Source organism: Akkermansia sp. GGCC_0220 (assembly GCF_017566105.1).
GTDB lineage: Bacteria > Verrucomicrobiota > Verrucomicrobiia > Verrucomicrobiales > Akkermansiaceae > Akkermansia > Akkermansia massiliensis.
On record NZ_JABFCI010000010.1, the window covers coordinates 57,672 to 111,614 of the forward strand.

A 53,943-nucleotide genomic window follows, 5' to 3' on the forward strand; every position below is an offset into this window, starting at 1 on the left:
GGGCGCTCAGACGCCACAGGCTCATGCCGGACATGCGCATGGAGGTGAGTTCGTTGTCCGAGGCCAGGCGTCCGTATACCAGCAGCACGGCCGTCAGGAATCCCCATGGAATGGAGAACATCAGCGAGAAGGGTATTACCTGGAAGATGAATTCCAGAACGATGCTGATGGGCGCCTTGTTTTCCACCAGAAGGGGGCGCAGTTCCTTGAACAGGTTGCCCAGGAGCAGCAGGGCGCTCAGGGCCATCACCCCCAGGGCCGTAACACCCAGCAGCTGGCGGGCAATGTATCTGTCAAAGATCTTCATGCAGTAAAACCGTGCCGGAGATTTTGCCCGAAGGCCGCGGACAAGTCAATCACGCGCACGGAACAATCCGTATCCTTCCCCGGAGGGAAGGAGGAGTTGGATGGGAGGATGGAAGTCCGTGCGGCTGGTGAAAAAGGATGCGGCATGTTGTTCAGTTTTCTTTTTGTTCCAGGCTGCCGAGCAGTTTTTCCCGCTGCGGGGGAAGCTTGCCGAAGTGGGATTTCAGAATGACGTGCGCCGGAATGCCGGGATGCGCGATGCCGTGCAGCCGCGCGAGTTCCTGTTCAAAGTGCAGGACGGCGCGGAGGGTGGGGTCGTTGTTTTCCAGATAGGCGTATGCCCGTTGCAGGAGGTCGTAGAATTCCGGGATGGGCGTGTCCGGCTCCAGCATTTGGAGAAACAGACGAGCGAAGTAGCCTGCCGCGCTGAGCCGGAGGTAGCTTTTCCGGAGGGGCAGGCGGGGGGAGAGCAGGTCCGCGGAAGTCAGGGAGTGCAGGTCTCCCGTTTTTGCCTGCGTCCACTGCATGCGGCACTGGTAGAAGAGGTCCAGGCTCCCGGCAAAGGGGCTGTTGGGCTTTCTGGCGCTTTTGGCCGCCGTTCTGATGATGCCTTCCTCCGTGCACCAGACGACAATCAGGCCGTTCTCTCCGAGGGGATAGAGCTTCAGGACCGTCGCTTCCGCATTCATCAGCGGCGTTTTTCCAGCCCTGTTTTAGCCGGTTGTTCCGTTGGGACGGTCTGCCCGTAGGGGGAGGGCAGGATGCCGGCTTCCGTCATGGCGTCCGTAAAGGCCTGGATGGCGCTGGTGCCTCCGTGGATGCGGATGGCGGAAAGGAGCTGTTCCTGGGCGGCGTCCTTGTCTCCTCCCATGAATTTGATGATGGCCTGGGTGCAGTAGTAGTACGGCGTGTCGTCCATCGGGCCGTACAGGTTTTCCAGTTCCTTGGCCAGGGGCCGGTTGTCCAGCTTGCGGGCGCAGATATAGCGCTTGAATTGCAGCAGGGGAGTCATGCCGGGATTGTCCTTGAAGGGAGGCAGAAGCTCCGTGAAGGCTTTCAGCGCCCTGGCATAGTCATGATTGACGTAGTGCGCTTCCGCCAGGTTGAACTGAATGGTGAGGTTGGAGGGATCCAGCTTCTGGGCCTTTTCAAAGTTTTCCAGGGCCTTTTCAATGTTGCGGATTTCAATGTAGCATGCGCCGCGGAGATTGTATAAGCCCGGGTTTCCTGCATAAAGCTTTTCCAGCTCCGTCAGGGAGAAGAGGCATTCCATGGTTCTCTTCTGCGCAAAGAGCTGTTCCGCCTTGCGGAATTGGTCAATGTAGCTTTTTCTGGTTGCTTCCGGCAGGCTGTTGAATTCCTGAATCCACGCCGGGGACGGAGGTTCCGGCGGTGTTTGCTGCGCGGAGGCGGGGAGAAGGGCAAGCGTCAGGGCTGCCAGTAGGAAGGTGCATGCTTTCATGGATGGGTCAGGAATTCAGGTGGGGAATGATTTTTTGTAGCGCGGCTTCCGCCGTGAGTCCATATTTTTTTCTGAGGATGGGTTCCGAACCGTGTTCGATGAACTGGTCCGGCCATGCGATGGCTTCCACGGGCGTGGTGACGCCTCCGGCTTCCAGGGATTCAAGCACGGCGGAGTTGAAGCCGCCGCTGATGGAATGGTCTTCAAAGGTGCAGACCACCCGGCTGGAGGCCGCATGCCGGCGGATGCATTCGTCATCCAAAGGCTTGATGAAGCGGGCGTTGATGAGGGTGACCGTGTGGCCCTGCGCTTCCAGCAGCACTGCCGTCTCCCGGGCGATGCCGATCATGGTGCCCAGGGAAACGAGGGTCACGTCCTTCCCCGTCTGGAGCACTTCCGCCTTGCCGATGGGGAGGATTTCCGGCGTGGAGGGGAGGGGGACCCCGGCGCCGCAGCCCCGGGGATAGCGGATGACGGTGGGGCCGTTCTGGTAATGGTTCATGGTCCGGAGCATGTGGACGAATTCCGCTTCATCCTTGGGTTGCATGAAGACGATGTTCGGGATGCTGCGGATCATGGCGATGTCAAACAGGCCGTGATGCGTGGGGCCGTCGTCCGGGGAGAGCCCGGCGCGGTCCATGCAGAAGCGCACGGGCAGCTTTTGGAGCGCGGCGTCATGCTGGATCATGTCAATGCAGCGCTGCATGAAGGTGGAGTAAATGGCGATGTAGGGCTTCATGCCTTCCGCCGCCAGCCCACACGCAAAGAGGGCTCCGTGTTCTTCCGCAATGCCTACGTCAAAGTAGCGCTTGGGGAAGGCTTCCTTGAACAGGTCCAGCTTGGTGCCGCTGGCCATGGCGGCCGTGATGGCCGTGACGGATTCGTCTTCGTGCGCCATTTCCACCAGCGTGGAACCGAAGATGTGGGAGAAGGTGGGGGTGGCGGTTGCCTGCGTTTCGCCGTCCCGCACGCAGTAGGAGCCCAGGCCGTGGAATTTGGTGGGGTTGTCCAGTGCGGGCTGGTAGCCTTTTCCCTTCTGGGTGACCACGTGCAGGATAACGGGTTCGTTGAGGTCCTTGATGTAGGAAAGGGTGCGGATGAGGGTGGGGATGTCGTGCCCGTCCAGGGGGCCGAAGTAGCGCAGGCCGAATTTATTGAAGAGCAGGGAGGGGAAGATGAGGTTCTTGGTGGTGCCTTCCAGCTTGAAGGCGAAGTCCCTGGCCTGCGTGCCCCCCAGCTTTTCAATGAAGGAGGCCGTCTTGTCCCTCAGCCAGGAGAAGGTTTCCGAGGTTTGCAGGGAGTTGAAGTATTTTGCCAGCGCGCCCACGTTTTTATCAATGGCCCATTCATTGTCGTTCAGAATGGTGATGTAGCGCTTGGTGGTCTGGCTGATGTTGTTCAGCGCCTCCAGGGTGGTGCCGCAGGTGAATGCCGCATCCCCGGCCACGGCCACTACATGGTAGTCCTCCCCTTTCAGATCCCTGGCCGCGCACATGCCCAGGGCGGCGGAAAGCGCCGTGCCCGCGTGGCCTGCACCGTAGGCGTCATGGGGGGATTCCGACATTTTGGCAAAGCCGGAGAGCCCTTCATGCTGGCGGATGGTGTGAATCAGCGGGGCGCGCCCCGTGAGCATTTTATGGACGTAGGCCTGGTGGGAAACGTCAAAGATGATTTTGTCCCGCGGTGTTTCAAAGACGCGGTGAAGGGCAATGCTCAGTTCCACCACGCCCAGGTTGGGGCCCAGATGGCCGCCGGTGAGGGAAAGGGAGTGGATGAGGGTGTTCCGGATTTCTTCCGCGAGCCGGGGCAGTTCCGACTCAGGGATTTTCATCAGGTCTGCATGGCTGCGGATGCTTGCCAGTAGCTCCGGAAGTTCAGGTGAGGGAGAATTCATTGCTGTCTGGTTCATCGGGATCCGTTCCATCCTGGACGGTCTCCGGGTTGCTGAGGGTTTGGATGCGCAGTTCCGCATCATGAAGGATGCCGCGGCAGTGGCGGATGAGCTTGTTGCCTTCTTCCACCAGGGCTATCATGTCTTCCAGTTCGGTGACGGGGGCTTCCGTCAAGCGTATGATTTCTTCCAGGCGGGCTACGGATTCTTCAAATCCGGGAGCGTTTTTCCGTTGTTTGGCCATATGGGGAATTAAGGTTGAGGGGTGGAAGCGGTTTCCTGAAGGTCTTTGTAAAGAATCATGTCCGCTCCCTGGATGAATTGGCGGGAGTCCGGCGTCCCAAAGCGTTGCGACAAGGGGTAGAGCGCACGGCTGTGGTCAAAGAGGTATACGGGATTCCTGTCCTTCGTCTGAAGCAGGACGGTGCCTTCCAGAACGAGGGGGGTGAATTCCCCGTAGGAGGCGGCAATGGTGCGGAGGTCCGCATTGAGCGTGGATGAGGGAGTCACCAGGATGCTGCCCACCTTCCCGCCGTGGAATTTCAGAATGCGTTCCAGCACCATGAATTGCTCCACCATTTTGGGGAGGCCGATGGCTTTCCTGTCTGCATACCAGCCGACGGCGGACGGCTGGTCCGTGAGGATGAAATCCTTTTCCGACGTCTGGGCGCGAAGGTCCCGGTTGAGGCCCGGGGGGAAATAAGGGGGCCATGCAGGAATGCCGCGGCTGGCCGTCAGGATGCCCACCCGCACCATCTGGGGAAGGCTGAGCAGAAGGGGGAGGGAAGTGATGAGCAGGGCGAGCAGCAGGACGCCGCCCCGCAGGACGGGGACTACCTCCTTGTTGGAGTGCCGTGCGATCAGGTTGAGGACGAAGGCCGTGCCGTAGGCCGTGAAGAAGGGGGCGAAGAGGATTTGAATCTGTCCCAGGGAAATACCGGATTTGTTGGAGGTGTAAAGGGCCATGCCGATGACGGCGGGCACCCACATGGCGAAGACGCCCCATTTGGCCTGGTTGACTTCCGGCCTTCTGAATTTGTGCAGGAGGGCCAGCAGGAACACCATGGCCAGGGGAAGGTTCCCGAGGTTTTCATAAAGGAGGTCGCCCTGCGTCAGGATGTTGTTGACGATGGAGGTGACGGCTTTCTGGGCGGCGATGGGAATGTCCCCGGCGGCCAGGGAGTTCATCGCGATTTCTTCATTGCCGGTCAGCCCCGTGAAGATGGTGTAATAGGCCGTTCCGAAGAAGCCTCCGCTGAGGGAGCGGTTGATGTAAACGGGGTAGGCCAGGAGGAGGAACAGGATCACAAGTCCCGGAATGCAGTACAGGCCGTGAGGCTTGAAGCGGATGCCCACGAAAATCAGAAAGCCGGCCATGGGCCACAGGCCGATCCAGCCGGTGAGGCAGACGCATGAAAAACAGATGGAGCTGTAAATGAGCGGCATCAGGAATTTACGCTTCTCCTCCCTGTTTTGCAGGGCCGTGGACAGGAAATGGATGCCCCAGGCAAAGAAGAAGAGCATCATCATCTGCGGGAGGCCGCTGGTGGCGTATTGCAGGAAGAGGTTGCTGAGAATCATCGTCAGGCAGGTGAAGCTGGCGATGGTGACGTCAAACATTTGGTGGAGGATGTAATAGCAGCTCAGGACAGCCAGGATGAAGAACATGCAGGAAATGCCCGCCACGATGCGGTCCGGCAGGTAGATCATGGAGCTGCCCGTCATGCTCCACAGGTCAAACTTGTGGACGCCGGCCACCTTGAAGACGGCGGCTTCCACCAGGATGTTCAGAGGGGCGTTGCGTGTGTCCCGGAGGGCGTAGGGGTTGAATTTTTCCGGATTGACGAGGGATTCCCCCTGTCCCGCCAGAATGGTTTCCTGTTCACGGATCTGGGCGTCGGAAAGAAAGGGGTTGAGGCCGGCGCGGGTGCTCCCGGAGACCATCTGGATGGGTCTCAGCCAGTTGGTGGCCATCCCCTGTCCCCTGGCCACGTTCCGGGCGATCTGGGCCTGGTCCATGGCGGCGCTGGCGTTCAGGCCGTTAAAATTGAAAAAGTACTGCACACCCGTAATCGCCAGCAGCAGGATGAGGATGATAATAAACGGTGTGCGGGATGCCGTGGTGGGCGCATTCATGAAGGTTGAATATCTTGTAATTTGCGTTGAAGGGTGCGGCGGCTGATGCCCAGAAGGTGGGCTGCCGCCGTTCTGTTGCCGTTTGACCGGGCCAGCGCTTGTTGGATGGCATTCCGCTCCAGCAAGGATAAATTCAAAACCCCTGCCGGGACAAGCCCATTCTGTGTGCTGGGGGCATTGTCCTCCAATTGTTCCTGCGCCATGCTCCCCGGGGCGGCCGGCTGCTGCGGCGCGTGCAGCCGGGGTGGGAGATGGGAGAGTTCTATGCTGGCGGAGTTGCTCATGACGACGCCGTGCTCCATGGCTGTGCGCAGCTCCCGCACGTTTCCGGGCCAGGAGTAGTTCCGTACGGCGTCAAGGGCGTCCCGGGAAAGGGGTTTGAATTCCTTGTTGTTTTCCCTGGCGAATTCTTTCAGGAAGGCGGTGGCGAGCAGGGGCACGTCCTCCCGCCGGTCCCGGAGGGGGGGCATCTGGATGTGGACCACGTTGAGGCGGAAATAGAGGTCTTCCCGGAATTTGCCCTCCTGGACGAGTTTCTTCAGTGATTTGTTGGTGGCGGCAATAATGCGCACATTCACCGGGATGGGCGTGTTGGAGCCTACGCGTTCAATGGTCCGTTCGGACAGCACCCTCAGCAGGCGGACCTGCGTTCCGGCATCTATTTCCCCGATTTCATCCAGGAAGATGGTGCCGCCGTCCGCCTGTTCAAAGCGGCCGATGCGGCGCTGCCCGGCTCCGGTGAAGGAGCCTTTTTCATGGCCGAACAGCTCGCTTTCCAATAACTGGGGGGAAAGGGCCGCGCAGTTGACGGCCACGAATTTATTCTCCGGCCTGCCGGAAAGGGAATGGATGGCCTGGGCCACCAGTTCCTTCCCGGTTCCGCTTTCCCCTTCAATCAGCACCGTCGTCTTGCTGGGCGCCACCTGGCGGATGATGGAGAACACGTGTTCCATGGCGGCGGACCGTCCGAGCAGTTTTTGCAGGCCGGAGTCCGCCTGGATGCGGGTGGTGAGCTCCTGGTTGGCCGTCTCCAGGTTCCGGGTATGGAGCGCCCTTTTGAGCACCAGCTCCACGGCATCCAGGTTCAGGGGCTTTGTGACGAAGTCGTACGCGCCCTGTTTCATGGCTTCCACGGCGGCGTCCACGGATCCGTAGGCGGTCATCATGATGCTCTGGGGGGGATGGGGCAGAGAAGCCGCGGCTTTCAGCACGTCCATGCCGCTTTCCCCGCCCAGCCGCAGGTCCGTCAGGACCAGGTCCGGGGATTCCTCCCGCAGGAGGGTGACGGCCTGGGAAAGATTGGCGGCGGTGTACACTTCGTAATCGTCCTGAAAGCCCATGCGCAGGGCGTCGCGCGTGGGTTTTTCATCATCTACGATCAGCAGAACGGGCATCTTCATGACGGGATGGAGGAGGGCAGGAGCCTGATGGTGCGTTCCACGCGCGGCAGGAAGACCGTGATGGTGGTTCCCTGCCCCGGCTGGCTGGCCAGGGTGATGGAGCCGCCGTGTTCCTTCACGATGCGGCGCACGATGAGCAGGCCCAGGCCGGAGCCGGTGGATTTGGTGGTCAGGAAAGGTTCATAAATGCTGCCCATGACTTCCGGGGAAATGCCGCAGCCGGTATCCGCCACGGTGACGAACACGCTGTCATCCGTATAACCGCTTTTAACCAGAATGGTGCCTCCCTCCGGCGGGATGGACTGGTAGGCGTTTTTGATCAGGTTGTAGAAGACCTGCTTGATCTGGACGGGGTCCAGGCTGAGGATGGGGAGGCTGGGCTGGAGGTCCGTGTTGATCTGGATGCCGCGCTGGCGGATTTCCGGCTCCAGCAGTTTCAGGACCTCCATGATGATGGTTTCAATGTTGTGGGGTTCCCGGATGGGCTTGGTGGGGCGGATGGCCTGGAGGAATTGTTTCAGAATGACGTCCAGCCGCGTGGTTTCGCTCTCTGCCGTTTTCAGCAGTTCTTCCATGTCCGGCCGGTACTCCGCGGGCAGTTGTTTTGCCTTCCGGGCCAGGAGCTGGAGATGAAGGCCAATGGAGTTGAGGGGGTTGCCTATTTCATGGGCCACCCCCGCGGCCAGCAGCGTGAGGGCGTTCAGGCGTTCCGCCTCGATGTTCTCCGCGTTTTTCTTCTGCCGGGGCGTTTCATCCCGTATCAGGATCAGATGGCCCTGGTTCCTGCCGCCGATGGGGGAGATGAAAATGTTCAGGAATTTGTGCTCCGGATAAAAAATCTCCACGTCCCGGGAAACGGCGGTCCGGCTCTGCTGGATGGTGTCCCAGGTGCAGTCCCTGCCCAGGAAGATGCAGAAGTCTTCCGGCGTGATCTGGCCGCGTTCCTTGTCAAGGAGCTTGAGGGCGGCCTGGTTGACAAACAGGATTTTTCCCTTGCTGTCCAGCAGGATCAGGCCTTCCTGGATGGCTTCAAACACCTGCTGGAAAAAACCCTGCTGTTCTGCCAGCTTTACAAAGAAACGCTGGAGGTCCTCTTCCTTGATATGGTCAATGCGGCCGATCAGCTTATCGATGGTGTCTTTCTTCATGGCGGCGTTTCCGTCCGGGCTCGCCCCTATATATAAAGAGAGGGATGTCACAAATCAAGCTGATGTGACATATTGTCACGCATTTGCGGCTGGACATGCTTCCGGGAAAGGAGGCAGGATGAAGGCATGCCTGAAGAACTTCCCTGCATCCCCTTTGTCAGAACGCGCCAGGTAGCCTTTCACGATACGGACGCCTCCGGCGTGGCTCATTTCACCCGGCTGCTGTGCCTGGTAGAGGAGGTGGAGCACGAGTACCTGCGTTCCCAGGGGCTGGAGGTTCTTTCCCCCGATTGCGGCTGGCCCCGCGTGCATGTGGAGGTGGATTACGCCAGTTCCGCCGGTCTGGGCGACTGGTTGAGCATTGAATTGAGCCTGGGAGCGGTGGGAACCAGTTCGCTGGAATGGAAGTTTGCGGTGTTCCATTCGGAGCATCCGGTCATGAGTGGAAGGTATGTAGTTGTCCGCGTGGGGAAGGGGGGGAAACCGCAGGCTATTTCAGAGTCGGAGAAGGAATGCCTGATTTCAGGCTTTTCAAAAGGAGGGGATGCCTGTAAATAAGGCCCATGTCTTCTAAAAAGCCTGTCGTTCTTGTCATTCGCGACGGCTGGGGCCGCAATCCGTTGGGGCCTGATGTCGCGAAAGAGTACGGTGACGCCACTGTTCTGGCTGATACCCCCTTTACTGATTACCTCCTGGCCAACTATCCCCACAGCCTGCTGGGCGCTTCCGGGGAGGACGTGGGCCTTCCGGACGGGCAGATGGGCAACTCCGAAGTGGGGCACCTGAACCTGGGCGCTGGCCGCGTGGTTTTCCAGGATCTTTGCCGGGTGGACAACGCCATCAAGGACGGCTCCATGGGTGAAAATTCCGTGCTGAAGACCGCTTTTTCCCAGGCCGCCGGCTCCCGCCTGCACCTGCTCGGCCTGGTGAGCGACGGCGGCGTGCACAGCCATATCAACCATTTGGTAGGCATCGTCAAATACGCCTATGAAGCGGGCGTGCGCGACATCTGCATCCATGCCATCACGGACGGCCGTGACTGTTCCCCCACCAGCGGGGCCGGATTCATGCGCCAACTGGAAGAAGCCATCAAGCCTTACGGCGCGAAAATCGCCACGGTTATCGGCCGCTTCTATGCGATGGACCGCGACAAGCGCTGGGACCGCAACAAGCTGGCATGGGACGCCATCGTGCTGGGCCGCGGCGAACAGTGCACCTGTTCCCCCTCCGAATATGTGGAACAGTGCTACGCCAAGGGCGAGACGGATGAATTCCTGAAGCCCGGCATTTTTGCCTACGGCAACGAACAGCGCGTGCGCGACAATGACGTGGTGTTTTTCTTCAACTTCCGTGCGGACCGCGCCCGCCAGATGAGCGATGCCTTCCTGTATCCCGGGTTTGACGGCTTTGACCGTGAAGTGACGCCCAGGGTTCATTATGTGACGCTGACGGAGTACGATGCCAAGTATCCCTCCCCCATCGTTTTTGAACAGGAGCAGCTGGACAACATTTTCGGACAGATTGTGTCGGAAGCCGGGAAGACCCAGCTCCGCATTGCGGAAACGGAAAAATACGCCCACGTCACTTTCTTCTTTAACGGAGGCGTGGAAACGCAGTTCCCCGGCGAGGACCGCATTCTGGTTCCCTCCCCCCGTGAAGTGGCCACTTATGACCTCAAGCCCCAGATGAGCGCGGAGGAAGTGGCGGACAAGTTTGTGGACGCCGTGGACAAGTACGACGTGGTGATCATGAATTTTGCCAACGGGGACATGGTGGGCCATACCGGATTTGTGGAAGCCGGAGTCGCCGCCTGCGAAGCGGTGGACAGCGCCCTGGAAAAGTGCGTGAAGAAGGTGCTGGCCCTGGGCGGCAAGCTGCTCATCACCGCGGACCATGGCAATGCCGAACACATGCGCAATGAGGACGGCTCCCCGAACACGGCCCATACCACCAATCTTGTGGACCTCATTTACGTGGCGGACGACAAGGACCAGGTCAGCCTCTCCAACGGCATTCTGGCGGATGTGGCTCCCACCCTGCTGAACCTGATGGGGCTGAAACAGCCTGCCGAAATGTCCGGGCATTCCCTGGTGACGCCGAAAAAATAACGGTTCCCGCAGTTGATCTTTGGAATCCGTTTCCGGCTTGCGTGGCTGGAAACGGATTTTTTTGTCTCCGTGTTGCCCTGACGGAAAAACGCCGGAAAAGGATGCGGATAAGCAATCCGTGGTCAAGCGGTGTTTTCAAGGGAGAAAAACTTGCGATGACTCCCCCTTGCCTATCGGAAGCCGTTTGCATGGAAAGGGAAAACCTTCGGAACTGCGTGCCCGGACGGGATTCGGCGCAAGCCTCTCCGGCATCTCAATTTGAAAGGGAACGTTAGCGAACCCTCTTCCCTAAAGCCGGTACGTCCGTTTGCATTCCAGTTCCACAAAGGACTGCTCCGCTCCCCGTGGACAGGGGAATGCTTCCCCGTCTCCAGTCTGTAACGGATTGCTTATCAGTTGGCTTCCGGATATGCTGCCTGTCAGGAATTATGGATTGGATCTGCTGAGAATTTTGTTGTGCCTGATGGTTGTCTTTTTCCATTACAGCGGGGGATGGAATTGCGGAGGGAGCGTGGCTGTGGATGGCTTTTTTGTCTTGAGCGGTTTTCTGGCCGTTCGATCCGCCGGAGGTTTCACACAAGGAAGCATCGGGGAATATTGCCGGAAAAAGGCTGACGCCTGCTGCCGGTGCTGTTGATTGCCTGGACTGCCGGTTTTGCCGTTCTTCTTATTGAAGGCCAGCAGGCGACGGCGTGGGCCGGAGTCAGGCTGCTGATAGCCGCGCCAACACTTGCGATGTGGAAGATGATGGGGAAGGCGGCGGTCTGGTTCATCGTCTGCATCATGGCCTTTCTGGCGCTGTTTCCGTGGCTTTACCGTTATTACGGGAAAAGGCCGTTCCTGTGGCTTCTGGCGGCAAGCGTTCTTTTTGATGCGTTCCGGAGCGGCACCGTGATGGACTACGGCAGGCTGTATTATCAGGTGAGTTTCCACCTGTGGCAGTTTTTGCTGGGGATGTGGTGTGCGTCCTGGAATATGGAACAGTGGAAGAGTCCATGGCGGTGGTTTTGGATTGGAGCAGGCGCGGCGTGGCTGCTGGCTTCTTCCGCCGCCAGCCATGAAGGAATCGGAGCCCTGAACTATTCATTCCCGGGGTACGTTGTTTCTTCCGTCATCTTTGCCCTGTGCATTGCCTCCCTGTGGAGCGTCCGCCTGCCGTCCCTGCCTGCCCCCCTGAAATGGGTGGGGATTGGCGCGGGAATGAAGTGGCGGGTGGATGGGCCCCCAGTTTTATTCTGGGGAATCGCCTTGTGTGTTTCCCTGGTTACCGCCTATTTCGTCTATCAGCATGTGGAGGTCCGCTGGGTGAGGAAGAAGCTGAAAAAGGCACCGGCAACCCGGAATGAAGCTTGGGAAAGAGCAGGGGAAAATGGCACGGATGAAATATTTAGGAAAAGATGAATAAAAGACTTGTCATGATATAAAATCACGTTATATTGGCCGTCCCCAAACGCGCCGAAAGGCGCAAGAAATACGTTTTCTATCGGGTTTGCCTCCGGAAAAAAGGCGCGCTTCCTGCTTACTGAAAGGGATGTTCGCCTTGAATATCGGACCAGACCGACGAACCACAACCAAAGCAGGAAAACATGCCGACCATTAATCAGCTCGTCCGCAAGGGACGTATTACTCCGGAAGAGAAGTCCAAGTCACGCGCTCTTCATAGCTGCCCGCAACGCCGCGGTGTTTGTCTCCAGGTAATGACCCGTACGCCCAAGAAGCCGAACTCGGCTCTTCGTAAAGTGGCTAAAGTCCGTCTTACCAATGGTGAAGAAGTGATCGCCTACATCGGCGGTGAAGGTCACAACCTCCAGGAACACTCTATCGTGCTCGTTCGCGGCGGTCGTGTGAAGGACTTGCCGGGTGTTCGCTACCATATCGTCCGCGGGGCTCTTGACTGCCTCGGTGTTGACAAGCGCCGCCAGGGCCGCTCCAAGTATGGCGCCAAGCGCCCGAAGGTTGCCGCCAAGTAAACATTAACATCTTACCTACTATATATTATGGCCCGCCGTAAACGCGTCTATAGAAAAATCGAACGTCGTGACCCCCGTTACGACAGCGCTCTTGTTGGCAAACTGATCAGCAAGGTTATGCTGGATGGCAAACGCTCCCTTGCGGAACGCATTGTTTATGCCGCCATCGACATGGCTAACGAAGGCACGGACAGCATTGATCCCCTGGAAGTGATCACCCGCGCCATTGAAAATGCCAAGCCCCGTGTGGAAGTGAAGAGCCGCCGCGTAGGTGGCGCCACCTACCAGGTGCCTCTGGAAGTGGACCCGGCCCGTTCCGAATCCCTGGCCATGCGCTGGATTGTGAACTACGCCCGCAACCGCAAGGGCGTGCCGATGCACAAGGCTCTTGCCAACGAAATCAAGGAAGCCGCCAACAACCAGGGTTCCTCCGTCCGCAAGCGCGACGACGTTCACAAGATGGCCCAGGCCAACCGCGCCTTTGCCCACTTCCGCTGGTAATCCCTTCAGCGACTGTCAGCCGAACCATTCACTTTCGATCATTACAGATACTTTCCAGACACTATGTCCGATCACGTAAACAATCCCAATCGCAAGGCTCCCCTTGAGCGCTACCGCAACATCGGTATCTCCGCTCACATTGACGCCGGCAAAACTACTTTGTCCGAGCGTATTCTTTTCTACACCGGCATGATCCACAAGATCGGTGAAACCCACGACGGTTCCACCACTACCGACTGGATGGAGCAGGAACGCGAACGCGGTATCACCATTACCTCCGCTGCCGTTACCACCAACTGGAAGCAGGTGAAAAATGAAGGTATCAGCAAAATGTTCGAAGGCGAAAACTTCCAGCTGAACATTATTGACACCCCCGGGCACGTTGACTTCACCGCTGAAGTGGAACGTTCCCTCCGCGTGCTTGACGGCGCCATCGTGGTATTCTGCGGTGTGGCCGGCGTGCAGCCCCAGACGGAAACCGTATGGCGCCAGGCCACCAAGTACAGCGTTCCCCGCATGTGCTTCGTGAACAAGATGGACCGTACCGGCGCCAACTTCAACAACGTGCTGGACGACATCCACAACAAGCTGGGTGCGAACGCCGCCGCCATTCTGATCCCCATCGGCGCTGAAGACCAGCTCCGCGGCCAGATTGACGTGGTGAACCAGAAGGCTGTCATGTATGCCGACAACGACCGTCTGGGCTCCACCTACACGGTTGAGGAAATCCCCGCTGAACTCAAGGAAGAAGCCGAACTGGCCTACCATGAACTGGTGAGCCGCGTGGCCGACGTGGACGACGAACTTGCTGAAAAGGTTCTCATGGAAGAACCCTTCACCCCCAAGGAACTCAAGGAAGCCATCCGCCGCGCCACCATCACCAACAAGTTCATCCCCGTTGCCGGTGGTTCCGCCTTCAAGAACAAGGGCGTCCAGTTCCTGCTTGACGCCGTGGTGGATTACCTCCCCTCTCCGGTGGAAACCGTTCCCGCCCACGCTGAAAGCACGCTGGATGCGGAAGAAACCTTCAAGATTACCGCTACGGACGATGCCAAGCCCATGGTTCTGGCATTCAAGCTCTGGGCTGACAAGTTCGTCGGCAAGCTGGTGTTCATCCGCGTGTACGCCGGCGTCCTCAAGAAGGGTGACACCGTGTACAACCCCCGCACCCGCAAGACGGAACGCGTGGGCCGCATCATCCAGATCCAGGCTGACCAGCACACGGACATTGACGCCGTATACTCCGGCGACATCGCCGCCATCGTGGGCCTGCGCAACGTGACCACGGGCGACACCATCACCAGCCCGGACAACGATGTCTGCCTGGAACCCCCCACCTTCCCGGAAACCGTTATTTCCATGGCCGTGGAACCCAAGACCAAGGCCGACCAGGAAAAAATGTCCAACGCTCTGGGCCGCCTGTCTGAAGAAGACCCGACCTTCCGCGTGAAGACCGACGAAGAAACCGGACAAACCCTGATCTCCGGCATGGGTGAACTTCACCTGGAAATCATCATTGACCGCCTGATGCGCGAATTCAAGGTGGAAGCCGACATCGGCAAGCCTCAGATCGCCTACCGCGAAACCATCACTGCTCCCGCCCATGGCGACGGCAAGCTGGTCAAGCAGTCCGGCGGTCGCGGCCAGTACGGCCACGTGGTGATTGACGTGAAGCCGAACGAACGCGGCAAGGGCCTCACCATCGAAAACAAGATCGTGGGCGGCGCCATTCCGAAGGAATACATGAACGCCGTTTATGCCGGCCTCAATGAAGCCATGACCACGGGCGTTATCGCCGGTTATCCGGTGGTGGACGTGCACGTTGAAGTGGTGGACGGTTCCTACCACGAAGTGGACTCCAACGAAAACGCATTCAAGATGGCCGCCATTTTCGCCATGAAGGACGCCTTCAAGAAGGCCAAGCCCATCATGCTGGAACCCATCATGTCCGTTGAAGCTTCCACGCCGACCGACTACCAGGGCGACATCATGGGTGACCTGAACCGCCGCCGCGGCCAGATCAGCAACATGGAAAACAAGGCCAACGCCTGCATCCTGAAGGCCATGGTTCCCTTGTCCGAAATGTTCGGTTATTCCACCGCCATCCGTACCCTTTCCAGTGGCCGCGCCTCCTACTCCATGGAGCCCTCCCACTTTGAACAGGTGCCTCAGAACCTCGTTGACCAGATCGTCACCGAGAAGGCTAAATAAACAAACCTTTGAAGTATAACCAATAGACCGCACGTCCATGCAAAGTCCAAAAATCCGCATTCGACTCCGCGCATTTGACTCCCGCGCCATCGACCGCTCCTCCCAGGAGATCGTTGAAACCGCCAAGCGCACCGGAGCCAAAGTTCACGGCCCGATCCCGTTGCCGACCCGCATTGAAAAATTCTCCGTGAACCGTTCCGTTCACGTCAACAAGAAGTCGGCTGAACAATTTGAAATCCGCACCCACAAGCGCCTGCTCGACATCGTCGACCCGACCGCCCGCACGATTGATGAGCTCAAGAAGCTCAATCTCCCGGCCGGTGTGGACATCACGATCCGCATCTAGTTTGGTACCCGGATAAGTAATTAAAAAACAGAAAGACACACTACAATGGCTCTAGGACTTATCGGAAAAAAGGTCGGCATGACCCGTCTGTTTGACCAGGAATCCGGCGCTATGGTGCCCGTGACCGTCATTGACGTAAAGGGCAACACCTTCGCCCAGATCAAAACGGAAGACAAGGATGGCTACAACGCCATTCAGGTTGCCTTTGATGCGCAGAAGGAAAGCCGCGTGGCCAAGCCTCAGGCCGGCCACTTCAAGAAACTGGGCATCCAGCCCACCAAGCTCCTCAAGGAATTCCGCGTGGAAGCTTCCGAACTGCCTGCTGAAGGTGCTGAAGATCCCGGCGTGGACCTCTTTTCCGCCGGCCAGTGGGTTGACGTGATCGGTACTTCCAAAGGGAAGGGCTTCCAGGGCGCGATGCGCCGCCACAACTTCCACGGCTCTCCCGCCGCCCACGGTTCCATGATGCACCGCCGTACCGGTGGTGTGGGTGGCTGCTCCACCCCCGGCCGCGTCTGGAAGAACCAGAAGATGCCCGGACAGATGGGCAATGCCAAGCGCACGGTACAGAACCTGAAGGTTGTGGCCGTACGTCCGGAAGACAACGTCATTCTTATCTCCGGCGCCGTTCCCGGTGCACGCGGTTCCTACCTCGTGATCCGCCCCGCCAAGAAGAAGTAAGGCTTTAGTTAACCTCACATTGATTATAGGAAAACCTATCTATGTCCGCAAATACCTTTACATTAGAAGCCGCCGCTGCCGCCAACATCCAGCTTGTAGGCAGTGACAAGGGCTCCCAGGCCGTGCATGACCTCATCGTGGCCTACCAGGCGAACCGCCGCACCGGTTCCGCCAACTCCAAGACCCGTGCTGAAGTCAGCGGCAACAACAAGAAGATCTTCCGCCAGAAGGGCACCGGTAATGCCCGTCACGGCGACAAGCGCGCTCCCATCTTTGTGGGCGGCGGCGTGGTCTTCGGTCCCCGCCCCTGCGACTACACCAAGAAGGTGAACAAGAGCACCCGCCGCCTGGCCCTGCGCCGCGTGCTGGGCGATCTGATCGCCGCTTCCAAGGTCAGCACCGTTGCCGAATTCTCCGTGGCTGACGGCAAGACCAAGTCCTTCATCAAGGCCGTCAAGGATCTGACGGACGCCAGGAAGGTGCTCATCGTAGCCGCCTCCTTTGACGATTCCACCTATCTTGCCGGCCGCAACGTTCAGGAAGTTCTCCTGATGACCGCCGCAGAAGTGAACATTGAACAGCTCATGAACGCTGATGCAGTGATCCTCGTTGACAACGCTTTAGAAACCCTCGCCAGCCGTACTGCTTAAGAAGCCATGAAAGACATTTACCAAGTCATCAAGAAGGTGCGCATCAGCGAAAAGGCCACCATGCTCCAGGAAACCACTGGCGAGCTGGTCCTTGAAGTTGACCGCGACGCCAACAAAATCGAAATCAAAAAGGCTGTCGAAGTCGCTTTCGGCAAGAAGGTCGCTTCCGTGCGCACCGCCAACTATGACGGCAAGCTCAAGCGTCAGCGCCGTGCTGATGCAGGTCGCACCGCTCATTGGAAAAAAGCTTACATCAAGCTTGCCAACGGTGAAACCCTTGACCTCGTTTAAAGCCCCCTACTAGGAAGGAAAGCTATCATGTCCCTCAAGTCATTCAAGCCAGTTACTCCCTCTAACCGCTACAAGGTGTGGCCGTCCTTTGACGAAATCACTACCTCTACCCCGGAAAAGAGTCTCTGCAGACCCCTCAAGAAATCCGGCGGCCGCAACAACAACGGCCGCATCACCACCCGCCACATCGGCGGTGGCCACAAGCGCAAGTATCGCCTGGTGGACTTCAAGCGCAACAAGTTTGACGTGCCCGCCACCGTGCTTACCATCGAATACGATCCCAACCGCACCTGCCGCATCGCCCTGATCGAATACAAGGACGGTGAAAAGTCCTACATCCTGGCTCCTACGGGCCTCCAGGTGGGCATGAAGGTGGAAAGCGGCCAGAAGGTTGCTCCCAAGGTCGGCAATGCGATGCCCCTGAAGAACGTTCCCCTGGGTACCTCCGTTCACAACATTGAAATCCGTCCGGGTTCCGGCGGCAAGGTTGCCCGTGCAGCCGGCCAGCAGGCCATTGTTTCCAACCGTGAAGCAGGCTATGCGCTGATCAAGATGCCCTCCGGCGAAATCCGCCGTTTCAATGAGGATTGCTACTGCACCATCGGTCAGGTTGGCAATACCCAGCACATGAACGAAATGTCCGGCAAGGCCGGCCGCACCCGCTGGATGGGCGTTCGTCCCACCGTGCGCGGTATGACGATGAACCCCGTCGACCACCCGAACGGTGGTGGTGAAGGCAAGTCCAAGTCCGGCGGCGGTCGTCAGCACCTCAAGTCTCCGTGGGGCCACGTCAAGGGCCAGAAGACCCGCCGTCTCCGCAAGCCCAGCGACTCCGTCATCGTACAGCGCCGCAACGCCAAGTAACCAATACACAATAACTTTAACTAGGATCATATAACATGGGACGTTCTCTCAAAAAAGGCCCTTTTGTCAGTCAAAAGCTTCTCGCCAAGATCGACGCTCAGCTTGAAACCGGTGACCGCAAGCCGATCAAGACCTGGAGCCGCGCATCCATGATTACGCCTGACTTCGTCGGTCTGACCTTCCTGGTGCACGCCGGCAAGAACTTTGCCACGGTGTACGTCACGGAAAACATGGTAGGCCACAAGCTTGGTGAATTTGCCCCGACTCGTGTCTTCAAACAGCACGGCGGTATCGGTAAGAAGTAATCAGTAAGTTAACAATCAACATGTCGAACTCTTCTTCCATCCTTGCCTATTCCCTTACCACCCTTGTAGGGCTGGGCGGGATACTGCAGGGAGCGGAAGAGGATACGGCGGCACTGACGCGCAGAATCGAGCGTCTCGAAAAGCAGAATGCGGCCCTCAAGGCATCCTATGTCCAGGCCCGCAGCGACGCCGACAAGGCGGCCGCCCAGCTGGTGGACATCCGTACCCGGCTGGAAGCTTTGGGAGGCGCAGCGCTAGGTAATAGTGAGGAACGCCTGATTCAGGCGGTGGCAGACATCGAAGCCTCCAATGACCGCATTCAGCGGCTGGAGCAGGCGTCCGTCAAGCTCTCCGGAGCCATCCTCGCCTACATGAAACAAGCCATATCCGAGGACGCAAATGCAAGGACGGCAGTGGAAAGCTCCCTGCGCCTGCTGGAGTCCGTTCTGGGATACAGGCAACAGCCCGTGCGAGATGGCGCGGGAACCCTGGCGGAAGCCAAGGTGCTCAGCATTGACTCCGAATCCGGAGTAGTGGTGCTGAACGCCGGCAGAACGGCAGGGATGCAAGTCGGGATGCCCGTACAGGTGACCCGGGGAGCGCAAACCATCGGAGAAGCCGTAGTCACGGACGTCCGCAAGGAAGTATGTGGCGCGCTTGTTCAGAAACTTGCGGCGCCCGCCGAGCCGGTGCGCGTCGGAGATTCTGCCTCAGTAAAAACCAACGACTAAATCATCTTCATCAATAACCTGCACTACGAGGAAAAACCCATGGAAGTGAAAGCTGTTTACAAATACGCCCGCATCTCTGCCAAGAAGATGCGCGATATTGCTCAAGAAATTCAAGGCTTGTCCGTCTCCCAGGCGACCGACATCCTGTCCTACACCCCCAAGAAGGGTGCCTACCTGCTGAATAAGACGCTCAAGTCCGCCTTGGCCAACGCCGAGAATAATGCGGAACTGTCCGTTGACACGCTGGTGGTCAAGTCCGTCATGGTCGATGAAGGCCCCACGATGCGCCGCACGATGCCCCGCGCCCGTGGATCCGCCAACATGATCCGCAAGCGCACATCCCATATCACCGTCGTACTGGCCGATCAAGAAGGCTAAGTCATTCCAATCTAACACACATATAGCTGAACTAATATCATGGGTCAGAAAGTAAATCCAATCGGGTTCCGCCTCGCCGTCAACAAGGACTGGCGTTCCAAGTGGTACGCCACGGGCCAGGATTACGCCACCAAGCTGCATGAAGACTTGGTGATGCGCAAGTACATCAAGGAACAGTTGATGTCCGCCGCCGTCTCCAGCATCGTGATTGAACGCGCCTGGAACAGCGTCCGCATTACCGTCCACACCGCCCGTCCTGGTCTTGTCATCGGCCGCAAGGGTGAAGAAATTGAAAAGATCCGCCAGTACCTCCAGGGCCTGTGCGGCGCTTCCACCCAGGTCAACATTGACATCGTGGAAATCCGCTCCCCTGAAACAGACGCCCAGCTCATCGCTGAAAACGTGGCCGTCCAGCTGGAACGCCGCGTTTCCTTCCGCCGCGCCATGAAGCGCGCCGTGCAGGTAGCCATGGAACGTGGCGCCGACGGCATCCGCATCCGCTGCGCCGGCCGTCTCGGCGGCGCCGATATCGCCCGTGCCGAATGGTACCGCGAAGGCAAAGTGCCGTTGCAGACGCTCCGCACCCCGATTGACTACGGTTTCGCCGAAGCCCGCACCCTGTACGGCATCATCGGCGTGAAGTGCTGGGTCAACAAGCGCGATGAAGTCGTCTCCCAGCAGACCTCACGCCCGTCCGGCCCCCGCGGTCCCCGTCGTCCGCGTGCCTAAGAAAGCCGCCATCACATTGTTCATCACACTTAACACAAGGAGGAATAAGATATGCCTTTAATGCCCAAAAGAGTGAAGCACCGCAAGATGCACCGCGGCAGCCGTTCCGGCAATGCCACCAGCGGTACCTATGTTGCCTTTGGTGACTTCGGCCTTCAGGTGCTCGACCGCGGTTGGATCACCAACAACCAGATTGAAGCCTGCCGTATTGCGATCAACCGTTACCTGAAACGTAAAGGTAAGGTGTTCATCCGCATTTTCCCGCAGAAGTCCTTTACGTCCCGTCCCCCGGATACTCGTATGGGTAAGGGCAAGGGCGCCGTGGAAGGCTGGGTGGCCGTTGTCCGTCCCGGCAACATTCTGTTTGAAGTAGGCGGCGTGACCGAATCCCAGGCCCGTGAAGCCCTTCGTCTGGCTTCCAACAAGCTGGGCGTGCCGACCCGCTTCGTCTATCGTCAAGGCGTTCAACACTAAAGCTACTCATCACCATGTCCGATAAGAATTCCCCCAAAGAACTTCGTGCTATGTCCGCCAAGGAGCTTTCCGCTCTGGTGCGCAGCCTTCGTGAAGAACTCTTCAATCTCCGTCTTCAGCAGGCCACCGGCCAGCTGGAAAACAACCAGAGAATCCGCACTGTCCGCAAGGACCTTGCCCGTGCCCTTACCATTAAGGGTGAAACCGGGGAAGCGTAAGCTGAGGATTTCCGGTAACAACAGAACATTCTAACACTTTTAGAATCCAATGTCCGAACAAACCGAAACAACCAAGAAGCCCGGCCTTCGCAAGACGCGCGTCGGCGTGGTGACCTCCACCAAGATGGACAAGACCATCGTCGTGGAATACGTTGCCCGCGTTCCGCACCCCAAGTTCAAGAAGATCGTCAAGAAGAGCAAGAAGTTCTATGCCCATGACGAAAATTCCACGGCCAAGGTAGGCGATAAGGTACGTATCGTTGAAACCCGCCCGCTTTCCAAGCTCAAGTGCTGGGAACTGGTGGAAGTGCTTACCCACTAATCAGGAATCAACCATTAAATAAAGGAGATTTGATACCATGATCCAGATGGAATCCCTAGTCCAGGTGGCCGACAACACCGGCGCCCGCTCCGCCAAGATGATTGGCGTCATCGGCAAGCGCACCCGTCAGGCCCACATTGGCGACATTATTACCTGCCACATCCGCGAGTCCATTCCCACCGCTTCCGTGAAGAAGGGTACTGTGGTGAAGGCCGTGGTGGTGCGCACCGCCGCCCCGATCCGCCGTGATGACGGCTCCGTGCTCCGCTTTGACGGTAACGCCGTCGTCATTATCGACAAGGACAACAATCCGCGCGGCACCCGTATTTTCGGGCCGGTCGCCCGTGAACTCCGTGAAAAGAAGTTCATGAAGATTGTTTCCCTTGCTCCGGAAGTGCTCTAACCGAGACACCTCAGGATTTTGAACGCCGTTCTCTGAAGAGAGGACGGCGTTTTTTTGTTGCCCGTATTTTTCCGGTGAATGTGTGTTTGAGGCGTTTTTCATGAGAAGCAATAAAGTCACCGGAACTACGAGTTTGCCGGGCCTCTGGGAAGAGAGTCCGGAATAGTTTATGGAGCAGGTTTTTTCCTGTTTTTGAAACGTCCGGATGGATTCCCGTGTTTCCGAGTTGGGAACGTGTTTTACATCGCACGGCATGGAGATGTCGATACGGGTTTTTCAGGCGGAAGGGAGGCAAGGGCCTCAGGCGGTCTGTCTGAGAGAATGTCTTAGGGCCATGCCGGGGGCCAAGAGACTTGAGATGCGCCCGTTCCGCTTCCGGGGAGTGGATTACAGGGGATGATGGCGGAAGACGCGGGAGCCGCTGATGGAAGGCCATTTCAGAGAATTCGGAGAGGGAAGTCTGTTTGTCCCGTCTGAATCCGGATTTGGGGCCCAGGGATAGGGCAAAGAGCGGGAAACGCGTTGTTCGGGATTGCTGTTCTTGCTGCCGCCGGGCAGGAAAGGAGCCTTTTTCCGGGCGTTACGCGCAGGAGAAAGGACGGGAGATCCCGGGGAGGCCAGGCGGAGGGGGCCACACGCACGCTAGTGTTTGTGCTGCTCCGCGCGGGTTTTCTCCAACTGCTGGGAGGAACCGCAGGCCGGGCACCGGAACCAGCGGAAGAGGAATATATGCAGAGCCGTGGCAAATACGTAGCCGAAGAGGGGGATGCGATGGGCCGCCTTGTTGCGGGTGTATTTTTTAAAGGAGAAGACGTGGGCGCGGCATACGCTGCATTTCCGGGGCAACGCCAGGGAAAGATACAGGATCAGCGCCAGAAACCAGGGGCCGAAGCAGAGGCTGATGATTAACCAGCCCCGTTCCCCGTTGAGAAGCACGAGGGTGATGATTGCGATGGAAAAGAGGGTGCAGACGAAGAGGAGGAGGACGGAGGCGGCTCCCAGCCATGTCCGGAAAGGAGTCATGTGCTTGACGCCCTTTTTGCGCAGGTAGGTTTTTGGCTCTTGCCGGACATGGACGCGCTTGGCGGGCTGGTAGCTTTGTTCTTCCTGGCGCCTTGCCTTGGTGGAGAGATGTTTCGCAGGGCCGTCGGCACGGGGGCGTGGCCGTTTTTCCCTGCCGGGTCCGGATGTCCGCGGAGCTGTCTTCACCGCCGGAGCCAGTTCCACCACGGGAGTGGCAAGCGGGAGGCTTCCATCCGCGGAAGCATGCAGGGCAGCCGGTTCCGGCGCTGTGGGCATTGCAAGCGCCTGGTTCACCCATTCCCTGAAAACGGGAGCCGGAGGTATTTCCGTGCGCAGTTTCAGCATCCGTTTTGCCTGATGGAGTTCAGGCAAAACGGTGAAAGGGTCCGCGGAAGCGAATTGTTCAAGAGTACGTATGCCCACCGCTTCCAGCAATTCAATGAATTGCTCACGACCGGCAAAGTACTGTTGAAGGTCATTCATTCCCGGAAGAATAGATGATTAGGAAAGGGAATCAAGCATCCCTTTCAGTTGGGCCTGTTTTGCCTCCCAATCCGCCAGGCGGGCTTTTTCCTGGTCCACGACTTCCGCCGGGGCTCTTTCTACAAAGCCCGCATTGCCCAGCTTGGAGGAGGATTTGGCGATTTCCCTGGCAATTTTGTCCAGCTCCTTGCCCAGTCGTTCCTTTTCCGCTTCCACGTCAATGAGTCCTTCCAGGGGAAGGAAGAGCTCTCCCAGCGGCGTGAGGGCCGCAGGCGTTCCCTTGGGGGCGGAGTAGGCAGCGTCCCGGGTGACGGATTTGGCGTTTGCCAGAATGGACAGCCGGGAGAGGATGTCCAGAGGGACGTCATGGGTGGTTTTCAGGATGAAGCTGACGTTTTTGTTGTTGGAGAGGTCGTATTCCGCCTTCAGGTTCCGGGCCTTGTTGGCCGTTTCATAGAGAGCCGCAGCCTGGGTGTTCGCCAGCGTGATGCGGGTTTCGTCCAGCCCTGCCAGAAGACCGTCCGCGGAGGGGAGCGGGGTGCGCATGAGCGGAAGGCCGCCGTTGGCGTCCGCAAAGCCCAGGGAAGCCCAGAGTTCCTCCGTGATGTGCGGCATGACCGGATGCAGCAGGGCTAGGTAGTGCCTGAGCACCGTGTCCATGGTGGTTAGCGTGGCCGCCCGTGCCGCAGGGTCCGCTCCGTCCCTCAAATCTCCCTTGACGGCTTCCAGGAAGCGGTCGCAGTATTCGTTCCAGAAGAATTGGTACAGGTTCTGGATGAGGGCGTTGAATTCGTAGTCCGCCAGCGCTTTTTCCACATCTGCATGGAGCTGCTTGAGCTTGGAGATGATGGAGATGTGCACGGGGGAGTAGTGCGGCGCAGCGTCTTCCTCCGCCGCGCCCTGCATCAGGCGGAAGCGGGTGGCGTTGTAAAGTTTGTTGGCAAAGTTCCTGCCCTCGCCGATCTGGTTTTCGTCAAAGCGCACGTCCGTGCCCGTGGGGGCGATGCGCATGAGGCCGAAGCGGAGGCCGTCCGCGCCGTAGTTGGCGATCAGGTCCAGCGGGTCCGGGGAGTTGCCCAGGGATTTGCTCATTTTACGTCCTATTTTGTCGCGGATGATGGACGTGAAGAAGACGTTGCTGAACGGCTTGTCATGCTGGAAGCGGTAGCCGGCCATGATCATGCGGGCCACCCAGAAGAAGATGATGTCCGGTCCCGTGACGAGGTCCGTGGTGGGGTAGAATTTGGCGCGGGTTTCGTCATCCATGGTGGAGAAGGGCCACAGCCAGGAGGAGAACCATGTGTCCATCACGTCGCTGTCCTGAGTCCAGTTTTCCGGATCCGCGGGCGGCTCGGTTCCCACGTAGAGGAAGCCTTGCTCCAGGGCGGAGGCGTCCAGAGCAGGGGCGTTCCTGAGTTCTTCCGCCTTGTCCTTCCGGTACCAGACGGGGATGCGGTGCCCCCACCAGAGCTGGCGGGAGATGCACCAGTCCTGGATGTTTTCCAGCCAGTGGGCATAGGTTTTCGCCCAGCGCGCGGGGCGGAAGGTGATGTCCCCGCCGGCCACGGCGTCCGCCGCCTCCTTCACGCACGGGTATTTGAGGAACCATTGCATGGAGAGGCGCGGTTCGATCGGGACGTTGGCGCGTTCGGAGAAGCCCACCTTGTTGTCATAGTCTTCAATTTTGACCATGAGGCCGGCGGCTTCCAGCATTTCCACGGATTTCCGGCGCGCGTCAAAGCGGTCCATGCCGTGCAGTTCTGGCACTTCCGTGCAGTTGATATGGCCGTCGGGGGTGAGGATGTCTATGATTTCCAGATTGAATTTCCGGCCTATTTCAAAGTCGGCCTTGTCATGGGCCGGGGTGATTTTCAGAGCGCCCGTGCCGAATTCTATTTCCACGTATTCATCCCCGATGATGGGAATGGGGGCGGCGTTGAGCGGGCGCATGACGTTTTTGCCGATGAGGTGGGCGTACCGCGGGTCCTTCGGGTTGACGGCCACGGCCACGTCCGCCATGATGGTTTCCGGACGGGTGGTGGCTACGTGAAGGGCTCCGGAGCCGTCTTCCAGCTTGTAGAGGACGGTGTAAAGCTTGCTTTTCTGCTCCGTCATGATGACTTCCTCATCGGAGAGGGCGGTGAGGGAAACGGGGCACCAGTTGACCATGCGGCGGCCGCGGTAGATGAGGCCTTCCCGGAAGAGGTCAATGAATACCTGCCCGACGGCTTTGGTGTATTCCTCATCCATCGTGAAGCGTTCGCGGTCCCAGTCACAGGAGCAGCCCAGCTTGTGGAGCTGGTTGATGATGATGCCGCCGTGTTTTTCCTTCCATTCCCAGACTTTTTCCAGGAAGGCTTCACGGCCCAGGTCATGGCGGCTCTTTCCCGTCGTCTGCTTGAGGTCCTTTTCCACCCGTACCTGAGTGGCGATTCCGGCGTGGTCCGTGCCCGGCAGCCACAGGGCTTCATATCCTTTCTGGCGCGCGCGGCGCACCAGGATGTCCTGGATGGTGTTGTTCAGCACATGGCCCAGGTGGAGCACTCCCGTGACGTTGGGGGGAGGAATGACGACGGAGTAGGCAGGCTTTTCAGAAGCCGGGTCAGCCTTGAAACAACCTTCTTCAATCCAGCGGGATTGCCATTTTTCTTCCACTAGGGACGGATCATATGCTTTGGGCAGATCAGACATGGGCAAAAGGGTACCATAAAGTTTTTTTCTTTCAATCCCTACCTGCCCTGGGATGGGTGGAAAAACCGGCCCTTTCCGCCCCAGGGGCAGCAGTATGAAAAAGCCGCCGGCTCCCTGGCGGGAACCGGCGGCCTGAGCGGAGTTTTTTCAGGATTTATTTGACCGTCACGGTCGTCTGGGCCGGCTTGAGGCCGTTGGAGATGACCTGGAGCGTCACTTTTCCGGATTCACCCTTGCGGGAACGCAGAATGACCTGGGCAAGACCGTTGAAGGCCTTGATTTTCATGATGTTTTTGTTTTCCGGGTTCGCCATGGTGGTGAAGTCCGTGGGATCGCCGTTGCAGATGCCGGCAATGTCCGCGGGGCCGCTTACCTTGAAGGTGAGCTGGTTTTTGCTGCGGGGCACCATGCGGCCCTGCGCGTCGCGGACGGCCACGGTGACGTAGGAGAGGTCATAGCCGTCTCCCTTGATTTCACTGCGGTCCGGCTTGAGGGTGAGCGCCGCCGGTTTTCCGGTGGTGGTTACCGTGTCCGTAGCCCAGGGCTTGCCGTCTTTTTTGACGACGACTTTGAGGGTGCCGGGCGTGTATTTCACGTCTTCCCACACGAGGCGGTAGCGGTCTTTTTCACCGGTGCCCTTTTTGCGGACGCCCTGGGATTTCCCGTTGAGGAAGAGTTCCGCTTCATCCCCGCTGGTGTAGACATGCACGGGCGTTACCTGGCCCTTGCGTTCCGGCCAGTTCCAGTGCGGCAGGATGTGGGCCATTTTGACATCCGGCCTCCAGTGGGCCTGGTAGATGTAGAAGCGGTCTTTCTTGAAGCCGCACAGGTCCACGATGCCGAAGTAGGAACTGCGGGAGGGAGCGCGGTTGCCCAGCTTCTTGAGCTCGGCCATCAGTTTTTCACGTTCCGGACCTTCCGGCACGTTCAGGGCGTTGGTGGCGTCCAGGTTGTACGGGGTGGGTTCTCCCAGGTAGTCGAAGCCCGTCCACACGTATTCGCCCGCGCTGTTAGGGTTGTCGTCCTGGGCGGCGAATTCCACGTCCGGGCGGTAGGCCCAGCCGGGGGCGTAGAGGTCATAGGAGCTGACCTGGTAGAGGAAGAAGCCCTTGCTCTTGTTCCAGTCCACGGGGAAGAAGTATTCTCCGCGCGTGCTGACGCAGGAGGAGGTTTCACTGGCGTAGAAGGGCTGGTCCGGGCGGTCCTTGGAGAAGGCCTTGTACGCCCAGGGCTTGTAGTTGTAGCCATAGACGTCCATCGTGTCCGCGAAGCCGTTCCGGGCGGCCCCGGCGTCATTGCAGCCGGCCGTCACCTTGCGGGTGGGGTCTTCCCGGTGGAAGAGGTCCGTGAGGTTCTGGGAGACGCTATGCAGGTTTTTGTTGCCCTGTTCCGGCACTTCGTTGCCCGTGCTCCAGGCGATGACGCTGGGATGGTTGCGGTCCCGGTGGCAGAAGTTGACCAGGTCGCGTTCATGCCATTCGTCAAAGTAGTTGTGGTAGTCCTGCCCTTTTTTGGCGCTGTGCCACATGTCGAAGAGTTCGTCAATGACCAGGATGCCCATTTTGTCGCACAGGTCCAGCACTTCCGGCGCGGGAGGGTTGTGGGACGTACGGATGGAGTTGACGCCGAATTCCTTCAGGATTTCAATCTGGCGTTCATAGCCGCGCGTATGGGCGGCTCCGCCCAGCGGCCCCAGGTCATGGTGCTGGCAGACGCCCTTGAGCTGTACGCGCTCCCCGTTGAGGTAGAAGCCCGTGGGCTTCCATTCAATGGTGCGCACGCCAAAGTTCGTGAGTTTCTGGTCAATGACCTTGTCACCCAGCTTGACCGTGGTTTTCATCTTGTACAGATGGGGGGCCTCAAGCGTCCACAGGGTGGGGTTTTTAAGCGTCAGCGTGCTGGTGACCTTGCCTTTTTCCCCGGCGGGGATCGCTTCCCCCCTGGTGGTGGTTGTGGCCACTACCTTGTCACCGTCCAGAATTTCTTCCGTAACGGAGGGGGTGACGGCCTTGTCCGTGGTGTTTTTCACCGTGGTGTCCACTTCCACCTTGGCGGAGGATTTAGTGATTTCCGGGGTTTTGACGAAGACTCCCCAGTGTTCGATGTGCACGGGGTTGGATTCCGTGAGCCACACATGGCGGTGGATGCCGCCGCCCGGATACCAGCGGGAGGAGTTGGGGGGATTGTCCACCCTGACGGCGATGGTGTTTTTCTGGCCGAATTTCAGGAAGGGCGTGATGTCCACGCGGAAGGAGCCGTAACCGTATTTCCATTCGCCGGCCAAGTCTCCGTTTACATAGATTTTCGGGCGGGACATGATGCCGTCAAAGTCCAGATAGAATTGGTTGCCCTTGGCGTCCGCCGGTACTTCCAGCGTTTTGCGGTACCAGCCGATGCCGTCCCACGGGAGCTTGCCTGTTTCATTGGGAAGGTCCATGCGGTATGGCCCTTCCACACCCCAGTCATGCGGCAGGTTCAGGGAACGCCAGTTTTTGTCGTTGAAACCGGGGCTGGAGGGATGGTCCGCCTTGCTGGCTCCGGCGGCGGCCTGCGGGCGGATGATTTCCCCCTTGTCGTTTTTAAAGGTGATTTCACGGATGCTGGCCCAGTTGCTCTGGTTGTTGCCCGTGACGGTGACGCGGAAGTAGCGTGGCTTGCCGGTTTTGTTTTCCACCGTGTCTTCCTTGGAGTCGTTTTGTCCGGAAGTTTTGTCTTCAATGGTCGTCCAGCGTTTTCCGTCACCGGAGCCTTCCAGCTTGAAAAGATGGTTGTTTTGTTTTTCCCACAGGATGTTGACGGTTTTCACGTCCACGGGGCGTCCCATGTCCACAGTGATTTTCTCCCCGCTTTTGCCGCCGTCGGCACACCAGCGGGTGGACTTGTCCCCGTCCACGGCATTGTCCGCCGGATTGCCGGATTCCTCACTGGTGGCAGTGGCGAATCCCATGGCTTTTCCCGGTTCCGGCTGTGTGCTGCCATCCGGCATTTTTCCGAAACGGGCAAATTTCCAGTTCCAATCCAGGCTCTCCGTTTTGGTGGCGTCCAGGGGCGCCGCCATGAGGCTGGCGATGCTGAACGCAGTAATGCAGAGGGTCGTGCGTGTAATGTTGGTGAACATATCTGTGGTATTACGACTGGAAATCTGCAATCTTGCAAGATTTTTATTCAGCAGAATGCGGTTTCTGCACGGATTCCGTCAGCAGGGCTTCACGTATCCGGCGGGATGACTTGCAGCCGCCGTCCGGTTATGTATGGAGGCGTCTTCCGGAAATATGGTTGAGAGGAAGCTGCCCCCGGTCAAAGAAAGAGGACGAATGAATCGGTTGGATGGACTGGAACCGGGGAATGAAAAAGAGAATGCCGGACCGGCCTTGTTGAATGGGCCGGTCCGGCAACGGGGGAAAGGGGAGAGACGGGAGGAACTCAGATGTACACCTTGACGATGGCTTTTTTCCGGAGGCGTTCCACCCATTTTTTATAGCGTTCATTGCTGCGCTTGTTGCGCGCCATCATGTCGATCTGCTCCTTGATGGCGGAAAGTGGCGGAGGAGGGGCCAGTTCCTTTTTTTCCACCAGCACGATGGTGAAGCCGGTGGAGTCCACCAGCGGCCCGATGATTTCGCCGGGCTGCGCGCCAAAGATGATGGCGGCGGATTCCGGGGAGAGCGTGGAGCGCTCCGTGACGGGCCAGTCGCCGCCTTTTTCCGCATAGAGGTCTTTGGAGTACCGCTTGGCCATGTCTTCAAAGGTGGCGTTTTTGGATTTGATTTCCTTGGCGATGAGTTCCGCCAGGTTGAGCTGCACTTCCGGCGTGGAGGCGGAGTCGTCCCCCAGCATGGGGATGAAGATTTTCTTGAATTTGATTTTGTCCTTGGTCAGGTCCCGGTATTGTTCCTTGGTTGCCTCGTATTCCTGCCGTATTTCTTCCGGGGTGGGCGGTATTTCCTGGTCGTATTTGGAGGCGCGCATGATCTGGACCTGGAGCTGTTTTTTCGTCATTTCCCGGAAGGCGCGGATGGTCATGCCGGAGAGGTTGAGGTTTTTCAGGAAAGCGGAGCGGTCACCGTTGAAGGTGGTCAGGATGGTGCGGTTGATTTCCTGGTCAATGAGGGAGTCGCGGATGACGCCGCCCATGCCTTCGAATTCGTTGCGGAGCAGTTCGCGCTCCACCAGGTCTTCAATGATGTTTTTTTTCGCCAGGGCGAGCTGTTTGTAGAATTCGGGACCTTGTTTGGGGTACTGGGCCGCGAGCTGCGCGCCGATGGGCATGAGCCGCACGCTGACTTCATTGGCGGTAATCGGGCGACCGTTGACGGTGGCCGCTATCCGGTTGACGATGCGCTGGGGCTGCATGCGGGAGGCCGGCGCTTCGTTCGGGGAGATGCGCTTGGATTCGTCCGGATGCACCGTTTCTCTTCCTTCATCCCCGTGGAGCTGAACGGCCCGGGGAAGGGAGGCCCGGGAATCCACGATGCTTTGCGCCTGTGCAGAGAAGGCCATGGTACAGATGAGAAGCGCCTGGATGTGGGTTCTGATATTCATGGAGGGGAGAAAAAGAAGCTTTAATGTTTCCGGATGATAGGGAACAGCCCTGTAAAGACAATCTATTTCTGGGTATGTATGGATACCGCCCTGCATGGTAGGGAGGGCCGTCTCCACACTTTTGCTGACTGTGGATGTGCTTGGTAAATGCCGTTTTTCCCTATACAGTGTGCGCCGATGCATGATTGCCGTTTATTGAGGGGAGTGATCCGTTCCTCCCGTCCGGCCAATATTCCCACGCTGTTCACCAATGCGGCCGTGGCGTGGGCTGCCGTCCGGGGAGCGGAGCTGCCGCCTGCCGGCCTGTATGCGGGCGTGGTGCTGATGGGGCTGTGCTTTTATTTGTACGGCATGTGGGAGAATGACCGTGTGGATGCCAGGTGGGACGCTTCCCGTTATCCGGACCGTCCCGTGCCGTGCGGCGCGGTGAGCGTGTCCGTGCTGAGGCTGCTGTCCCTGGTGGCCGGGCTGTCCGGCCTGGTGCTGAATATGGCGCTGGGCGGGGAGTTTGCCGCGGGCGCTGTGCTGCTGATCGTGATTTCCCTGTACAATATGTTTCACAAGTTGTGGAGCGGCTCCGTTTTTCTGATGGGGCTGTGCCGCGGGCTGTGGGTGCTGGCCGCCGGGCTGGTGTTTGCCCATGCGGCCGGGGAACCCGTGCTGCCCGCGTCCCTGCTGTGGTATGCTTTCGGCCTGTTTGCGTTTACCTGCCTGATTTCCATGGTGGCCCGGCGTGAAGCGGGCAGGCCCCGGGTTCAGGCGGCCGTGGTGCTGCTGCTTTCCGGCATGTGCCTGTTTGATGCGGTATGGCTGTTGTGCCTGGGTTCTCTGCTGTGGATCGGCGCCGTTTTATTGTGGGCCGGAACGCGGCTGCTGCAGAAGCTCGGCTGCCGGGCTACATAGGTTTGGATTGAATTTACATGGAAAGTGTGCATCATCTGACGCGAGAAAGTGGGTTATGAATGAATTGATCATCAAGATAGGGCCGTTGTTCTGGGTTTTAAGCATTCTGGCCGTGTACGCGCTGGCGGTTGTTGCGGAGCGGATTTTATATTTCCACAGGATTCAGATTAATACCGGGGATTTTTTAAGGGGCATTTCCAAGCTGGTGAATGCCGGAAAGACGGATGAAGCCCGGCATGAGGCTTCCATTCTGCCTGGCCCGGCGGCCCGTGTGGTTGCCTCCGTGCTGGCGCATGCCGGATTGCGGCGTGAAGAGCTCCGGACCGTGGCGGAGGATTCCGTGCAGATGGAGGTGTTCCAGATTGAGAAGAATATCCGCGGCCTCCTGGTGGTGGCTACGGTGAGTCCGCTGATAGGCGTCCTGGGGACGATTCAGGGGCTGGTGGGTTTTTATTCCCAGCCGGGCCTCCTGGAAGGGAAGGCCCCCACCCTCGCCATGTCGGACGCCGTTTACCAGGCCCTGCTGAGCTCCGCCCTGGGGCTGAGCATTGCGATTCCCGCTTATTTGTTTTATTCCTACCTGGCTTCCCGCTCCCGCCAGATCGTGCATTCCCTGGAACGGGCCGGCACGGAGGCCGTGTGCCTGGTGTGCGACGCCCGCCAGAGGCGCGAGGAGGGGGAGAGCATGGCCGGACGGGGAGTGTAAGCGTAACAGGGAAGGAAAAAAGGCATGCAGATCAATACGCGCTCAACGTTGCCCACCGGGGCGTTTTTCATGCAGGTGGTCGTCCTGCTGGATTTGGTCGTGCTTGTTTGCGTGCTGACGATCATGACTTCCCGCGTGGGGATGGCGTACGGGTATGAGGTGAAGGCCCCGTCCTCCCGTTTCCTGATGAATATTGTGGGGGATGTGGAGTTTATTTCCGTCACGGCCGGCGACCAGCCCGCTTTTTACATTGGGAACCGCCTGATTGAAGGCGGCCTTCCCGGCGTTTCCGCAGAATTGGACCGGATTTCCCGGGAGAACGAGGGGGATGGAGGGGGACGCGTGGGGATTGCCTTGCGGCTGGATTCCGCCGTTTCTCGGGCTCTGGAACAGCAGTTGGTGGATATGGTGCTTGCCAAGGGAATGACGTGCTATATTGCCGCCGAGCCTGCGGATTGATTTTTTTCCATTCTGCCGCATGAAGCTGAACAAAAAGAGCCGGGCCAAGATTTTCGACCTCCACGTGGGGTTGACGTTTGACTGGCGGGAGACCGGCATTTTGCGCTGGCGCATTTTGCTGTGGATGCTTTTGTTCGGCGTTTGCGCATCCGTGGCCGCCGTGTTTGTCCATGTGGAGGTGCCGGGAGTCCGCCGCCGGGGGGACCAGCCGGGCGCCGTGGTTCTGCTTCCTGCGGATAATCCGCGCCTGCACCAGTATGTGCTGCGCAATACTCCACTGCCCGTAAGGGGCCCCGTCTGGGCTGATCCGGTGACAGCCGGCCCGATCGGGGAAACGGGCGTGACTCTGCCTTCCCTGCGCTCCGCCGATACGCCTCTGGCTCCTCTTCCCCCCGTGTCCGTCCCCACCGTGGCGGACCAGGTGTGGCGCATGTGGCAGCATCCGGATTTCCATATACGCGCCATGATGAATCCTTCCCTGGATGTTTCCGGCACGTGCATTCCCTACCTGTCTTTTTGTTCTCCGGGGCTGGACGGCCGGATTGTTACAGCCGGCTCCCTGTCCGGTTTTTCCAGGAGCGAGGACCATACGGGGCTGAGAAGCGAGTTTTTTGTGGTAGTGGACGTATGGGGCGTTCCCTCCCAGGTGCTGCTGCTGGAGTCTTCCGGTAGCAATGGAGCGGACGAGTCCGCCATGAGGTTTGCCCGCTCCCTGCGCTGGGTTCCGTCCCGGGAGCCGCGGAGCGGCACCATGTCCATTGAATGGAAGGAGGAAGAGTCGTGAGCATGACCCTTCACGATTTTTTGCTGCGCCTGTTTTTGCTGGCGTCCGGCGGTTTTTGCGCCGTAGTGTTCATTTGCCTGGCAATGGGGTGGGTACGGTCTTTCCTGGACCGGAGGCGCAAGGTGCGGTGCCGGATATGCGGGTTCCGGTTTTATGTGGAGGACGGGAATTCCCATGCGGAGTGCCCGCATTGCGGCGCGGCCAATAGAAAAGGCTGAAAAAAGCCCCGGGCGGGAGATCGCGCAGGGTAGTGGGGCCGGATTAATAAATCCGCAGGGATTCTTCATCAATGGGGAGCGAGTCCATGCCCAGGTCTTCCGCGCCGTGCGTTCCCATTTCCTCCCGCACATGGATGACGTCCACCCGGCTGCTCTTGCCTTCACCGGAACGGTAGCGGATGCGCGGTTCCCTGATGACGACGGTGTTGCCGCCCATGGCGGCAGCCTCCCTGGTGAAGTAGTCGATCAGTTCCTTGTCTTCCATGGAGACATGGACAATGCGCCCTTCAGGACCGTTAAAGTGCCCTACGTTGGTATATTCCCCCATGGGGTATTCGTCAATGACCAGAACTTCGTTCTGAGGGATGGGCGCGCGCGGCGGGCCGGAAGTGACCGGCGTCCACGCATTGGGTCCCGAGGGGGAGGAACAGGCTGCAATCAGACTTGTAATGAGGCAGAAGGCCAGACTGAAAAAAGGCGCTTTCATGGTTGTCCTGCCGTCAATAATCGGCAGGCGGCACAAAAATGCAACGGTAAACTTCGTTGCCGTCATGAAAGATTTGCACCATGACACGTTCCGGAGTTCTTTTAACGCAGTAGGAGTCGTGCTCTTCCGGAATGGGGGGTGCGTAACGGCGCGTGCCGCGGCGTGCAAAGACATGCTGGCGGAATACTCCCACGACGGCATGATTGCTCATTTTGACAATGGTATAGTAGTCGCTGGTAGGCAGGGTGATGGAAGGTGGAACGTCTTTGGCACTCACGGGCGGGATTATAGAGGGCGGCTGAAAACAATGTCGAACCTGAAATGTGGCATGGGATCACGTCCGGAACGTTGGCGCGCTAGTCCGTCCGCCCCATCATTTCCCGTGTTTCCTGGATGGTGCGGGCCTGGGCCTGGCGAGCGCTCATCATGGTGGGTTGTTCAAAGCTCTGCCGCTTGGCTTCAATGTCCCGGTTGACGGTGCGTCCGAGGTGTTTGTCCGCCTCCTTCCAGGAGCGGCCCTGAAGGTCGGATTGCTGCGTGGCGTATTGTTTGGAGGCATCTTGCCAGGACTGGGTATTCACGCCCTTGGCCCGGGCAATGAAGTCCGGTGTTTCCAGTTTTCCATCCGTGAAGGATTTGACGCCGTCCCATTTCCTGGTTTCAAACTGTGTGGCGGCTCCGTCAAATTTCTTTTTTTCAAAGGCGGTGGTTTCAAAGGCCTTTTTCTCAAATTGGGACATGTCGCCGTTGTACCGGAGTCCTTCAAAGGAGCTCCGTTTCTGGGAGACCATCTTGGTGTTGCCTTCCTTGTCCGTCTGCTGGCCGAAGCCGCCGGCGAATTTCGCCTCCAGGGCATCCATCAGCTCCGCGTCCGTTTTTGCCGAGTCCGGGCGCTGTTTGGGCTGAAGGCTGGTGGTCACCGTACGTTCGGTGGCGCAGGAGCAGAGCCCTGCGGCGGCGATCAGGAGAATGTGCTGTATCCGGAACATGCTCACGGTTCCCTATATTCCCGATTGCCGCGCAAATTGCAAACAAAAAGGCGCCTCCATCGCTGAATGGAGACGCCCGGTGTAATTTGTCTGGTCCCTGCGGGGATTACTTGGAGGCGGTCAGCTTGGCGACCTGGTCCTTCAGTTCCTTGCCGACCTTGAATTTGACGACGGAGCGGGCCGGAATCGGCACGTCCTGGTCAGGATTCTTGGGATTGCGGCCTACCTTGGGCTTCACTTCCTTCACCTGGAAGGTACCAAAGTTGCGAATCACCACACGGTCACCTTCCGCAAGTGTGCTGGAGATAATGTCCACGGCACGCTGTACGATGTCGAACACTTCAATCTGGGTGAAGTTGGTTTCGGCGCTGATCTTGTTAACGAGGTCTCGTTTTGTTAATGTTTTAGCCATATGGAGTGCAGAATGATATGAATGTATGAGTTTTATAGTTCAGCGTGCGTGATTTGTCTCCTAAAAAATCACATAATCCGTGGCATGCTTGATTTTTGCGTCCTCAACTGCGTGATGCGGGGATTTTGCTTGACCGGAACGGTTTGAATGCTTCCATTATTTCCCGCCGGGCGTTCCGGCGCCGGGAGGGAGCATATGCGCACCACGTTTACAACCATGCTGACTGACGCTCAGGCCGGAAGGCTTGAGTCCATTCTTGAGGGAAAGGGGTTTGAAAGAAGGGAGGTTCCCTACGCGCGCTTTTCCTTTGCCGGGCCTTCCCTGCTGGTGACGGTTTATGAGAAGAAGAACAAGCTTCTTTTACAGGGGAAGGGAACGGACGATTTTATAGAGTTTACGCTGGAGCCGCAGGTGACCGGCCTCCTGTCACTGCAGGAGGAAGCGGAAGAGGATGAGGGGGGTAAGGGAGCCCATTTCGGCATTGATGAGAGCGGCAAGGGGGATTATTTCGGCCCTCTGGTGGTGGCCGGTGTTTATGCGGACGGGCGCATAGGCGCCGCGTTGCGCAAGCTGGGCGTCTGTGACAGCAAGCTGGTGGGTTCTTCCTCCAGAATCCGTTCCCTGGCGGAAGGGATACGCAGGGTGCCCGGCATCCGGTTCCATCTGGTGAGCATCGGCCCGGAGAGGTACAACCAGCTTTATCCGGAGTTCAAGAATTTGAACCGTTTTCTGGCCTGGGGGCATGCCACGGTGATTGAGGGCCTGGCGGCCAAGGTGCCGGACTGCCCCATGGCGCTGAGCGACCAGTTTGCCAATCCGTTTGTACTGAAAAGGGCCCTGGCGGCCAAAAAGCTGTCCATCAGGCTGGAACAGCGCGTCCGGGCGGAAAGTGACGTGGCGGTGGCCGCGGCGTCCATTCTGGCGCGCGAACGTTTTGTGAACTGGATGGATGCGGCGGGAGAGGCCGCCGGCATGAAGCTGCCGCTGGGGGCTTCCGGCCAGGTTGTAAAGGCCGCTCGCCAGTTGGTGGCCCAGCATGGGGAGCAGATGCTTCCAAAGGTGGCCAAGATGCATTTCAAGACCACGCAGAACGTGCTGAAGTGAAGGGTCAGGCAGGCGTGGCGTAGGGCGGCGCTTCCCTTTTCCATTTCCCGTCTCCCACGGAGAGGACGGTGATTCTGACCCTGTCCAGTCCGTGGTGTTTCATGTCCAGCCGTTCTGCAGCTTTTTCACTCAGGTCAATGATGCGGTTTTTGATGAAGGGGCCCCGGTCGTTGACGCGCACTTTCACGGTTTTTCCCGTGCGGAGGGACTGGACGAGCACCTCGCACGGGAGGGGCAGGGTGGGATGCGCCGCGTGCAGGTGCCAGGGGCGCACGTTTTCCCCGATGGCCGTTTCTCCGCTGACGAGCCCCCACAGCGCGCATTCATTATAATGGGAGGCGATGCCCGTTTGTTCATAGGACAGCGCCTGTTCCACGCTCATGGGGTGGTAGCGGTGGCCCCGGATGGTGTAGGGGCGGGTCATGTAGCCCGTATAGTCCCGGCTTTTGGGTGAGGAGGAGCAGGAGGCCAGCCATAACAGCCCGGCCAGCATGGCCGCTCCCCTGATGATGCCCGTCTGCATGCCTTATTATATGGCCGGGAAGATGGGGTAATGCAAGACGCCGATGCGTTTTCCCGCTCCGGAGAGGACGCCGCCGCCGGGAATGCTGGCGTGTCTGCGGCAGCCGGGCCGCAGGGACAGGGAGAGGGATGGAATGGCCTTTGCCGATCTTGTTTTGATTTTGGTTGACTTGACTGGGCCGCTTGCGTAGCGTTGGTGCGATTCTGGGAACTTACTACAAATAATAGATAACATAATGAGCAGACAGGCATTTTATCCGCATCTCTCAGTGGATTGTGTGTTGATCGGGTTCGATGAGGAAGGGCTGAAGGTCCTTCTGGTTGAAAAGACACATGTCGCACCCGGCCATACCGGCGCTATTTCCAAGCTGCCCGGTGATTTGATTTATGAGGAGGAAGAACTTGACGCCGCCGCACGCCGTATCCTGTTTGACATGACCGGCATGTCTTCCCCCCATTTGGAGCAGTTCCATACCTTCGGCGCGCCGTCGCGCATCAAGAATCCGGCGGACAGGGAGTGGGTGGAGGCCATCTCCGGCCAGAAGATAGGCCGCCTGGTGACGGTGGCTTACATGGCCATGCTGAGGATTTCCACCAAGCTGCGCAAGCTGATGGAGAGCCACAAAACCCGCTGGGTGCCCGTGGACGGCCTGCCGGAGCTGGCGTTTGACCACCGGGACATTATTGATCTGGCTCTGGAGAGGATACGTTCTTCCGTGAAGAAGGAGCCCGCGCTGATTTACGACATGCTGCCCGCCAAGTTTACGGCGCTTCAGCTCCGGCGGCTGAATGAGGAGATTCACGGCAAGCCCATGGACGTGCGCAATTTCCACAAGAAGATTGCCTCCCGTCCCTACATTGTGCCGCTGGATGAGAAGGAGGAGGGCGTGGCCCACCGCGCCGCGCGCTATTATCGTTTTGACCGCAAGATTTACAACCGCCTTTATTACCGGAGCTGATGCCGTCCGGCTGTCCGGGTGCGGCCGTTCCGCCTTGCCGGGCCTCTTCCCGCCATGTTTGCGGGGAGGGGCTCTTCTCATTTGACAGAGTCCGTTTTGTAACGCATCTTATCCGCACGTTGATTCCCATGACAGATCCGGCCTTCATTCCAGACGATTTTTTCAAGGTGCTGGCGCCTTCCGATATTTTTGGAACGGACGGCCCGTTTGAAGTGGATCTGGGCTGTGGAGACGGAGGGTTCCTGCTCCAGATGGCGGCCCATTATCCGGAACGCCGTTTTCTGGGCATTGAGCGGCTGTTGGGCCGCGTGCGGGGCGTTTGCTCCCGGGCAGCCGTCCGCGGCCTGGAAAACGTGAAGGTGCTCCGGGTGGAGAGCCGTTATTTCCTGGAATGGATGGTGCGGCCCGGCTGCGTTTCCCGGCTTCACTATTTGTGCCCGGACCCGTGGCCCAAGGAGAGGCACCACAAGAACCGCCTGGTGCAGGATGATTTTCTGCCCGTGCTGCACCGTTCCCTGGCGGACGGCGGGGAGTTCCTGTTTAAAACGGATCATGAGGAGTATTTCCTGTGGGTGCTGGACCATGTGGCGCGCAGCGGCCTGTTCAGCCGGTCCGGTTGGGAGGATGATGAGTTTTTTTATCCCCGGACGGATTTCCAGCTTCAATGGGAGTCCATGGGAAAACCGATTTACCGCGCCCGCTTCATTAAATTGCAGAAAGCCTGATTCCGATGCCTTTTACACTTCACCAGAAAGATTCCTCCACGGCTGCGCGCCTGGGCACGCTTGATTTGCCGCACGGCCGGGTTCCCACCCCCATCTTCATGCCGGTGGGAACGCAGGGTTCCGTGAAAACCATGCATCCGCAGGATTTGGAGACGCTGGGGGCCCGGATTATTCTGGGGAATACCTACCATTTGTCCCTGCGTCCCGGTTCCGCCCTGATCCGGGAAATGGGCGGCCTGCACCGGTTTTCCTCCTGGAACCGCCCCATTCTGACGGATTCCGGCGGTTTCCAGGTCTGGTCCCTTGCCAAGCTCCGCAAGATTACGGAGGAAGGGGTGCGCTTCCAGAACCATCTGGACGGCGCGTACATGATGCTGAGTCCGGAGCGTTCCATGGAGATCCAGGCGGACTTGGGCAGTGACATTGCCATGCTGTTTGACGAGTGCCCCCCTTATCCCTGCGACAGGAAGTACGCGGAAGCCTCCCTGGGCTATACGCTCCGGTGGGCGCGCCGCTGCAAGGACTGGGTGCAGGAGCACCGGCCCCGTTCCGGGGAAGGGCGTCAGCACCATTTCGGCATTGTGCAGGGGTCCGTGTATGCGGATTTGAGAAAGAGGTGCGCGGAGGAACTGGCCGCCATGGAGTTTGACGGTTATGCCATCGGGGGCGTTTCCGTGGGAGAGCCGGAGGAGGAGATGCTCCGGGCCATCGACCATTCCGCACCCTGGCTGCCGGAGGACAAGCCGCGGTATGCCATGGGGCTGGGCACGCCTCCCCAGCTATTGGAGATGATCGCCCGCGGCGTGGACATGTTTGACTGCGTGATGCCTACCCGCCTGGCGCGCCACGGCGTGGCCCTGACTCCGGACGGCCCCATGCATATCAAGAACCAGCGCTGGGCGGCGGATTCCCGCCCGATCGACCCGGAAGGGCATCCGCATGTCACACAATTCTCCCGCGCTTACGTGCGCCACCTGTTCAAAGCCGGTGAAATACTCGCTTTAAGATTGCTTTCTTTCCAGAATCTGGAATTCTATCTCCGGCTAATGGCTCAGGCGCGTGAGGCCATAGCCGCCGGCACGTTCGGCTCCTTCAAGGATTCATTCATCGCGCGGTACAAAGCAAACGACATTTTATGAATATCTTCATGTTAGCACAGGCTCAGGATGCGGCGGCCGCCGCCGGACAGGAACCCTCCAATATGTTCCAGCAGATTCTCAGCAGCCCCATGTTCATGTTTGTGATCATCATCGTCCTGTTCTGGGTGATGCTGATCCGCCCCCAGAGAAAGGCCCAGAAGGAACAGCAGGCGCGCATCGCGGCCCTGCAGCGCGGGGACAAGGTGGTCACGAACGCCGGGCTGCACGGATTTGTGGAAAAGGTGAATGACCGCACCGTCTCCCTCAAGATTGCGGAAGGCGTGGTGGTTGAACTGGAAAAGAACGCCATCGTTCAAGTGGAGAAGTAAGGTTTTCCGCCTTCCGTACGTTTTCAGCATCCGCCCGTGTCGCCTGACGGCAAGGGCGGATGTTTATTTTTGAAACCGTCTTTTCCCGGCGGGGTTAATAAGAATGATCATGAGATTGCCTCACACGTTCATCCTGTCCTGTTCCGCGGCGCTGGCGTTCGGTTTTCTGCCGCCTGCGGCAGGTCAGACCGCGGCTTCCGTAGACCGCAGGGAAGGGGAGCCTGTTCCCAGGCCCGGACTGGAATGTCTTCAGGTAACCCTGCTGATCCGCCAGATGGTTCTGGACCGGTATGACAGCACAGGAACGGGCATTTTGTCCGAACAGGACAAGGCCCGGCTGGTGGAGGATGCGCGCGCCGCGCAAAGGGAAGCCCGGAAGAAGTTCCTGATGCAGTTTGACAAGGATGGGGACGGAAAGCTTTCTCCGGAAGAGTACAAGGCCTTCCGGGAGCATGTGGAGAAACGCCGCGGTTCCCGCAGGCCGGACGCCGCCCCGGACAGGCGGGGCGAGCTGCCCCCTCCTCCCCCCCCTCCCGGCGAAGGGAGGGAAATGCCCATGGTGGAAATCCGGACGGCGGCCCGGAAGCGCTTCATGGTGGCTCCCGGCCTGTTCCTGCTGACCCGGAACATGCTGATGCAGAAGTATGACGCCAACGGAAACGGCCGCATTGATCCGGAGGAGCATGCCGCTGTCATGAAGGATGCTGCGGCTCTGTACCAGGCCAGAATGAAGGAGATGATGGACCTTTACGACCTGGACCAGGATGGCGTGCTCAGCCCGGTGGAGAAGGAGCAGGCTCTGGCGGACAGCCATAAGGACAGTCCCCTGTATGCCATGGAGGAACCGGACGACATTGACCTGTTCATCCGGGCGAATATCAGTGAAGTGCTGCTGAAGGAGGCTCCCGTGAACAGCGGGGAGGAAAAGGAGAAGGGCACGGAATAATTTTATTCTTCATGATGGAGAACCCTCTGGAACCAGAACAGGCCTTCCTGCAATATCTGGAGGTGGAAAAGCAGGCCTCCCCCCATACGGTGGAGGTGTATGCCCGCGCGCTGCGCCAGTTCCGGGCCTGGGCGGACGGGATGTTCACGGGGTGGGAAAACTGTACTCCGGACCAGATGAGGGACTGGCTGTTCCAGGAATTGAAGGATGAGGCCGCCACGGCCTCCATCCGCCTGAGGTTTGCCGCCCTGCGCAGTTTTTACCGTTTCATGATGCGGCGGCGCAGCCTGGAAGCGAGCCCGATGACGGGCGTCTCCCTCCCCAGGAAAAAGAAAAACCTGCCCGTTTTCCTGACGCTTAACCAGATGCTGGAATTGCTGGAGCTGCCGTACAAGACGCCTGTTCCTGCGAATGCCCCCGCGTGGCTTCCCTACCGTGACGCGGCTATTCTGGAACTTTTTTATTCCTGCGGGATGCGCCTGAGTGAACTGGTGGGGCTGGACGTCAGCAGCGTGGACCACCGTTTCCGGGGGGTGCGCGTGATGGGAAAGGGGCGCAAGGAGCGCATTCTGCCTGTGGGCGCTCCTGCGCTGGCGGCTCTGGAGGCCTATGCCTCCATGGCCTGCCTGCCTAAGAATTCCCCCCTGTTTGTCTCCCGCATAGGAACCCGGCTCAGCGCGCGCGCCGTTCAGATGATGCTGGACAAGTACGTGAAGCTGTCTTCCATTCCTTTCACCATTTCCCCCCACAAGATCAGGCACACGTTTGCCACGCACATTCTGGATGCCGGGGCGGATCTTCGTTCCGTCCAGGAACTGCTGGGCCATGCCTCCCTGTCCACCACTCAGATTTATACGCATGTGACGCGGGCCAGAATGGCGGAAGTTTACAGGCAGGCGCATCCCAGGGCATAAGGCCGTTTTATCCCATGACGGAAGAACTCATATTCGCAGGAATCCTGCTGCTCTCCCAGGCGTCTCCGGGCCCTGACCAGGCTTTTGTCACCCGGAGCACCCTGGCTTACGGCTTTGGCGCCGGGGTGATGGCGGCTCTGGGCATTGGAACAGGGGTGGTCGCCCACGCGGCGCTGGCTTGCACGGTGGGGGCTTCCGTTTTTCACAGCTCCCTGGGGCTGGTGCTTTTCTGTGCCGCCTCCTGCTGGATGCTGTACCTGGCGTGGAAGATATGGCCGCGGGGGAGGAAGGGCAGCCTTGCCGGGAGCGGGGATATTCCCCCGGCTTCCGGCATTTACCGGGATGCCCTGGTGACCAACCTGATGAACCCCAAGGCCACGTTCTTCTTCGTGGCCCTCTCCGCCCCGCTGCTGGAAAAGAATCATGACCCTTCCTATGCCCTGTTCCTTGGCGCATTGATCGTGGTGACTGGGACGGCGGGGTGGATTCTGTGGGCTCTGGTTTTCCGCTGGCAGCCTATCCGGTCCTTTTATGACCGGCATGCCGGAGGGGTGGATGGAGTGCTGTCTCTTGTGCTGGCGGGGTTCGGCCTCAGCATGCTGTACTCCTTCGGGCGCATGGCGGTGGAAAGTTTTTCCTGATGCGGAGATGGGAGGGAACGGCTTTTTTCTCGGAAAAATAACTCTGGTATTGACAATGACTCCATTATATCGCATACATCTGCACCCGCTGTGGGGAGCTGAACGCGCACGCATGTGAGTGACAAGGCGCGCAAGTTCCCCATTAACACCTTTTACTTATAATTGATATGGCAGTAGCAATCAGACTCAACCGTCAGGGTTCCAAGGACCGTCCTTACTATAAAATCGTAGTTGTCGACAGCCGTGCTCGTCGCGACGGCCGTTACATCGAACAAGTGGGCTCCTATGATCCCATGAAGGAAGGCGTCAACTACACCATCAACCTGGAAAAGGTTGACAAGTGGCTTGCCAACGGCGCGCAGCCCTCTGAAACGGTCAATTCCATGATCCGCAAGGCCCGCAAGGCCTAAGCCCGGTTCTTCATCATCTTTCCTGAAGGCGTTCCTCTGACGGGGACCGCCTTTTGTTGTTTCTTGCGCTGATGCGGGAGAATTGTCAGGTGGCATCCCTGCGTCGGGAATCTCCCGTACATAGAAAAACGGCCCGGCGTCACTGCCGGCGGGACTGGAACACCCTGGCGGATTCCAGAATGCCGAACGCGATCTCATGAATGTGAAGATTGGCCGTGTCAATGGTCAGGTGCGCCGTTTCCCGGTAAAAATCATGCCGCTCTTTCATGAGGCGCCCCAGCACGGCTTTGGGATTGGGCTGCTGGAGCAGGGGGCGGTTGGTGCATCTGGAAATGCGCTGGTACAGGGTGTTCACATCCGTATGAAGCCAGACGACGAAGCCCAGCTTTTTCAGCAGGTCCCGGTTTTCCGGCCTGATAGTGATGCCGCCGCCTGTTGAAATAATGCGGCTTTGCCTGGCCGCCCCATGCAATTGGCGCAGAATTCCGGTTTCCAGGTCACGGAAATGTGATTCTCCATGAGCCTTGAAAATCTGCGGAATGCTCATTCCCGTCTGGTGCTCGATCATCTGGTCCGTATCCGTGAAACGAAGGCTCGTCTCCCGGTGCAATTCCTTCCCGATGGTCGTTTTGCCGCACCCCATCAGCCCGATCAGGATGATGTTTGGCAAGGATGTTGGCGCGGCCCCCTTCATGGCCTGATTGTACTCAATCCGGCGGCGTGAGAAAACAACTTTTTAGCCGTATGGCCTTTTCCGTCTCCTGCTTCCGCTCCGGGCGGAATGCCGCAATGGGAAGGGTCAAGGAGGCCCGGTTTGGCAAATAGGGGAAGGCCAGGAACCTTCATGTCCGGCTGAGATGCCGCACTCCCGCGAATTTGACGGCTTCTCCCCTCCGGGGAAGGAGGTCTTACTTGACGCAGGAGCTTCCTTCAGGCAAGGATAAGGCCATGCAAACCGAAATGTTCGAGGTAGACCCCCTGTCAGACAACCGCAAGCTGTATGTTCGTGCGGCGGAAGCGCTGGCTGCGGGAGCGCTGGTGGGAATCCCCACGGAGACCGTGTATGGCCTGGGAGCGGATGCCTTGAATCCGGAAGCGGTAGCCAGAGTTTTTGAAGCCAAGGGAAGGCCCTCCTTCGATCCCCTGATTATCCATGTTCATCATGGAAAGGAGGTGGACAAATACACCGCCATTCCGGAGGAACTGAAGGAACTGGTGCATACGCTGGCCTCCAAATTCTGGCCGGGGCCGCTGACGATGGTATTGCCGAAGGCGGACATCATCCCGGACATCGTGACCAGCGGCCTGCCTACGGTGGCCGTGCGCGTAAGCGCGCATCCCGCCATGCGCGGGGTGGCGAAAGCGCTGGGCCGCCCCGTGGCCGCGCCCAGCGCCAACCGCTTCGGCCATATCAGCCCTACTTCCGCCTCCGCCGTGCAGAAGGAGCTGGATGGACGCATAGAAATGATTCTGGACGCCGGAGCCTGCTCCGAGGGGCTGGAAAGCACCATCGTGCGTCCCATGCTTGACGAGAAGGGAAAGCCCGCGCTGGAACTGCTGCGTGAAGGTCCGGTGACCCGGGAGCAGTTTCGGAACCTGGTGAAGGTGGTGCGCCGCAAGCCTGCTGTCCGTCCCGTTTCGGAAGAAGCTCCGGCGGATGCTCCGGGCCAGCTCGGCAGCCATTACGCTCCGCGCAAACCCATGACGCTGCTGGAAGCCGGGGAAGAATTCGTGCCCGTGGAAGGAGTGCGGTACGGTCTGCTCTCCTATGAGGGAACGTCTGATCTTGCCCAGGAGGGCAGTTGGACGGAAGTGGTGGCCATGAGCCCCGGCAGCGGACGGCTGGCGGAGGCTGCCGTGCGCCTGTTTGCCCTGATGAGGCAGATGGATGAAAATGAAGCCATTGACGTCATCGTGGCGGAATCCGTTCCGGAAGCCGGGCTGGGCCGGGCCATCATGGACCGCCTGCGCCGCGCCTCCGCCGCCAGGGAATGACTTGTCCACGGCTCCCCGGATATGCTACAATCACCGCGAATCCCTTTTTGAACTTATGGCCGCTACGTTATTTGAAAAAATCTGTTCCGGGGAAATCCCTGCGGACATCGTGTACCAGGATGAACAATGCGTCTGCTTCCGGGACATCAGCCCCCAGGCTCCGGAACACCTGCTGCTGGTTCCTCGCAAACCCATTCCCCGCCTTTCCGGTGCAGGGGAGGAAGACGCCGCCCTGCTGGGCCATATGATGCTGGCCGCCGGACGGATTGCACGGACCCTCCACCTGGATGAAAGCGGCTTCCGCCTGGTCATCAACAACGGCCCGGACGCCGGAGAGGCGGTACCCCATCTGCACATGCACCTGCTGGCAGGCCGCAAGCTGGAATGGCCTCCCGGTTAGGCCGGAGCGGAATTAGCGCCGCCGGTGGGAGGGAGGGGATGTGTCATTCCTGCCCTTTTCCGGGGATGGTGCCGCCCTGTCTGCTTGTCAGGCGTGGAGTCTGCCTGTAAGATGCATTCATGAAAAGATTGCTGGTAGAGCTTGAAAACTTGCCGGAAGCGGGGAAAAAATACAGCGGTGAGCTGGATTCCGAAATCTTCGGCATCGATGATGAAGAGGTTACTTCCATTGGGCCTCTTGCTTTTGACTTGCAGGTGCAGAGATTTGAAAACGAATTATTCGTACGGGGCAATATTTCCGCTCCGTTCAAATTCCGTTGCGTGCGCTGCCTGGGCTACTTTGACTACGTGGTGGAGGTGAGCGATTTTGCCGCCTCTTTTGAAATTGACGCACAGAGTGTTGTGGACGTTTCAGACTCCATGAGGGAGGAAATAGTCCTGGATTTTCCTGCCTATCCGAAATGTGCGGACGGAGGCATGGAAAATGACTGTATGGCGAAAACTCCATATTTTGGAGTGGACAAAGAGGGGGGAACGGGTGTAAACAGTTCTGCCCCGAGCAAGAATAGCGGCGTGTGGGACGCCCTCAATGAGCTGGGGGATCATCATTAATCACCTTTTTACCAACTAAAATTATGGCAGCACCTAAGCGCAGAACGTCCAAGATGAAGCAGCGTACCCGCCTTGCCGCGCAGGCATGGCGTGCTCCGAAGCTCCGCAAGTGCCAGAATTGCGGCAGCAGCACCCCCGGTCATACCGCCTGCCCCAATTGCGGTACGTACACGACCCGCTCCGGCAAGGAAATCGTGGTGAAGGCGGAAGCGTAAGCTCCGCAGGCGCCGCATTTGCCTTGAAAGTTATCGCCGTACTGCGGCGCTACCATGTAGACCTCTCCAGCCGCTTTTGCTCCGCAAAGCGGCTGAACTTGCTTGAAGCAGGCTTTTTTTTCTGCTAACACATTTCTTCAACAAATACTATGAAGATTGCACTGGATGTGATGGGCGGCGACAATGCGCCCGATATTAACATGGACGGGGCGAAGCGGGCCCTGCAGGATTTCCCTCTCATTGAAAAAATCTATCTTGTGGGGAGGGAAGAGGTGGTGCGCAGCTCCTGTGACCGCTGGGGGCTTTCCGGTCCGCGCGTGGAAATCGTTCCCGCCGCGGAAGTGGTGGAAATGAATGAATCCGGGCTGCTGGCGGTAAGGAAAAAGAAAAACTCTTCCATGTCCGTCTCCGTGGACCTGGTCAAGACCGGGGATGCGGACGCCGTGGTCAGCGCGGGCAACACGGGCGCGGCCGTAGCGGCCGCCACCATCAAGCTCAGGCTGCTCAACGGCGTGGAGCGCGCGGGCATCGTGACCCAGCTTCCGAATGAATTCGGAGTCTGCAATGTGACGGACACCGGAGCCAATCCGGACGCCAAGCCCCGTCATCTGGTGGGCTATGCCGTTATGGCCAGCATTCTGGCGCGTTCCGTATACGGCAAGCCGATGCCCAAGGTGGGCGTCATGAGCAATGGCTCCGAGGATGAAAAGGGAACGGACTTTACCAAGGGAACTTTTTGTCTGTTGAAGCATCTGGAGGAGCGCGGCGCGCTCCCTTTTAAATTTGTGGGCAATGTGGAAGGCCATGATCTCTTTGAACATGAAATAGACGTGGCGCTGACGGACGGCTTTACCGGGAACGTCCTGCTGAAAACCTGCGAGGCCACCGCCAAGGCGTTCGGCAAATGGCTGAAGGAGGAACTTCAGGCAAACCCGCTCCGCATGATGGGAGCCGCCTGCGCTTCCGGCGCATTCCGCGCCATGAAGGCGCGCCTCTCTGCAGACTCCGTGGGGGGAAGCCCCCTGCTGGGCGTCCGGGGCGTGACGATCATTGCGCATGGCAGCTCCACCCCCGTCGCTATCCGCAATGCCCTGAGAGTCTCCATGGAAATGGTGCAGCAGGGTGTCAATCCCCTCATTGAAGAGGAGATGGCCAGGCTGGGCACTATTCCGGAGGTTTCCGAAGTGTACCCCAAATAATCAATCATGTTTCATTTTCTGAAAAAACATGCCGCAGCAGCGGCAAAAGAAGGAAAAAAACCGGAAGAGGCGGCCTCCGTGCCCCGCTCCCCCGGTGACCGCCTGGACTCCAGCCTGGCGGTATCCGTGGGCCTGTGCGTGCTGGTCTTCATCGTTCTTCAATGGATGGGCAGTTACAGCCCCCATTGGGGGAAATCCGTCTGGCACCATGTGTCGGAAGCCTTTCTGCTCTTCTCCGTGACGCTGGCGCTGATGCCCATGTACTGGCTTTGCGCCGGTTCCCTGCGCAGGAAAAACAAAACCTTTGTCGTCACGTGGGGGGCCATTCTGGTCCAGCTCCTGTTCTTTGGCCTTATCCGGCATGTGACGGCTGATATTACGTCCGACATCGGCAACGAACTCCTGTACCTGCCCTATATGATGGCACCGCTGATTGTAACGGTGCTGCTGGGGCCGCTGCTGGGCATGTTCGCCACCATCTCCATCTGCATGCTCGGTGGATTCTTCATCCTGCCGGAGCAGTACGTACCGGAAAAGCAGGTCCAATTCTGGATCTTGAGCTCCCTCTCCGGCATGCTCACCGTGCTGCTTACCCATAACCTGCGGAACCGTGCCCAGTTGCTGCGCGCGGGCTTCTTCGTGGGGCTGCTCGTCATGGTATTGTGCTGCATCATGGGCGTCATCAATCTCCAGGCGTGGGACTACAACCTGGTAGGCGTACTGGTATGCCTGGCCGTGGCGTTTGGCGTAAGCATGCTGACCAGCGTGCTGATCAGCGGCGTACTGCCTATTATAGAAGGTGTCTTTAAAATCATTACGCCCATTTCCTGGCTGGAAATGGCGGACATGAACCGCCCGCTGATGAAGAGGCTGCAAATGGAAGCCCCGGGTACCTTCCACCACTGCCTGATGGTCGCCCAGCTGGCGGAAGCGGCCGCGGAAGCCATCGGCGCCAATCCCATTGAATGCCGGGTAGCGGCCTATTACCATGACATCGGCAAAATGCAGAACCCCCTCTACTTCATTGAAAACATCATGGACGGCCCCAACCCCCATGATGAGCTCACGCCCAGCATGAGCGCCCGCATCATCATCGACCACGTTCAGGACGGGGTGGAGCTGGCCAGGGCGAACAACCTTCCGCGTCCTCTGGTGGATGTTATTGAGCAGCATCACGGCACCTCGCTGGCCTACTTCTTTTACCGGAAGGCCCTTCAATACCGGGATGAAATCCTGAGCAGGGTGGAAAGCGGACTGGCTTCTCCGGACGACGTGCCGGAAGTGGTGGAATCCAACTTCCGCTACAAGGGCCCCAACCCCCAGAGCAAGGAAACGGGCATCGTCAGCCTGGCGGACATCGTGGAAAGCGCCACGCGCTCCATGGGAAAAATCTCCTGTGAGGAAATGCAGAAAAGGGTGGATGAACTCCTGAAGCAGAGGGTGGTGGACGGCCATTTGGACGATTGCGGCCTTACCTTCGGGGATCTCAAGAAAATCCGCAACAGCTTCATCAAGACGCTGAAAAGCATTCACCACAACCGCATTGCGTATCCTTCCCACAATCCGGAGGCAAAAATTGAAAAGCCTGTTCTTCCTGTGGTGGCTGCCATGAAGGAAGAGGAAAAAGCGGAGAAAAAGGAAGGGGAAGGCAAAGCTGTTCCGGAAATCATGGAACTGCCCGATGCCGGCCAGCAGGAAAAGCCCGCAGAGGTGGAGCAGAAGGACGGGACGGATACGGAGAAAAATGAAACCGCGTCTGGAACTTTATAATCATCTGGAAGAAGGGCGTCTCAGTCCGTCCGTTGCGGATGCCCTGGTCCGTGCCCTGGATGCCTGCCTCCCCGCTGTGCTGGCATTGCCTGAAGGCCCTGTGCCCGTCCTCTCCGGATTGGACGAGGTGGAAATAAGCGTGGTGGACGATGACGTGATCCGGGACGTGCACGCCCGTTTTCTGAATGATCCCACGGTGACGGACGTCATCACCTTCCCGCATGGGGACGGAATGGGGGAAATCATCGTCAGTTATGATACCGCCATCCGGCAGGCGTCGGAATTCAATGAGCCGGTTTTCAGGGAGCTCTTCCGGTACATGGTGCATGGTCTCCTGCACCTGCACGGCTACATAGACACGGAGCCGGAAGAACGGGAACGCATGTTCTCCCGTCAGGAACCGCTGGTGCGGGAATTCGGGACTGCCCTGGCAGGCATCTCTTTCCCGGATAACTGCTGACCCGGCGGCTGAAAGCGCGCTTTTAAAAGATACGGGCTTGCCAAGCCGAGATGAACTCTGTTAATCTTTTTCCGCACCATGCGTCCATAGCTCAGTTGGATAGAGCAACTGCCTTCTAAGCAGTGGGTCACTGGTTCGAATCCAGTTGGACGTGCCATCTTTCGGAACCCCGTATTCTTTTTAAGAAAAACGGGGTTCTTTCATGTGAGGGAAAAGTTTCTTTCATCGGTGGAAGCATCCCTGCAAGAACGGTGGAACGGGGCCGGAAATGGTGCAAATGCGGATGGGCGGCCTGAATAAAGCGGCATTATCCCGTGTGGCTGTCTTGCTCCGTTGTCGGAAGAAATAGCAGTTCCCGCTCTTATCTTGTGCACGGAAAAGGAGGCCTCCTGTTCTTCAATCAATCCTGTTGGGCGATGGAACTGATGGAATGGGGGCCGTAGTTAAAAAATCCTTCTGCCGTCATCACACCGGAAGGGGAGGGAAGGGCCTCCGAATGGGCGCCATACTGGATGGAAAGAAACGGCTCAGGCTGGCGGGAATACTGAGGAGTTCCGGAGATGGTCCGCGCACGGGGCTAGTGCATTCAATAGCGCATGTATTCACAGAAAGGGAACTGGGAGGCAGAATATTTTTTTATTCTGCCTCCCGGGTGCAAATCTCTGGGGTTCTGATGAAACCGGAAGTTTGGAGAGGATTTGAATATTCATCCTGAACGAGTACATTTACGCACAACTCCAGAATTTTATGCATGCCGTACATGGGAAGGTCGATCTCCGGATGGCGTTCCTGAAACTTGTGGATAATGCTCATTTCCGTCTCTGAAAAAATCACGGGAATGGTATTTGATATTTGAATTTTCCAGGGTTCGCCCTCACTCATCAGCTTGCCGATGAAAAGGGACTGGGTGACGGGAATGCTGCCGCGAAAGGCAAACCAGGTGTGCACGGTGCGGACGGAAACCCGGCATTGTTCCGCCAGCCATTGGCGCGTTTTACCGTGTGTGCGGAGCCATTCCTTGATTTTAAGCTTTTCAGGATTGTTTTCTTTCTCAGAGGAAGAAGCGTTTAAATCCGCATCGGCAGCCAGTTTCGGAATGATTCGGGAAAGTGCTTTTTTCGTATTGGCCGATATTTTGCGAACGCTCATCTGTGCGTAAAACGTCTGGGGCCGGATTCCTATTTCCTCCGCCAATTGGTAGGACTTGCGGTTTTGGCATTGCAGCCATTCCTTGACCATGGTGCGTATATCGTCGTCAGACATGAATTGATGCAGGTTATGTGATGAAAGAAAAAATAGGATGGCAGCGTTTGAAACGCTATTTTCTCTTTCCTTGGAACTGTTCCGGGATATTGAACCCTGCTTTTAACTTTTGCTCTTGATGCTGGAAAGAGCATCCAAAGCCTCACTAGCCCATTCCGGAACGGTCAAACCGTGGCGTTCCGCTTCATTTCTGAACTTCTCATACTTTTGAGGAGTAACGGGAACATAAATACTGTTCGGGTTCTTGGTCTGCACCAAACGTGCGTGTTTGGCGTACTCCTCTTTCATGATTCTGATGATGAGGCGTTGTCGTGCACGGGGAATAGGAACAGTAGAAAGCCATTTATCAACCTGGCTTTTGCTAACGCCGCAAAGATCGGCGAACTCGTCACGTGTCATCTTCGTAAGGGCAAGAAACTTTCTGATGCTGGACTTCATTTCATCCATGCGCGCATTTTTCGCATTCAGAAAAATCTGGCAAGCCATTTCTGGCATATTTTCTATTTTAGAAAATAATATTGTCTTTGTGTATCCGAAAAGGTAAATCGTTTTTCCTAAATCCAATGAAACTCAAAAAAATGTGAATCCTGGAAGCGCCTGTTTTCTTATTTTAGACGAAAAACTTCATGTTTAATATTCTTCCTTCTTCAAGGTATTTTTACCGCTGTTCCGGAAAAGGAGCGCCCGTTGGGAGGGATACTTTCTGGTTCATCTTCTTCTATTGGCTTGACGAAGCCCGTTCCGGGAGTACCGTGTTATCATGTTAAATTCCTCTTTATTCGCCTTGGGGTGTTCCGCGGTTTTTGTGATGTCTGCGGGAATGCCTTTACTGGCTGCCTCTCCTGAAAAAAAAGAAAATAAAACTGCCGCTTCTGCGGATGCTCTTCCCACCCTTTCCCTGGAGGGATTGCCGGAAGTATGGCTGCAGGGAACGCCTGTCAAGGAATGGGAAAAGGACAAGGTATACATCTTTGAATTCTGGGCCACTTGGTGCGGGCCGTGCCTGGCCGCCATGCCCCATATGGAACAACTGCATCAGGCATTTAAAGACAACCCGGGCATGCAGATCATAGGAGTCAATGTCATGGACCGGAAATCTCCGGAGGCTCTGAAGGAATTTTTAAAAAACCGGCCGTCTCCCCTCACTTACACAATGGCGGTGGATGTGGATGGAAAGAGAACCAGGGAAAAATGGCTGGCTCCTATGGATGTGAACGGCATTCCGCATGCGTTTGCCGTAAAGAACGGTAAACTCATCTGGCGTGGACATCCCGTAAAACTCTCGGAAGAAATCATGCAGGCCATGTTGAAACCTGATTTTTCCGCCGCTTCCCTTCCGTCGGAAAATTCTGATGCAGGCGCCCGTGAGTGGAAGCGTTATCGGGAAGTCTCGAAAAAGCTGGGCGAGGTGGTCCGGAAAGAAGGAAAACAGGGAGCCATGGCGTTTTTAAAGCAAATCCAGGATTCAAGGGAATTTCAGCAGGATCAGATGATTCAACTGAAGATGGTCCCGTTCATCGTACTGGCGGAAAAAGGAGAATTCCAGGAAGCACAGTCGGTACTTGACAGCTTGTGCAAGGAATATCCGGACAACTACCGCGTGCAGATCAATGTGGCTGGAACCTTGATGGAGGGAAAATCAGTTCCTGCCGGCAAGATGGATGCCGCTCTGGTGGAGCGGTGCCTGAACCGTTGCATTGAAATCTCAAGGAAAGGCAACAAGGAAGCCTCCCTTCCCTGGCGTCTGATGGGTGAACTCCGGGAGCGGCAGGGCAACATGAAGGAAGCGCTTCGGGATATGGAAAAGGCGCTTTCCCTGACCTCCATCAGCAAGGCGTGGACGAAGCTGCAGCAGCTTTCGGGCAATTCAGAGACGTTCCAATCCCTTGTGGACCAGGTAGCTGAGGAAATTAAGCCGGAGCCTCCTCGGAAAATGCAGGAAATGGGGCCTGTGCAGGAAGACAAGGAATACACGCCCCTTTTCAGCAAGCTGAATTGGTTCAATCATCCCGGGCTGACGGGCTTGCCTTCTGACAAAACCGTATTTATCAGCTTCTGGAGAGGAGCTGCGAGGAACAATGGCATGTGGAGTGATGGAGCTCCGGGGAAAACGCTTGATGTAGTCCTGAAAAAATATGGTCTTCTGGACAATCCCAAGGTGAAGGCTGTGGTATTGGGTGTCATTCCGATGGATCAAAAACAGATGCAGGAATATCTGTCTGGTCCGGAAGGATGGACTGCCTACCCTGTCGGTATTCCGTCGGACCATTCCGTAATGGAACTTTTTGATTCCCTGAAGCTTAATTCGTTCCCTGCCGCCGCCGTCGTTCGTGACGGAACATTGCTGTGGGCGGGGGAAATTAAAAGGATGCCCGCGTGGGTGGCGGAAACGGCCCTCTGGGACTCTTTTGACAAGAACCGGTTTGCTGAGGAGGATGCGAAGCGCAAAGCTCATCAGCAGGCCCTGCAGGCTGTCATCAAAAAATCTTTTGAACTGCGCAAGGAAAAGAAATTTGATGAATACAGAAAACTGATTGAGGAAAACGCCGAGCGATTTGCCGATGACGGATGGTTTGCCTCTACAGTGGCGGAAGTTCAGGCGGGGAAAGCCTGGAAGGAGAAGGACTACCAAAAGGTGGCGGACATCATAGACCAAGTGCTGAAGCGTTTTCCGAAGGAAGACTCCCTGGCTTCTTACCTCCTGAAAATCCTGAATGGGTCGGATGAAATGCGTGGATACAACTATCAAGCGGCCCGGCATGCCCTCCAGATCATGAAAGATTTCAATACGCGGGATGACGGTGGTTATAATGCGGCTTGCTATCAAGTCATGATGGAAATGGCCATGGAGAAAAAAGACTACGCCCAGGCGAAAAAAGACGCTGTGAATGCACTCCGGGAATTACCCCTCATGCACCAGTATGTAGCCATGAAGAAAAAACAGGCGGAAGCTTAAGAATTCTGAAACGTTTAGGCCCCTTTCGTGATGAAAGGGGTCTTTTTTGCGGGAAAAGAGAAAAATGTAATACGTTAATAATCAGTAATATTTAGAATGCTAAAAAAATCTCCGCAAAAACGACTCGAAAAAAATTGACAAGGGAGGTGAAAATGGTAGACTT

60 protein-coding genes and 1 tRNA gene (1 of these 61 cut by a window edge) are annotated in these 53,943 nt (G+C 57.8%); 41 read left to right on the top strand and 20 right to left on the bottom strand.

The annotated features are described in order from the left end of the window. From HJW02_RS08520 to HJW02_RS08555, 8 genes are all read right to left on the bottom strand, one after another. Positions 1 to 307: the beginning of an LptF/LptG family permease gene (locus HJW02_RS08520; protein WP_022397772.1), read on the bottom strand. It extends 785 nt beyond the left edge of the window; 307 of the gene's 1,092 nt are visible here — the first part of the coding sequence; it begins with the start codon at positions 305 to 307; its stop codon lies beyond the left edge, outside the window. Between the two features lie 151 nt (positions 308 to 458). After that, positions 459 to 995, bottom strand: a complete 537-nt coding sequence (locus HJW02_RS08525) for a recombination protein O N-terminal domain-containing protein (RefSeq protein ID WP_102721869.1) — start codon at positions 993 to 995, stop codon at positions 459 to 461. Further along, the gene (locus HJW02_RS08530) at positions 995 to 1,768 is read right to left on the bottom strand and encodes a tetratricopeptide repeat protein (RefSeq protein ID WP_022397774.1); all 774 of its coding nucleotides are present in this window, start codon (positions 1,766 to 1,768) and stop codon (positions 995 to 997) included. Before HJW02_RS08530 ends, HJW02_RS08525 begins: the two co-directional genes overlap by 1 nt. Positions 1,769 to 1,775: 7 nt before the next feature. Further along, positions 1,776 to 3,662 (bottom strand): 1-deoxy-D-xylulose-5-phosphate synthase, encoded by a 1,887-nt coding sequence (gene dxs, locus HJW02_RS08535; protein WP_102721868.1) that lies wholly within the window; start codon positions 3,660 to 3,662, stop codon positions 1,776 to 1,778. Then, positions 3,643 to 3,903, bottom strand: coding sequence for an exodeoxyribonuclease VII small subunit (gene xseB, locus HJW02_RS08540; RefSeq protein WP_022397776.1), 261 nt, complete (start codon positions 3,901 to 3,903; stop codon positions 3,643 to 3,645). Before xseB ends, dxs begins: the two co-directional genes overlap by 20 nt. Before the next feature lie 8 nt (positions 3,904 to 3,911). Further along, entirely contained in the window at positions 3,912 to 5,795 is a 1,884-nt protein-coding gene (locus HJW02_RS08545; RefSeq protein ID WP_102721867.1) for a hypothetical protein, read from the bottom strand. After that, entirely contained in the window at positions 5,792 to 7,195 is a 1,404-nt protein-coding gene (locus HJW02_RS08550; protein WP_102721866.1) for a sigma-54 dependent transcriptional regulator, read from the bottom strand. Before HJW02_RS08550 ends, HJW02_RS08545 begins: the two co-directional genes overlap by 4 nt. After that, positions 7,192 to 8,343, bottom strand: a complete 1,152-nt coding sequence (locus HJW02_RS08555) for an ATP-binding protein (protein ID WP_102721865.1) — start codon at positions 8,341 to 8,343, stop codon at positions 7,192 to 7,194. The genes HJW02_RS08550 and HJW02_RS08555 overlap by 4 nt, the downstream gene beginning before the upstream one ends. 126 nt (positions 8,344 to 8,469) lie before the next feature. On the opposite strand from HJW02_RS08555, the gene HJW02_RS08560 reads away from it, so the two are divergent. The 19 genes from HJW02_RS08560 (at position 8,470) to rplN (ending at position 21,525) form a co-directional block, all read left to right on the top strand. Next, entirely contained in the window at positions 8,470 to 8,901 is a 432-nt protein-coding gene (locus HJW02_RS08560) for a thioesterase family protein (RefSeq protein WP_102721864.1), read from the top strand. Positions 8,902 to 8,906: 5 nt separating this feature from the next. Next, positions 8,907 to 10,451, top strand: coding sequence for a 2,3-bisphosphoglycerate-independent phosphoglycerate mutase (gpmI, locus tag HJW02_RS08565; RefSeq protein WP_102721863.1), 1,545 nt, complete (start codon positions 8,907 to 8,909; stop codon positions 10,449 to 10,451). Between the two features lie 627 nt (positions 10,452 to 11,078). Beyond that, complete coding sequence (locus HJW02_RS08570) at positions 11,079 to 11,852, top strand: hypothetical protein (protein WP_146018239.1); 774 nt, start codon at positions 11,079 to 11,081, stop codon at positions 11,850 to 11,852. A 185-nt stretch (positions 11,853 to 12,037) separates the two neighbouring features. Then, complete coding sequence (gene rpsL, locus HJW02_RS08575; protein WP_102721861.1) at positions 12,038 to 12,421, top strand: 30S ribosomal protein S12; 384 nt, start codon at positions 12,038 to 12,040, stop codon at positions 12,419 to 12,421. 27 nt (positions 12,422 to 12,448) lie between these two features. Then, positions 12,449 to 12,922, top strand: a complete 474-nt coding sequence (gene rpsG, locus HJW02_RS08580; RefSeq protein ID WP_012419364.1) for a 30S ribosomal protein S7 — start codon at positions 12,449 to 12,451, stop codon at positions 12,920 to 12,922. Between the two features lie 63 nt (positions 12,923 to 12,985). Further along, complete coding sequence (gene fusA / locus HJW02_RS08585; protein ID WP_022397786.1) at positions 12,986 to 15,133, top strand: elongation factor G; 2,148 nt, start codon at positions 12,986 to 12,988, stop codon at positions 15,131 to 15,133. 37 nt (positions 15,134 to 15,170) lie between these two features. Next, positions 15,171 to 15,479: a 30S ribosomal protein S10 gene (gene rpsJ / locus HJW02_RS08590; RefSeq protein ID WP_022397787.1), complete on the top strand. Its 309-nt coding sequence runs from the start codon at positions 15,171 to 15,173 to the stop codon at positions 15,477 to 15,479. Between the two features lie 45 nt (positions 15,480 to 15,524). Continuing rightward, a complete protein-coding gene (gene rplC, locus HJW02_RS08595; RefSeq protein WP_022397788.1) occupies positions 15,525 to 16,160 on the top strand; it encodes a 50S ribosomal protein L3 in 636 nt (211 codons plus the stop codon). Positions 16,161 to 16,201: 41 nt separating this feature from the next. Continuing rightward, positions 16,202 to 16,810: a 50S ribosomal protein L4 gene (rplD, locus tag HJW02_RS08600; RefSeq protein ID WP_022397789.1), complete on the top strand. Its 609-nt coding sequence runs from the start codon at positions 16,202 to 16,204 to the stop codon at positions 16,808 to 16,810. 6 nt (positions 16,811 to 16,816) lie between these two features. Continuing rightward, positions 16,817 to 17,101 (top strand): 50S ribosomal protein L23, encoded by a 285-nt coding sequence (gene rplW, locus HJW02_RS08605; RefSeq protein WP_022397790.1) that lies wholly within the window; start codon positions 16,817 to 16,819, stop codon positions 17,099 to 17,101. 27 nt (positions 17,102 to 17,128) lie between these two features. Beyond that, positions 17,129 to 17,965: a 50S ribosomal protein L2 gene (rplB, locus tag HJW02_RS08610; protein WP_012419358.1), complete on the top strand. Its 837-nt coding sequence runs from the start codon at positions 17,129 to 17,131 to the stop codon at positions 17,963 to 17,965. 35 nt (positions 17,966 to 18,000) lie between these two features. Continuing rightward, complete coding sequence (rpsS, locus tag HJW02_RS08615; RefSeq protein WP_022397792.1) at positions 18,001 to 18,270, top strand: 30S ribosomal protein S19; 270 nt, start codon at positions 18,001 to 18,003, stop codon at positions 18,268 to 18,270. Between the two features lie 20 nt (positions 18,271 to 18,290). After that, positions 18,291 to 19,001: a hypothetical protein gene (locus tag HJW02_RS08620; protein WP_022397793.1), complete on the top strand. Its 711-nt coding sequence runs from the start codon at positions 18,291 to 18,293 to the stop codon at positions 18,999 to 19,001. Positions 19,002 to 19,040: 39 nt separating this feature from the next. After that, positions 19,041 to 19,379 carry a 50S ribosomal protein L22 gene (gene rplV / locus HJW02_RS08625; RefSeq protein WP_022397794.1) on the top strand — a complete coding sequence of 113 codons (339 nt, stop codon included), beginning with the start codon at positions 19,041 to 19,043 and terminating at the stop codon, positions 19,377 to 19,379. Between the two features lie 39 nt (positions 19,380 to 19,418). Continuing rightward, positions 19,419 to 20,108, top strand: coding sequence for a 30S ribosomal protein S3 (gene rpsC / locus HJW02_RS08630; RefSeq protein ID WP_022397795.1), 690 nt, complete (start codon positions 19,419 to 19,421; stop codon positions 20,106 to 20,108). 51 nt (positions 20,109 to 20,159) lie between these two features. After that, positions 20,160 to 20,582: a 50S ribosomal protein L16 gene (gene rplP / locus HJW02_RS08635; protein WP_022397796.1), complete on the top strand. Its 423-nt coding sequence runs from the start codon at positions 20,160 to 20,162 to the stop codon at positions 20,580 to 20,582. 14 nt (positions 20,583 to 20,596) lie between these two features. Further along, complete coding sequence (rpmC, locus tag HJW02_RS08640) at positions 20,597 to 20,800, top strand: 50S ribosomal protein L29 (RefSeq protein WP_022397797.1); 204 nt, start codon at positions 20,597 to 20,599, stop codon at positions 20,798 to 20,800. Between the two features lie 49 nt (positions 20,801 to 20,849). After that, positions 20,850 to 21,122 carry a 30S ribosomal protein S17 gene (gene rpsQ, locus HJW02_RS08645; RefSeq protein WP_012419351.1) on the top strand — a complete coding sequence of 91 codons (273 nt, stop codon included), beginning with the start codon at positions 20,850 to 20,852 and terminating at the stop codon, positions 21,120 to 21,122. Between the two features lie 37 nt (positions 21,123 to 21,159). Beyond that, positions 21,160 to 21,525, top strand: a complete 366-nt coding sequence (gene rplN / locus HJW02_RS08650; protein ID WP_012419350.1) for a 50S ribosomal protein L14 — start codon at positions 21,160 to 21,162, stop codon at positions 21,523 to 21,525. Positions 21,526 to 22,167: 642 nt separating this feature from the next. Here the strand turns inward: rplN and HJW02_RS08655 are convergent. The 4 genes from HJW02_RS08655 to HJW02_RS08670 form a co-directional block, all read right to left on the bottom strand. After that, the gene (locus tag HJW02_RS08655) at positions 22,168 to 23,031 is read right to left on the bottom strand and encodes a hypothetical protein (RefSeq protein ID WP_102731822.1); all 864 of its coding nucleotides are present in this window, start codon (positions 23,029 to 23,031) and stop codon (positions 22,168 to 22,170) included. A gap of 18 nt (positions 23,032 to 23,049) precedes the next feature. Beyond that, on the bottom strand, positions 23,050 to 25,722 hold the full coding sequence (locus HJW02_RS08660) for a valine--tRNA ligase (protein WP_102721859.1): 2,673 nt from the start codon (positions 25,720 to 25,722) through the stop codon (positions 23,050 to 23,052). 154 nt (positions 25,723 to 25,876) lie between these two features. Then, positions 25,877 to 28,840, bottom strand: coding sequence for a beta-galactosidase GalB (galB, locus tag HJW02_RS08665; RefSeq protein ID WP_022397800.1), 2,964 nt, complete (start codon positions 28,838 to 28,840; stop codon positions 25,877 to 25,879). Positions 28,841 to 29,145: 305 nt separating this feature from the next. Beyond that, complete coding sequence (locus HJW02_RS08670; protein ID WP_180971076.1) at positions 29,146 to 30,264, bottom strand: peptidylprolyl isomerase; 1,119 nt, start codon at positions 30,262 to 30,264, stop codon at positions 29,146 to 29,148. Positions 30,265 to 30,441: 177 nt separating this feature from the next. On the opposite strand from HJW02_RS08670, the gene HJW02_RS08675 reads away from it, so the two are divergent. The 4 genes from HJW02_RS08675 to HJW02_RS08690 are packed head-to-tail and all read left to right on the top strand — an operon-like array spanning position 30,442 to position 33,116. Further along, positions 30,442 to 31,167 (top strand): UbiA family prenyltransferase, encoded by a 726-nt coding sequence (locus HJW02_RS08675; protein WP_180971806.1) that lies wholly within the window; start codon positions 30,442 to 30,444, stop codon positions 31,165 to 31,167. Between the two features lie 55 nt (positions 31,168 to 31,222). Further along, positions 31,223 to 31,873, top strand: coding sequence for a MotA/TolQ/ExbB proton channel family protein (locus HJW02_RS08680; RefSeq protein WP_022397803.1), 651 nt, complete (start codon positions 31,223 to 31,225; stop codon positions 31,871 to 31,873). Positions 31,874 to 31,897: 24 nt separating this feature from the next. Then, positions 31,898 to 32,332, top strand: a complete 435-nt coding sequence (locus HJW02_RS08685; protein ID WP_102721856.1) for a hypothetical protein — start codon at positions 31,898 to 31,900, stop codon at positions 32,330 to 32,332. Between the two features lie 19 nt (positions 32,333 to 32,351). Further along, a complete protein-coding gene (locus HJW02_RS08690; protein WP_102753009.1) occupies positions 32,352 to 33,116 on the top strand; it encodes a hypothetical protein in 765 nt (254 codons plus the stop codon). 261 nt (positions 33,117 to 33,377) lie between these two features. Here the strand turns inward: HJW02_RS08690 and HJW02_RS08695 are convergent, their stop codons facing one another. The 4 genes from HJW02_RS08695 to HJW02_RS08710 form a co-directional block, all read right to left on the bottom strand. Continuing rightward, positions 33,378 to 33,821 (bottom strand): hypothetical protein, encoded by a 444-nt coding sequence (locus tag HJW02_RS08695; protein WP_102721853.1) that lies wholly within the window; start codon positions 33,819 to 33,821, stop codon positions 33,378 to 33,380. Between the two features lie 13 nt (positions 33,822 to 33,834). After that, on the bottom strand, positions 33,835 to 34,098 hold the full coding sequence (locus HJW02_RS08700) for a hypothetical protein (protein WP_102721852.1): 264 nt from the start codon (positions 34,096 to 34,098) through the stop codon (positions 33,835 to 33,837). A 79-nt stretch (positions 34,099 to 34,177) separates the two neighbouring features. Then, entirely contained in the window at positions 34,178 to 34,810 is a 633-nt protein-coding gene (locus HJW02_RS08705; protein WP_022397808.1) for a hypothetical protein, read from the bottom strand. 106 nt (positions 34,811 to 34,916) lie between these two features. After that, positions 34,917 to 35,258, bottom strand: coding sequence for an HU family DNA-binding protein (locus HJW02_RS08710; protein WP_306419612.1), 342 nt, complete (start codon positions 35,256 to 35,258; stop codon positions 34,917 to 34,919). Between the two features lie 180 nt (positions 35,259 to 35,438). Here HJW02_RS08710 and rnhC point away from each other — a divergent pair, with 180 nt between their 5' ends. After that, on the top strand, positions 35,439 to 36,326 hold the full coding sequence (gene rnhC / locus HJW02_RS08715) for a ribonuclease HIII (RefSeq protein WP_215832632.1): 888 nt from the start codon (positions 35,439 to 35,441) through the stop codon (positions 36,324 to 36,326). A gap of 4 nt (positions 36,327 to 36,330) precedes the next feature. On the opposite strand, the gene HJW02_RS08720 is transcribed toward rnhC, so the two are convergent. Continuing rightward, complete coding sequence (locus HJW02_RS08720) at positions 36,331 to 36,849, bottom strand: septal ring lytic transglycosylase RlpA family protein (protein WP_022397810.1); 519 nt, start codon at positions 36,847 to 36,849, stop codon at positions 36,331 to 36,333. Positions 36,850 to 37,084: 235 nt separating this feature from the next. On the opposite strand from HJW02_RS08720, the gene HJW02_RS08725 reads away from it, so the two are divergent. The 8 genes from HJW02_RS08725 (at position 37,085) to rpsP (ending at position 42,911) form a co-directional block, all read left to right on the top strand. Beyond that, positions 37,085 to 37,807, top strand: coding sequence for an NUDIX domain-containing protein (locus HJW02_RS08725; protein WP_102721851.1), 723 nt, complete (start codon positions 37,085 to 37,087; stop codon positions 37,805 to 37,807). A gap of 128 nt (positions 37,808 to 37,935) precedes the next feature. Then, on the top strand, positions 37,936 to 38,532 hold the full coding sequence (gene trmB / locus HJW02_RS08730) for a tRNA (guanosine(46)-N7)-methyltransferase TrmB (protein WP_022397812.1): 597 nt from the start codon (positions 37,936 to 37,938) through the stop codon (positions 38,530 to 38,532). Positions 38,533 to 38,537: 5 nt separating this feature from the next. Further along, positions 38,538 to 39,671, top strand: coding sequence for a tRNA guanosine(34) transglycosylase Tgt (gene tgt / locus HJW02_RS08735; protein WP_022397813.1), 1,134 nt, complete (start codon positions 38,538 to 38,540; stop codon positions 39,669 to 39,671). Between the two features lie 8 nt (positions 39,672 to 39,679). Beyond that, a complete protein-coding gene (gene yajC, locus HJW02_RS08740) occupies positions 39,680 to 40,000 on the top strand; it encodes a preprotein translocase subunit YajC (RefSeq protein WP_240454344.1) in 321 nt (106 codons plus the stop codon). A 109-nt stretch (positions 40,001 to 40,109) separates the two neighbouring features. Continuing rightward, positions 40,110 to 40,946 carry an EF-hand domain-containing protein gene (locus HJW02_RS08745; protein WP_180971074.1) on the top strand — a complete coding sequence of 279 codons (837 nt, stop codon included), beginning with the start codon at positions 40,110 to 40,112 and terminating at the stop codon, positions 40,944 to 40,946. 11 nt (positions 40,947 to 40,957) lie between these two features. Further along, positions 40,958 to 41,860: a tyrosine recombinase XerC gene (locus HJW02_RS08750; RefSeq protein WP_102721849.1), complete on the top strand. Its 903-nt coding sequence runs from the start codon at positions 40,958 to 40,960 to the stop codon at positions 41,858 to 41,860. A 14-nt stretch (positions 41,861 to 41,874) separates the two neighbouring features. Then, positions 41,875 to 42,501, top strand: a complete 627-nt coding sequence (locus HJW02_RS08755) for a LysE family translocator (RefSeq protein ID WP_022397817.1) — start codon at positions 41,875 to 41,877, stop codon at positions 42,499 to 42,501. Positions 42,502 to 42,668: 167 nt separating this feature from the next. Continuing rightward, entirely contained in the window at positions 42,669 to 42,911 is a 243-nt protein-coding gene (gene rpsP / locus HJW02_RS08760; protein ID WP_012419329.1) for a 30S ribosomal protein S16, read from the top strand. 139 nt (positions 42,912 to 43,050) lie between these two features. On the opposite strand, the gene HJW02_RS08765 is transcribed toward rpsP, so the two are convergent. Beyond that, positions 43,051 to 43,581 (bottom strand): shikimate kinase, encoded by a 531-nt coding sequence (locus HJW02_RS08765; RefSeq protein WP_180971073.1) that lies wholly within the window; start codon positions 43,579 to 43,581, stop codon positions 43,051 to 43,053. A 278-nt stretch (positions 43,582 to 43,859) separates the two neighbouring features. Between HJW02_RS08765 and HJW02_RS08770 the strand changes: the two genes are divergently transcribed. From HJW02_RS08770 to HJW02_RS08805, 8 genes are all read left to right on the top strand, one after another. Then, positions 43,860 to 44,906: an L-threonylcarbamoyladenylate synthase gene (locus HJW02_RS08770; protein WP_102721952.1), complete on the top strand. Its 1,047-nt coding sequence runs from the start codon at positions 43,860 to 43,862 to the stop codon at positions 44,904 to 44,906. Positions 44,907 to 44,961: 55 nt separating this feature from the next. Further along, positions 44,962 to 45,306, top strand: coding sequence for a histidine triad nucleotide-binding protein (locus tag HJW02_RS08775; protein WP_022397820.1), 345 nt, complete (start codon positions 44,962 to 44,964; stop codon positions 45,304 to 45,306). Positions 45,307 to 45,425: 119 nt separating this feature from the next. After that, the gene (locus HJW02_RS08780; RefSeq protein WP_022397821.1) at positions 45,426 to 45,917 is read left to right on the top strand and encodes a hypothetical protein; all 492 of its coding nucleotides are present in this window, start codon (positions 45,426 to 45,428) and stop codon (positions 45,915 to 45,917) included. 23 nt (positions 45,918 to 45,940) lie between these two features. Continuing rightward, on the top strand, positions 45,941 to 46,132 hold the full coding sequence (rpmF, locus tag HJW02_RS08785) for a 50S ribosomal protein L32 (protein ID WP_012419324.1): 192 nt from the start codon (positions 45,941 to 45,943) through the stop codon (positions 46,130 to 46,132). Between the two features lie 149 nt (positions 46,133 to 46,281). Further along, positions 46,282 to 47,331, top strand: coding sequence for a phosphate acyltransferase PlsX (gene plsX, locus HJW02_RS08790; protein ID WP_102721846.1), 1,050 nt, complete (start codon positions 46,282 to 46,284; stop codon positions 47,329 to 47,331). Positions 47,332 to 47,337: 6 nt separating this feature from the next. Next, the gene (locus tag HJW02_RS08795) at positions 47,338 to 49,101 is read left to right on the top strand and encodes an HDIG domain-containing metalloprotein (RefSeq protein WP_102721845.1); all 1,764 of its coding nucleotides are present in this window, start codon (positions 47,338 to 47,340) and stop codon (positions 49,099 to 49,101) included. Further along, positions 49,076 to 49,561 carry an rRNA maturation RNase YbeY gene (ybeY, locus tag HJW02_RS08800; RefSeq protein ID WP_180971072.1) on the top strand — a complete coding sequence of 162 codons (486 nt, stop codon included), beginning with the start codon at positions 49,076 to 49,078 and terminating at the stop codon, positions 49,559 to 49,561. The genes HJW02_RS08795 and ybeY overlap by 26 nt, the downstream gene beginning before the upstream one ends. An 80-nt stretch (positions 49,562 to 49,641) precedes the next feature. Next, a tRNA-Arg gene (locus tag HJW02_RS08805) sits at positions 49,642 to 49,718 on the top strand. Positions 49,719 to 50,197: 479 nt separating this feature from the next. Here HJW02_RS08805 and HJW02_RS08810 read toward each other — a convergent pair. Both HJW02_RS08810 and HJW02_RS08815 read right to left on the bottom strand, forming a co-directional pair. Beyond that, positions 50,198 to 50,824: a hypothetical protein gene (locus tag HJW02_RS08810; RefSeq protein ID WP_146018238.1), complete on the bottom strand. Its 627-nt coding sequence runs from the start codon at positions 50,822 to 50,824 to the stop codon at positions 50,198 to 50,200. 102 nt (positions 50,825 to 50,926) lie between these two features. Next, positions 50,927 to 51,319, bottom strand: a complete 393-nt coding sequence (locus HJW02_RS08815) for a hypothetical protein (protein WP_022395910.1) — start codon at positions 51,317 to 51,319, stop codon at positions 50,927 to 50,929. 325 nt (positions 51,320 to 51,644) lie between these two features. Between HJW02_RS08815 and HJW02_RS08820 the strand changes: the two genes are divergently transcribed. Then, positions 51,645 to 53,780, top strand: a complete 2,136-nt coding sequence (locus HJW02_RS08820; RefSeq protein WP_180971071.1) for a TlpA disulfide reductase family protein — start codon at positions 51,645 to 51,647, stop codon at positions 53,778 to 53,780. Positions 53,781 to 53,943: the final 163 nt, after the last annotated feature.

What these genes read in the sequence shown, in the direction of transcription:
- rpmC (WP_022397797.1), top strand. Translation starts at nt 20,597, where the DNA reads ATGTCCGATAAGAATTCCCCCAAAGAACTTCGTGCTATGTCCGCCAAG.
- HJW02_RS08660 (WP_102721859.1), bottom strand. Translation starts at nt 25,722, where the DNA reads ATGTCTGATCTGCCCAAAGCATATGATCCGTCCCTAGTGGAAGAAAAA.
- plsX (WP_102721846.1), top strand. Translation starts at nt 46,282, where the DNA reads ATGAAGATTGCACTGGATGTGATGGGCGGCGACAATGCGCCCGATATT.
- rpsC (WP_022397795.1), top strand. Translation starts at nt 19,419, where the DNA reads ATGGGTCAGAAAGTAAATCCAATCGGGTTCCGCCTCGCCGTCAACAAG.
- rpmF (WP_012419324.1), top strand. Translation starts at nt 45,941, where the DNA reads ATGGCAGCACCTAAGCGCAGAACGTCCAAGATGAAGCAGCGTACCCGC.
- fusA (WP_022397786.1), top strand. Translation starts at nt 12,986, where the DNA reads ATGTCCGATCACGTAAACAATCCCAATCGCAAGGCTCCCCTTGAGCGC.
- HJW02_RS08525 (WP_102721869.1), bottom strand. Translation starts at nt 995, where the DNA reads ATGAATGCGGAAGCGACGGTCCTGAAGCTCTATCCCCTCGGAGAGAAC.
- galB (WP_022397800.1), bottom strand. Translation starts at nt 28,840, where the DNA reads ATGTTCACCAACATTACACGCACGACCCTCTGCATTACTGCGTTCAGC.
- HJW02_RS08560 (WP_102721864.1), top strand. Translation starts at nt 8,470, where the DNA reads ATGCCTGAAGAACTTCCCTGCATCCCCTTTGTCAGAACGCGCCAGGTA.
- rpsG (WP_012419364.1), top strand. Translation starts at nt 12,449, where the DNA reads ATGGCCCGCCGTAAACGCGTCTATAGAAAAATCGAACGTCGTGACCCC.
- HJW02_RS08795 (WP_102721845.1), top strand. Translation starts at nt 47,338, where the DNA reads ATGTTTCATTTTCTGAAAAAACATGCCGCAGCAGCGGCAAAAGAAGGA.
- rplD (WP_022397789.1), top strand. Translation starts at nt 16,202, where the DNA reads ATGTCCGCAAATACCTTTACATTAGAAGCCGCCGCTGCCGCCAACATC.
- dxs (WP_102721868.1), bottom strand. Translation starts at nt 3,662, where the DNA reads ATGAATTCTCCCTCACCTGAACTTCCGGAGCTACTGGCAAGCATCCGC.
- rplP (WP_022397796.1), top strand. Translation starts at nt 20,160, where the DNA reads ATGCCTTTAATGCCCAAAAGAGTGAAGCACCGCAAGATGCACCGCGGC.
- yajC (WP_240454344.1), top strand. Translation starts at nt 39,680, where the DNA reads ATGTTAGCACAGGCTCAGGATGCGGCGGCCGCCGCCGGACAGGAACCC.
- HJW02_RS08680 (WP_022397803.1), top strand. Translation starts at nt 31,223, where the DNA reads ATGAATGAATTGATCATCAAGATAGGGCCGTTGTTCTGGGTTTTAAGC.
- HJW02_RS08770 (WP_102721952.1), top strand. Translation starts at nt 43,860, where the DNA reads ATGCAAACCGAAATGTTCGAGGTAGACCCCCTGTCAGACAACCGCAAG.
- HJW02_RS08530 (WP_022397774.1), bottom strand. Translation starts at nt 1,768, where the DNA reads ATGAAAGCATGCACCTTCCTACTGGCAGCCCTGACGCTTGCCCTTCTC.
- HJW02_RS08780 (WP_022397821.1), top strand. Translation starts at nt 45,426, where the DNA reads ATGAAAAGATTGCTGGTAGAGCTTGAAAACTTGCCGGAAGCGGGGAAA.
- HJW02_RS08720 (WP_022397810.1), bottom strand. Translation starts at nt 36,849, where the DNA reads ATGCAGACGGGCATCATCAGGGGAGCGGCCATGCTGGCCGGGCTGTTA.
- rpsQ (WP_012419351.1), top strand. Translation starts at nt 20,850, where the DNA reads ATGTCCGAACAAACCGAAACAACCAAGAAGCCCGGCCTTCGCAAGACG.
- HJW02_RS08755 (WP_022397817.1), top strand. Translation starts at nt 41,875, where the DNA reads ATGACGGAAGAACTCATATTCGCAGGAATCCTGCTGCTCTCCCAGGCG.
- HJW02_RS08705 (WP_022397808.1), bottom strand. Translation starts at nt 34,810, where the DNA reads ATGTTCCGGATACAGCACATTCTCCTGATCGCCGCCGCAGGGCTCTGC.
- trmB (WP_022397812.1), top strand. Translation starts at nt 37,936, where the DNA reads ATGACAGATCCGGCCTTCATTCCAGACGATTTTTTCAAGGTGCTGGCG.
- HJW02_RS08550 (WP_102721866.1), bottom strand. Translation starts at nt 7,195, where the DNA reads ATGAAGATGCCCGTTCTGCTGATCGTAGATGATGAAAAACCCACGCGC.
- HJW02_RS08545 (WP_102721867.1), bottom strand. Translation starts at nt 5,795, where the DNA reads ATGAATGCGCCCACCACGGCATCCCGCACACCGTTTATTATCATCCTC.
- rplN (WP_012419350.1), top strand. Translation starts at nt 21,160, where the DNA reads ATGATCCAGATGGAATCCCTAGTCCAGGTGGCCGACAACACCGGCGCC.
- HJW02_RS08690 (WP_102753009.1), top strand. Translation starts at nt 32,352, where the DNA reads ATGAAGCTGAACAAAAAGAGCCGGGCCAAGATTTTCGACCTCCACGTG.
- HJW02_RS08820 (WP_180971071.1), top strand. Translation starts at nt 51,645, where the DNA reads ATGCCTTTACTGGCTGCCTCTCCTGAAAAAAAAGAAAATAAAACTGCC.
- HJW02_RS08685 (WP_102721856.1), top strand. Translation starts at nt 31,898, where the DNA reads ATGCAGATCAATACGCGCTCAACGTTGCCCACCGGGGCGTTTTTCATG.
- HJW02_RS08675 (WP_180971806.1), top strand. Translation starts at nt 30,442, where the DNA reads ATGCATGATTGCCGTTTATTGAGGGGAGTGATCCGTTCCTCCCGTCCG.
- xseB (WP_022397776.1), bottom strand. Translation starts at nt 3,903, where the DNA reads ATGGCCAAACAACGGAAAAACGCTCCCGGATTTGAAGAATCCGTAGCC.
- rplV (WP_022397794.1), top strand. Translation starts at nt 19,041, where the DNA reads ATGGAAGTGAAAGCTGTTTACAAATACGCCCGCATCTCTGCCAAGAAG.
- rplW (WP_022397790.1), top strand. Translation starts at nt 16,817, where the DNA reads ATGAAAGACATTTACCAAGTCATCAAGAAGGTGCGCATCAGCGAAAAG.
- rplC (WP_022397788.1), top strand. Translation starts at nt 15,525, where the DNA reads ATGGCTCTAGGACTTATCGGAAAAAAGGTCGGCATGACCCGTCTGTTT.
- rpsP (WP_012419329.1), top strand. Translation starts at nt 42,669, where the DNA reads ATGGCAGTAGCAATCAGACTCAACCGTCAGGGTTCCAAGGACCGTCCT.
- HJW02_RS08655 (WP_102731822.1), bottom strand. Translation starts at nt 23,031, where the DNA reads ATGAATGACCTTCAACAGTACTTTGCCGGTCGTGAGCAATTCATTGAA.
- HJW02_RS08555 (WP_102721865.1), bottom strand. Translation starts at nt 8,343, where the DNA reads ATGAAGAAAGACACCATCGATAAGCTGATCGGCCGCATTGACCATATC.
- HJW02_RS08815 (WP_022395910.1), bottom strand. Translation starts at nt 51,319, where the DNA reads ATGCCAGAAATGGCTTGCCAGATTTTTCTGAATGCGAAAAATGCGCGC.
- rnhC (WP_215832632.1), top strand. Translation starts at nt 35,439, where the DNA reads ATGCTGACTGACGCTCAGGCCGGAAGGCTTGAGTCCATTCTTGAGGGA.
- gpmI (WP_102721863.1), top strand. Translation starts at nt 8,907, where the DNA reads ATGTCTTCTAAAAAGCCTGTCGTTCTTGTCATTCGCGACGGCTGGGGC.
- ybeY (WP_180971072.1), top strand. Translation starts at nt 49,076, where the DNA reads ATGAAACCGCGTCTGGAACTTTATAATCATCTGGAAGAAGGGCGTCTC.
- rplB (WP_012419358.1), top strand. Translation starts at nt 17,129, where the DNA reads ATGTCCCTCAAGTCATTCAAGCCAGTTACTCCCTCTAACCGCTACAAG.
- tgt (WP_022397813.1), top strand. Translation starts at nt 38,538, where the DNA reads ATGCCTTTTACACTTCACCAGAAAGATTCCTCCACGGCTGCGCGCCTG.
- HJW02_RS08775 (WP_022397820.1), top strand. Translation starts at nt 44,962, where the DNA reads ATGGCCGCTACGTTATTTGAAAAAATCTGTTCCGGGGAAATCCCTGCG.
- HJW02_RS08620 (WP_022397793.1), top strand. Translation starts at nt 18,291, where the DNA reads ATGTCGAACTCTTCTTCCATCCTTGCCTATTCCCTTACCACCCTTGTA.
- rpsL (WP_102721861.1), top strand. Translation starts at nt 12,038, where the DNA reads ATGCCGACCATTAATCAGCTCGTCCGCAAGGGACGTATTACTCCGGAA.
- HJW02_RS08750 (WP_102721849.1), top strand. Translation starts at nt 40,958, where the DNA reads ATGATGGAGAACCCTCTGGAACCAGAACAGGCCTTCCTGCAATATCTG.
- HJW02_RS08695 (WP_102721853.1), bottom strand. Translation starts at nt 33,821, where the DNA reads ATGAAAGCGCCTTTTTTCAGTCTGGCCTTCTGCCTCATTACAAGTCTG.
- HJW02_RS08745 (WP_180971074.1), top strand. Translation starts at nt 40,110, where the DNA reads ATGAGATTGCCTCACACGTTCATCCTGTCCTGTTCCGCGGCGCTGGCG.
- rpsJ (WP_022397787.1), top strand. Translation starts at nt 15,171, where the DNA reads ATGCAAAGTCCAAAAATCCGCATTCGACTCCGCGCATTTGACTCCCGC.
- rpsS (WP_022397792.1), top strand. Translation starts at nt 18,001, where the DNA reads ATGGGACGTTCTCTCAAAAAAGGCCCTTTTGTCAGTCAAAAGCTTCTC.
- HJW02_RS08725 (WP_102721851.1), top strand. Translation starts at nt 37,085, where the DNA reads ATGAGCAGACAGGCATTTTATCCGCATCTCTCAGTGGATTGTGTGTTG.
- HJW02_RS08810 (WP_146018238.1), bottom strand. Translation starts at nt 50,824, where the DNA reads ATGTCTGACGACGATATACGCACCATGGTCAAGGAATGGCTGCAATGC.
- HJW02_RS08670 (WP_180971076.1), bottom strand. Translation starts at nt 30,264, where the DNA reads ATGAATATCAGAACCCACATCCAGGCGCTTCTCATCTGTACCATGGCC.